62 protein-coding genes and 1 tRNA gene (2 of these 63 cut by a window edge) are annotated in these 54,084 nt (G+C 45.3%); 35 read left to right on the forward strand and 28 right to left on the reverse strand.

Going from position 1 to position 54,084, the window contains the following annotated elements:
• The 5 genes from ACLWBD_RS03885 to ACLWBD_RS03905 all read right to left on the reverse strand — a co-directional run.
• On the reverse strand, positions 1–418 hold the 5' portion of the coding sequence (locus tag ACLWBD_RS03885) for a hypothetical protein (protein ID WP_413569587.1). It extends 3,059 nt beyond the left edge of the window; the window shows 418 of its 3,477 coding nt (coding positions 1–418); it begins with the start codon at positions 416–418; its stop codon lies beyond the left edge, outside the window.
• Positions 419–664: 246 nt separating this feature from the next.
• A complete protein-coding gene (locus ACLWBD_RS03890; protein ID WP_413569588.1) occupies positions 665–1,078 on the reverse strand; it encodes a VOC family protein in 414 nt (137 codons plus the stop codon).
• Positions 1,079–1,158: 80 nt separating this feature from the next.
• A complete protein-coding gene (locus tag ACLWBD_RS03895; RefSeq protein ID WP_155722584.1) occupies positions 1,159–1,494 on the reverse strand; it encodes a hypothetical protein in 336 nt (111 codons plus the stop codon).
• A 92-nt stretch (positions 1,495–1,586) separates the two neighbouring features.
• Complete coding sequence (locus ACLWBD_RS03900; RefSeq protein WP_413569591.1) at positions 1,587–1,895, reverse strand: hypothetical protein; 309 nt, start codon at positions 1,893–1,895, stop codon at positions 1,587–1,589.
• A gap of 5 nt (positions 1,896–1,900) precedes the next feature.
• Positions 1,901–2,680 carry a TIGR02147 family protein gene (locus tag ACLWBD_RS03905; RefSeq protein WP_172795531.1) on the reverse strand — a complete coding sequence of 260 codons (780 nt, stop codon included), beginning with the start codon at positions 2,678–2,680 and terminating at the stop codon, positions 1,901–1,903.
• A 228-nt stretch (positions 2,681–2,908) separates the two neighbouring features.
• Between ACLWBD_RS03905 and ACLWBD_RS03910 the strand changes: the two genes are divergently transcribed.
• Complete coding sequence (locus tag ACLWBD_RS03910; RefSeq protein ID WP_413569593.1) at positions 2,909–3,451, forward strand: hypothetical protein; 543 nt, start codon at positions 2,909–2,911, stop codon at positions 3,449–3,451.
• Positions 3,452–3,470: 19 nt separating this feature from the next.
• Here the strand turns inward: ACLWBD_RS03910 and ACLWBD_RS03915 are convergent, their stop codons facing one another.
• Positions 3,471–3,740, reverse strand: coding sequence for a hypothetical protein (locus tag ACLWBD_RS03915; protein ID WP_413569595.1), 270 nt, complete (start codon positions 3,738–3,740; stop codon positions 3,471–3,473).
• 211 nt (positions 3,741–3,951) lie between these two features.
• Between ACLWBD_RS03915 and ACLWBD_RS03920 the strand changes: the two genes are divergently transcribed.
• A complete protein-coding gene (locus ACLWBD_RS03920) occupies positions 3,952–4,692 on the forward strand; it encodes a hypothetical protein (protein ID WP_413569597.1) in 741 nt (246 codons plus the stop codon).
• 12 nt (positions 4,693–4,704) lie between these two features.
• Here ACLWBD_RS03920 and ACLWBD_RS03925 read toward each other — a convergent pair whose 3' ends face one another.
• Both ACLWBD_RS03925 and ACLWBD_RS03930 read right to left on the reverse strand, forming a co-directional pair.
• Positions 4,705–6,324, reverse strand: a complete 1,620-nt coding sequence (locus tag ACLWBD_RS03925) for a S8 family serine peptidase (RefSeq protein WP_413569600.1) — start codon at positions 6,322–6,324, stop codon at positions 4,705–4,707.
• Positions 6,325–6,405: 81 nt separating this feature from the next.
• Positions 6,406–7,062, reverse strand: coding sequence for a hypothetical protein (locus tag ACLWBD_RS03930; protein ID WP_413569602.1), 657 nt, complete (start codon positions 7,060–7,062; stop codon positions 6,406–6,408).
• A gap of 132 nt (positions 7,063–7,194) precedes the next feature.
• Between ACLWBD_RS03930 and ACLWBD_RS03935 the strand changes: the two genes are divergently transcribed.
• Positions 7,195–8,094 (forward strand): YihY/virulence factor BrkB family protein, encoded by a 900-nt coding sequence (locus ACLWBD_RS03935; protein WP_413569605.1) that lies wholly within the window; start codon positions 7,195–7,197, stop codon positions 8,092–8,094.
• 82 nt (positions 8,095–8,176) lie between these two features.
• Positions 8,177–9,052 (forward strand): S8 family peptidase, encoded by an 876-nt coding sequence (locus ACLWBD_RS03940; RefSeq protein ID WP_413569606.1) that lies wholly within the window; start codon positions 8,177–8,179, stop codon positions 9,050–9,052.
• 22 nt (positions 9,053–9,074) lie between these two features.
• Here the strand turns inward: ACLWBD_RS03940 and ACLWBD_RS03945 are convergent, their stop codons facing one another.
• Both ACLWBD_RS03945 and ACLWBD_RS03950 read right to left on the reverse strand, forming a co-directional pair.
• Entirely contained in the window at positions 9,075–9,863 is a 789-nt protein-coding gene (locus ACLWBD_RS03945; RefSeq protein ID WP_413569608.1) for a hypothetical protein, read from the reverse strand.
• A 265-nt stretch (positions 9,864–10,128) separates the two neighbouring features.
• A complete protein-coding gene (locus tag ACLWBD_RS03950) occupies positions 10,129–10,596 on the reverse strand; it encodes a hypothetical protein (protein ID WP_413569610.1) in 468 nt (155 codons plus the stop codon).
• 247 nt (positions 10,597–10,843) lie between these two features.
• Between ACLWBD_RS03950 and ACLWBD_RS03955 the strand changes: the two genes are divergently transcribed.
• On the forward strand, positions 10,844–11,224 hold the full coding sequence (locus ACLWBD_RS03955; RefSeq protein WP_413569612.1) for a hypothetical protein: 381 nt from the start codon (positions 10,844–10,846) through the stop codon (positions 11,222–11,224).
• 147 nt (positions 11,225–11,371) lie between these two features.
• Positions 11,372–12,106, forward strand: coding sequence for a hypothetical protein (locus tag ACLWBD_RS03960; RefSeq protein ID WP_413569613.1), 735 nt, complete (start codon positions 11,372–11,374; stop codon positions 12,104–12,106).
• Positions 12,107–12,155: 49 nt separating this feature from the next.
• Here the strand turns inward: ACLWBD_RS03960 and ACLWBD_RS03965 are convergent, their stop codons facing one another.
• The gene (locus tag ACLWBD_RS03965) at positions 12,156–12,407 is read right to left on the reverse strand and encodes a zf-TFIIB domain-containing protein (RefSeq protein ID WP_413569614.1); all 252 of its coding nucleotides are present in this window, start codon (positions 12,405–12,407) and stop codon (positions 12,156–12,158) included.
• A gap of 257 nt (positions 12,408–12,664) precedes the next feature.
• Between ACLWBD_RS03965 and ACLWBD_RS03970 the strand changes: the two genes are divergently transcribed.
• Positions 12,665–13,861 (forward strand): DEAD/DEAH box helicase, encoded by a 1,197-nt coding sequence (locus tag ACLWBD_RS03970; RefSeq protein WP_413569616.1) that lies wholly within the window; start codon positions 12,665–12,667, stop codon positions 13,859–13,861.
• Between the two features lie 133 nt (positions 13,862–13,994).
• On the opposite strand, the gene ACLWBD_RS03975 is transcribed toward ACLWBD_RS03970, so the two are convergent.
• A complete protein-coding gene (locus tag ACLWBD_RS03975) occupies positions 13,995–15,485 on the reverse strand; it encodes a MerR family transcriptional regulator (RefSeq protein WP_413569618.1) in 1,491 nt (496 codons plus the stop codon).
• A gap of 509 nt (positions 15,486–15,994) precedes the next feature.
• Positions 15,995–16,071: transfer RNA gene (locus ACLWBD_RS03980), tRNA-Pro, on the reverse strand.
• An 82-nt stretch (positions 16,072–16,153) separates the two neighbouring features.
• Here ACLWBD_RS03980 and ACLWBD_RS03985 point away from each other — a divergent pair.
• The gene (locus ACLWBD_RS03985; protein WP_063208702.1) at positions 16,154–16,816 is read left to right on the forward strand and encodes a hypothetical protein; all 663 of its coding nucleotides are present in this window, start codon (positions 16,154–16,156) and stop codon (positions 16,814–16,816) included.
• Here the strand turns inward: ACLWBD_RS03985 and ACLWBD_RS03990 are convergent.
• A complete protein-coding gene (locus tag ACLWBD_RS03990; protein ID WP_063208704.1) occupies positions 16,813–17,016 on the reverse strand; it encodes a hypothetical protein in 204 nt (67 codons plus the stop codon). The two genes, ACLWBD_RS03985 and ACLWBD_RS03990, sit on opposite strands and share 4 nt — an antisense overlap.
• A 146-nt stretch (positions 17,017–17,162) precedes the next feature.
• On the opposite strand from ACLWBD_RS03990, the gene ACLWBD_RS03995 reads away from it, so the two are divergent.
• A complete protein-coding gene (locus ACLWBD_RS03995) occupies positions 17,163–17,552 on the forward strand; it encodes a hypothetical protein (protein ID WP_413569619.1) in 390 nt (129 codons plus the stop codon).
• A 178-nt stretch (positions 17,553–17,730) separates the two neighbouring features.
• On the opposite strand, the gene rpsR is transcribed toward ACLWBD_RS03995, so the two are convergent.
• Positions 17,731–18,000, reverse strand: coding sequence for a 30S ribosomal protein S18 (rpsR, locus tag ACLWBD_RS04000; RefSeq protein WP_063208708.1), 270 nt, complete (start codon positions 17,998–18,000; stop codon positions 17,731–17,733).
• A gap of 179 nt (positions 18,001–18,179) precedes the next feature.
• Between rpsR and rpmB the strand changes: the two genes are divergently transcribed.
• The 9 genes from rpmB (at position 18,180) to ACLWBD_RS04045 (ending at position 24,437) form a co-directional block, all read left to right on the forward strand.
• Entirely contained in the window at positions 18,180–18,467 is a 288-nt protein-coding gene (gene rpmB / locus ACLWBD_RS04005; RefSeq protein WP_041875865.1) for a 50S ribosomal protein L28, read from the forward strand.
• A gap of 14 nt (positions 18,468–18,481) precedes the next feature.
• The gene (locus tag ACLWBD_RS04010) at positions 18,482–18,742 is read left to right on the forward strand and encodes a KOW motif domain-containing protein (protein WP_063208710.1); all 261 of its coding nucleotides are present in this window, start codon (positions 18,482–18,484) and stop codon (positions 18,740–18,742) included.
• A 189-nt stretch (positions 18,743–18,931) separates the two neighbouring features.
• A complete protein-coding gene (locus tag ACLWBD_RS04015; RefSeq protein WP_413569622.1) occupies positions 18,932–19,279 on the forward strand; it encodes a hypothetical protein in 348 nt (115 codons plus the stop codon).
• Between the two features lie 5 nt (positions 19,280–19,284).
• Positions 19,285–20,121, forward strand: coding sequence for a carbon-nitrogen hydrolase family protein (locus ACLWBD_RS04020; protein ID WP_413569624.1), 837 nt, complete (start codon positions 19,285–19,287; stop codon positions 20,119–20,121).
• Between the two features lie 96 nt (positions 20,122–20,217).
• On the forward strand, positions 20,218–20,466 hold the full coding sequence (locus tag ACLWBD_RS04025; protein ID WP_063208716.1) for a hypothetical protein: 249 nt from the start codon (positions 20,218–20,220) through the stop codon (positions 20,464–20,466).
• Between the two features lie 139 nt (positions 20,467–20,605).
• Positions 20,606–22,342, forward strand: a complete 1,737-nt coding sequence (locus ACLWBD_RS04030; RefSeq protein WP_413569626.1) for a 4Fe-4S dicluster domain-containing protein — start codon at positions 20,606–20,608, stop codon at positions 22,340–22,342.
• 81 nt (positions 22,343–22,423) lie between these two features.
• On the forward strand, positions 22,424–23,548 hold the full coding sequence (locus ACLWBD_RS04035) for a THUMP domain-containing class I SAM-dependent RNA methyltransferase (RefSeq protein ID WP_063209562.1): 1,125 nt from the start codon (positions 22,424–22,426) through the stop codon (positions 23,546–23,548).
• Between the two features lie 32 nt (positions 23,549–23,580).
• On the forward strand, positions 23,581–23,958 hold the full coding sequence (locus ACLWBD_RS04040) for a hypothetical protein (protein WP_063208719.1): 378 nt from the start codon (positions 23,581–23,583) through the stop codon (positions 23,956–23,958).
• Positions 23,955–24,437: a Mut7-C RNAse domain-containing protein gene (locus ACLWBD_RS04045; protein ID WP_063208721.1), complete on the forward strand. Its 483-nt coding sequence runs from the start codon at positions 23,955–23,957 to the stop codon at positions 24,435–24,437. Before ACLWBD_RS04040 ends, ACLWBD_RS04045 begins: the two co-directional genes overlap by 4 nt.
• A 151-nt stretch (positions 24,438–24,588) precedes the next feature.
• On the opposite strand, the gene ACLWBD_RS04050 is transcribed toward ACLWBD_RS04045, so the two are convergent.
• A complete protein-coding gene (locus ACLWBD_RS04050; protein WP_063208723.1) occupies positions 24,589–24,954 on the reverse strand; it encodes a hypothetical protein in 366 nt (121 codons plus the stop codon).
• Between the two features lie 14 nt (positions 24,955–24,968).
• Entirely contained in the window at positions 24,969–26,018 is a 1,050-nt protein-coding gene (gene lpxD, locus ACLWBD_RS04055) for a UDP-3-O-(3-hydroxymyristoyl)glucosamine N-acyltransferase (RefSeq protein WP_413569628.1), read from the reverse strand.
• Positions 26,019–26,142: 124 nt separating this feature from the next.
• Here lpxD and ACLWBD_RS04060 point away from each other — a divergent pair, with 124 nt between their 5' ends.
• The 5 genes from ACLWBD_RS04060 (at position 26,143) to ACLWBD_RS04080 (ending at position 32,495) form a co-directional block, all read left to right on the forward strand.
• Positions 26,143–26,682: a hypothetical protein gene (locus tag ACLWBD_RS04060; protein WP_413569629.1), complete on the forward strand. Its 540-nt coding sequence runs from the start codon at positions 26,143–26,145 to the stop codon at positions 26,680–26,682.
• Between the two features lie 62 nt (positions 26,683–26,744).
• Positions 26,745–26,963 carry a translation initiation factor IF-1 gene (infA, locus tag ACLWBD_RS04065; protein WP_061836535.1) on the forward strand — a complete coding sequence of 73 codons (219 nt, stop codon included), beginning with the start codon at positions 26,745–26,747 and terminating at the stop codon, positions 26,961–26,963.
• Between the two features lie 50 nt (positions 26,964–27,013).
• Positions 27,014–29,368: a helix-hairpin-helix domain-containing protein gene (locus ACLWBD_RS04070; RefSeq protein ID WP_063208729.1), complete on the forward strand. Its 2,355-nt coding sequence runs from the start codon at positions 27,014–27,016 to the stop codon at positions 29,366–29,368.
• A gap of 398 nt (positions 29,369–29,766) precedes the next feature.
• Positions 29,767–31,155: a TldD/PmbA family protein gene (locus ACLWBD_RS04075; RefSeq protein WP_063208731.1), complete on the forward strand. Its 1,389-nt coding sequence runs from the start codon at positions 29,767–29,769 to the stop codon at positions 31,153–31,155.
• On the forward strand, positions 31,155–32,495 hold the full coding sequence (locus ACLWBD_RS04080; RefSeq protein WP_413569630.1) for a TldD/PmbA family protein: 1,341 nt from the start codon (positions 31,155–31,157) through the stop codon (positions 32,493–32,495). The genes ACLWBD_RS04075 and ACLWBD_RS04080 overlap by 1 nt, the downstream gene beginning before the upstream one ends.
• A gap of 3 nt (positions 32,496–32,498) precedes the next feature.
• Here ACLWBD_RS04080 and ACLWBD_RS04085 read toward each other — a convergent pair whose 3' ends face one another.
• The gene (locus ACLWBD_RS04085; RefSeq protein ID WP_413569633.1) at positions 32,499–32,942 is read right to left on the reverse strand and encodes an LEA type 2 family protein; all 444 of its coding nucleotides are present in this window, start codon (positions 32,940–32,942) and stop codon (positions 32,499–32,501) included.
• A 134-nt stretch (positions 32,943–33,076) separates the two neighbouring features.
• Here ACLWBD_RS04085 and ACLWBD_RS04090 point away from each other — a divergent pair, with 134 nt between their 5' ends.
• On the forward strand, positions 33,077–33,310 hold the full coding sequence (locus tag ACLWBD_RS04090) for a hypothetical protein (protein ID WP_063208737.1): 234 nt from the start codon (positions 33,077–33,079) through the stop codon (positions 33,308–33,310).
• 31 nt (positions 33,311–33,341) lie between these two features.
• On the opposite strand, the gene ACLWBD_RS04095 is transcribed toward ACLWBD_RS04090, so the two are convergent.
• From ACLWBD_RS04095 to ACLWBD_RS04105, 3 genes are all read right to left on the reverse strand, one after another.
• A complete protein-coding gene (locus ACLWBD_RS04095) occupies positions 33,342–34,373 on the reverse strand; it encodes an SDR family NAD(P)-dependent oxidoreductase (protein WP_413569635.1) in 1,032 nt (343 codons plus the stop codon).
• An 11-nt stretch (positions 34,374–34,384) separates the two neighbouring features.
• On the reverse strand, positions 34,385–34,882 hold the full coding sequence (locus ACLWBD_RS04100) for a hypothetical protein (RefSeq protein ID WP_413569637.1): 498 nt from the start codon (positions 34,880–34,882) through the stop codon (positions 34,385–34,387).
• A 141-nt stretch (positions 34,883–35,023) separates the two neighbouring features.
• The gene (locus ACLWBD_RS04105) at positions 35,024–35,800 is read right to left on the reverse strand and encodes an HAD family hydrolase (protein ID WP_413569638.1); all 777 of its coding nucleotides are present in this window, start codon (positions 35,798–35,800) and stop codon (positions 35,024–35,026) included.
• 179 nt (positions 35,801–35,979) lie between these two features.
• Between ACLWBD_RS04105 and topA the strand changes: the two genes are divergently transcribed.
• The 8 genes from topA to ACLWBD_RS04145 all read left to right on the forward strand — a co-directional run bounded on the left by topA (position 35,980) and on the right by ACLWBD_RS04145 (position 47,450).
• Positions 35,980–38,700, forward strand: coding sequence for a type I DNA topoisomerase (gene topA, locus ACLWBD_RS04110; protein WP_413569639.1), 2,721 nt, complete (start codon positions 35,980–35,982; stop codon positions 38,698–38,700).
• A 79-nt stretch (positions 38,701–38,779) separates the two neighbouring features.
• Positions 38,780–39,679, forward strand: coding sequence for a hypothetical protein (locus ACLWBD_RS04115; RefSeq protein WP_413569640.1), 900 nt, complete (start codon positions 38,780–38,782; stop codon positions 39,677–39,679).
• Positions 39,680–39,801: 122 nt separating this feature from the next.
• Entirely contained in the window at positions 39,802–41,820 is a 2,019-nt protein-coding gene (locus tag ACLWBD_RS04120) for a S41 family peptidase (RefSeq protein WP_063208748.1), read from the forward strand.
• A gap of 479 nt (positions 41,821–42,299) precedes the next feature.
• Positions 42,300–43,409, forward strand: a complete 1,110-nt coding sequence (locus ACLWBD_RS04125; protein ID WP_413569641.1) for a thiamine pyrophosphate-dependent dehydrogenase E1 component subunit alpha — start codon at positions 42,300–42,302, stop codon at positions 43,407–43,409.
• A complete protein-coding gene (locus tag ACLWBD_RS04130; RefSeq protein WP_063208752.1) occupies positions 43,409–44,464 on the forward strand; it encodes an alpha-ketoacid dehydrogenase subunit beta in 1,056 nt (351 codons plus the stop codon). Before ACLWBD_RS04125 ends, ACLWBD_RS04130 begins: the two co-directional genes overlap by 1 nt.
• Positions 44,464–45,306, forward strand: a complete 843-nt coding sequence (locus ACLWBD_RS04135; protein WP_063208754.1) for a class I SAM-dependent methyltransferase — start codon at positions 44,464–44,466, stop codon at positions 45,304–45,306. The genes ACLWBD_RS04130 and ACLWBD_RS04135 overlap by 1 nt, the downstream gene beginning before the upstream one ends.
• A gap of 199 nt (positions 45,307–45,505) precedes the next feature.
• Positions 45,506–46,303: a phosphatase domain-containing protein gene (locus ACLWBD_RS04140; RefSeq protein WP_413569642.1), complete on the forward strand. Its 798-nt coding sequence runs from the start codon at positions 45,506–45,508 to the stop codon at positions 46,301–46,303.
• 19 nt (positions 46,304–46,322) lie between these two features.
• Positions 46,323–47,450: a hypothetical protein gene (locus tag ACLWBD_RS04145; protein WP_413569644.1), complete on the forward strand. Its 1,128-nt coding sequence runs from the start codon at positions 46,323–46,325 to the stop codon at positions 47,448–47,450.
• Positions 47,451–47,472: 22 nt separating this feature from the next.
• Here the strand turns inward: ACLWBD_RS04145 and ACLWBD_RS04150 are convergent, their stop codons facing one another.
• The 4 genes from ACLWBD_RS04150 to ACLWBD_RS04165 are packed head-to-tail and all read right to left on the reverse strand — an operon-like array spanning position 47,473 to position 50,372.
• Positions 47,473–48,426 (reverse strand): hypothetical protein, encoded by a 954-nt coding sequence (locus ACLWBD_RS04150; protein WP_413569645.1) that lies wholly within the window; start codon positions 48,424–48,426, stop codon positions 47,473–47,475.
• Between the two features lie 39 nt (positions 48,427–48,465).
• Entirely contained in the window at positions 48,466–48,981 is a 516-nt protein-coding gene (locus ACLWBD_RS04155) for an orotate phosphoribosyltransferase (protein ID WP_063208763.1), read from the reverse strand.
• Between the two features lie 33 nt (positions 48,982–49,014).
• On the reverse strand, positions 49,015–49,329 hold the full coding sequence (cutA, locus tag ACLWBD_RS04160) for a divalent-cation tolerance protein CutA (protein WP_413569647.1): 315 nt from the start codon (positions 49,327–49,329) through the stop codon (positions 49,015–49,017).
• 2 nt (positions 49,330–49,331) lie between these two features.
• A complete protein-coding gene (locus tag ACLWBD_RS04165) occupies positions 49,332–50,372 on the reverse strand; it encodes a CNNM domain-containing protein (protein WP_063243429.1) in 1,041 nt (346 codons plus the stop codon).
• 225 nt (positions 50,373–50,597) lie between these two features.
• Here ACLWBD_RS04165 and ACLWBD_RS04170 point away from each other — a divergent pair, with 225 nt between their 5' ends.
• A complete protein-coding gene (locus ACLWBD_RS04170) occupies positions 50,598–51,392 on the forward strand; it encodes a dienelactone hydrolase family protein (RefSeq protein ID WP_413569649.1) in 795 nt (264 codons plus the stop codon).
• 97 nt (positions 51,393–51,489) lie between these two features.
• A complete protein-coding gene (locus ACLWBD_RS04175) occupies positions 51,490–51,969 on the forward strand; it encodes a hypothetical protein (protein ID WP_063208771.1) in 480 nt (159 codons plus the stop codon).
• A gap of 73 nt (positions 51,970–52,042) precedes the next feature.
• On the opposite strand, the gene ACLWBD_RS04180 is transcribed toward ACLWBD_RS04175, so the two are convergent.
• From ACLWBD_RS04180 to ACLWBD_RS04190, 3 genes are all read right to left on the reverse strand, one after another.
• On the reverse strand, positions 52,043–52,492 hold the full coding sequence (locus tag ACLWBD_RS04180) for a hypothetical protein (RefSeq protein ID WP_253696877.1): 450 nt from the start codon (positions 52,490–52,492) through the stop codon (positions 52,043–52,045).
• Between the two features lies 1 nt (position 52,493).
• The gene (locus ACLWBD_RS04185) at positions 52,494–52,724 is read right to left on the reverse strand and encodes a DUF883 family protein (RefSeq protein ID WP_063208773.1); all 231 of its coding nucleotides are present in this window, start codon (positions 52,722–52,724) and stop codon (positions 52,494–52,496) included.
• 100 nt (positions 52,725–52,824) lie between these two features.
• A complete protein-coding gene (locus ACLWBD_RS04190) occupies positions 52,825–53,664 on the reverse strand; it encodes a LysR family transcriptional regulator (protein ID WP_081112245.1) in 840 nt (279 codons plus the stop codon).
• Positions 53,665–53,766: 102 nt separating this feature from the next.
• On the opposite strand from ACLWBD_RS04190, the gene ACLWBD_RS04195 reads away from it, so the two are divergent.
• Positions 53,767–54,084, forward strand: the 5' portion of a protein-coding gene (locus ACLWBD_RS04195; RefSeq protein ID WP_413569653.1) for a hypothetical protein. 156 nt of this gene lie beyond the right edge of the window; the window shows 318 of its 474 coding nt (coding positions 1–318); its start codon is at positions 53,767–53,769; the stop codon falls past the right edge of the window.

Below are 54,084 nucleotides of genomic sequence, written 5' to 3' on the forward strand. Positions count from 1 at the left end.
CCTTCTCATGAATTTGAAGGGACGTCATCTGACGATAGCGGTTTTTAAGATCTTGAGTGTGCTCGATGGCAAAAATCAGCGGAGCAATGGTTTCTGCTTCTTCTGTTTGGGCTTCAAGACCTTCTTTCTCTGCCCTGTCATTTTCATAGCCATGCACCAAGATAAGGTTGGCTTTACGATTCATTTTCGCCGAATCCATTAAAAGAGATTTTTGAAATTCTAGGAACTGCAATAAGCTATTCAGTTTTACGGAACTGATTTTTCCGTCTTCGTAAAAATATTTACGGCGGTACTTGTTGAGAACGGGATCGTGTCCTTGTTCAATAATTCCTTCAGATGGGGAATAGGGGCTCCCGGCATAGGCGGGGAATGCGGAAATCGCGACTAAGACACAGAGGATCGATTTTACGAACGTCATATCAATTACCTTATGGAAAGTGAAAGACGACGTCTTAGTGGTTGTTTATGTAGAATGCCAGTTGCGAAAAGATCAGGTTTGTTACTAGAACGAAATACTGTTCTTAAAGAGACTCAGGCTTGAATAATTTGCGACGAGTGACGTTGCGTCCAGATAATATAAAAACACCATCTCCAGTATAGTGAAAAGTTTTTGGGTATTTTGGAGGCTTCGCCGCAGGGGCTTTTACCTCTTCATACCTCTCCTTTAAAGCTTCTTGATTTCGTCATAGCCTCTTCCCGTAAATTCGATCAGGCAAAAGCCGTGGCCGAAAGGATCTGAAAACGTGGCGAGCTTGCCATAGGGTTCGATACGAATGTCGGTTTCTAATTTTGCTCCGGCACTCAACACTTGTTTTTTGCTTTCAGCTATTGATGAAACGACAAAATCCAAGTGAACCGGACTCCAGTGTCGAGAATAATTCCGCCCCGCCAGGGCTCCGGGGTAAGGAAGGGTTCCTTTCTCGTTTTCTAAAAGAAAAAGGGAGAAGGAACTGCCGATAAGTTCAATAAATTTAGAGTCGAAGCGACGGCCTATTTTAAATCCCAAAGCTTCCGTATAAAACTTCACGGCCCGTTCTGAGTTGTCGACGTCGATATTTATTAATATATCTTGTAACATTCTTCACTCCCGTAGCTATGTATTCTAGGGAGTGAAGATGCGTAACCCAAGTTACTACTTCGAAACGATGAACAGCGCGTTTATTCGCAGATCAGAGCTTCTGTTTGACGAACACTTAAAACTGGGTTTTCAAGTTTTGCCGTGATTTCAGTGTCGACAAAATTCATATCGAAACTTTGACCAACATAGCGAGTGTACGAATCAACCAGAACACCTTGGTCTGTAGCTTTTACTTCGCCATTTACGAAAATCACTAGATCAATAATGTCTGTGTTTTCTTGAGGAATTCCGTAAATGAGTAAAGCAGAGTCGGCCGTAGGAAGGCTTCTGCATGTGAAAAGCGTCGAGCTATCCGCCAAAGCAGACTGTGCAAATAGCGCCATCAAAATTGCGGGGATCATTGTTTTTAGTTTCATGTGATTTCCTTTCATGAAGGGTTGTTGTTTTGTTGTGAACCCTTCATACGACAGCTTCTGCAAAGGCTCCAGAAATCCTGACACAAACTGTGTCAGTCACTGCCACGTGTACAATTTAGAATAGCTAGGTCCAAAATGAAACTTTGACCAACAAATGTAGTTCCATCTTCGCTGATATGACCTGAATCTTGGTGAAGAAGTTGCCCTTGCCAAAAAACCAGAACTTGGACTTCTGAGGGTGCGTTGTCTAATCCAATAATGGTCAATGCCTTATTTTTATCTATACATTTGAAAAGCATAGATTGGTCACCGCCACCTTCTTTAAAGCGATGAATGCGGGCAAGGGCCGAAGAGGAGGTAGCAAAAATAAGAGCCGCTAAAGTGATTTGACGTAGAACCATAAAATTCAACCTTTCAATTTAGTGAGTGGAAAAAAACTGATTTGAATCTGAAAAACTTCTTTGCTTTTTTTAGGTTTAAATTCGCGGGCGAAGGCCCGTCTAAATTCCGTAATTCTCTGTGCCGCCTGAGGCAGATCTTCGGGATCGAAACAAAATGTGGCCGAGGTGTGATTGCGTCGATCCAGCGGCACTTCTTGCACGGTCTTTTTTGAAAGCTCTAAAAGTTGGCACTGGTAAGTTCTAGCTGCATCGGAAGTTTGCCTAGGAGTCAGATGGGTCAATTCACCGTTGTCCGAGGTGTCGAGCCACTGTCCTTGCGAAGTTTTCTTTAGAAGCTGAAGATTAAAAAGTCGCTCAACGGCAATATTGGCCTCTGTGCGCGTGATACCCAAGCGTTGGGCGATCCAGGCAATGTTAGGTTGAAAACCGTCGACATGAGTTAACTCCAAAATGGCATAGTGGTACCAATCCGCAATAGCCGCAAAGGTATCCAGGGTGAGATTTTTCGGCTCGCGTTCCTCGGGAAAATCTTCGCTGGGAAGGCGACGAATTTGTTCGGTGTTGAGCCCTAAGGCGGCACCCAGACGAAGTTTCATTTTGGCAGTGATAGGGCGTTTACCGTTGATCATCTGAGAGAGCGAAGAAGGCTCTACGTTCAGGGATCTGGCAAACGATCTTAATGAGTAGCTGGGATTCAGTCGACATCTCTCTGTCAGTTCGGCCTGTAAAAGCTGACGGAAATTTGCGGCGACGATTTTTTTACGCTTTACTTTGAGAGTTTCCATAGCCGCACGGTTTATCATTCCAATAGAAAAACCTCCATTTTTTTGAAACAGAGTGTGTCAGCTTTTGCCACGGTAAAGATGGTAATTCCCTAAATTTAATCTAGGGAGCGTGGATACTTCGTTTTGTCCCCAGTTGTTTGGTAAAGTCTAGATCTTAGCTTGAAACATAAGCTGGCTCTCGCAGAAGAAGATTTCAGTCTTTAAACTAAACGAATCAAGGAGAGGTCCGTGAAAAAGTTCGTCCTCGCTTTAGCATGTTTTGGTGTCGTGTCTTGTGCTTCATCTGATAAAAAGGAGGATCCTCAGTATCCTCGTCCTCCAGAGCAAGTTCTTCGCGGGGGTTCTTATCGAGCTCCGGCTTCAACTAAAGAAGCGGCCACGGCGTTGGTTGTCACAAATCCGCTGCCAGCAAAAGAAGCGCGCTTTAAGAAAAACTTAGTGAATAAAGAAAAGGCCAAGACGCTGCCGATCTATTACCGAAAGAATGGATGCGTTGTTACCGGCCAAAGTGAAGTCGATGATGAGTCTACGCTCCAGGCAGGTGAGGGAGAAATTCACTTCGTTAACTTTCTGAAACTTGATCAGCCTTTTAAAGAAGGAGATCTGACGATGACCCATTCTTGGGCGGCGACTTTCATTCCCTTTTCACTATTGAAAAGACAGCCTGGGAATCAACGGTTTAAGTACATCTATTGCGCCGTGGACCTTGATAAAATGACTTTTGAAGATATTCGCTATCGTTTGCAGGATGTTCTGCAGTTTGCAAAATAGAAAAGCCCCGGATGGGGCTTTAGCGACACACATGTCCTTCATACTCATTGTTGCCAAGAAAGCAGCTGCAAGGCTGACCGAAGCGGTCGTAATATCCCATATCGCAATATGTGCCCCCACGTCGGATGCAGCAGTAACGTGACGTCGACTGAATGTCGGCTTCTGTATTTGAGCCCTCGGAAGACATAACGACGGGCTGAGTGGTGACAGGAAGACTAAAAACAGAGCTTTCCTGTGCGCTGGCGATCGCGGATACGAACAAAAGACTGCTTACTAAAAGCATTTTCATGAAAGTTCCTCCTTGAATATTTCGTATTATTCTTCAAAGCGCCATTACCAACAGCAATATGTAAAATGTGAAATAGCTCCGCGAAATTCCGAAGTGTGACCTAACAGAGCCGACCCTTTACGGCACTGAAAACGCCCTAGTCAGATCAGCTTCAATAGGCTTCTTTATAAGTGGCACAGGAATTGGAATCTGGGACCCTTCGGAGTTACTCATGAAAAAATTGATTTTGTCTGTTTTGGTAGCGGTTCTTTCCTTTCAAAATATCGCCTGGGCCCAGAATGCGGATTCTGCCTGTGACACTCGCACGCTAGCGATAAAGGCGAAAATATATCGTCAGCAGGCTAAAGACCTTCGCACTCTTTCAGAAGACTTTAAAGACATGCACTTAAGTGCTACTCGCGATAACGAGCGTTCGATGGCCATTCTGGGAGTCAGTGCGGGACTTCTTTTTATCGCCGAGTTTATGCTCGTTTCTGAAGGAGCCGCTATCGTGACATCCACGCGCGGCGTGATTGGAAAGCTCGCTTACAAACGGGCCGCCGCTTCAGAAATCATCGCGGAAAGAGCCGGCTCGATGGTGACCAGTGAGTTCTTATCCGTGTTTCCTGTGATGGCAAGCTCTGTAGTGACTTCGCCTCATCTGGCGAGTTTAGGGGCTAGCATGGTGATCTCATCTCAAGTTCCTGAGTTGTCTGAAGATCAAAGTATTCGTCAAAAGCAGATTTTAGATTATACAGAGAAGCTTTTGCTTTCAGCGATGAACGACCGAAGAGAACAGCAGGCGCAAATTCTAAGTGATGCCCCTCATTCTTTTTTGGATGGACTAAGCCTGGGCGCCTTAGATCGTAAGTGGACTTATCGCATGTATGAGAACTCTGTCGCTATGGCTGAGATCACAGAAAAACTAGCGCGACTTAAATCCGACGAACTTGTTCAGTGTTCATCAAAATAAAACGAGCGTGGGTTATTCCCACGCCGCTCTTGTGATATCAAACCCGTAGTCGTTGACACTGCCATCAGATGAAAAAACGATTTTTACGTAATCTCCTTCGACGGGGAGAGAGTATTCTCCGTCATTTCTGCCAAAGATTTCAGTGACTTTAGTGCCCGCCCGATCAAAGAGTTCCACCTTATCGAGATCCACTTCGGTTTTAAATTTTGAAAAGAAGAGGGCGATGCGCTTCGCGCCCGGGATTGTAACTTCAAATTCTTGCCGGGTGTTGTTGGCGTAAGGGTGTGCGGTAGAAATACTTAATGTCTGTCTATTCCACGATCTAGGATCATCGGGATCTGGATTCATCACTGAATTTTGCAAAGCTGCGGGCGCATACACCAAACCTCGGCGAATGCGGGCTCCGCCTAAAAGATTTTTGGTGGTGCTCATAATACGACTTCGGATTGATGTGTTTTTAAGTTCGGGATTTTTACTCCATAAAAGAACCGCGATCCCCGAGACGTGGGGTACGGCCATCGACGTACCTGAGAGGATCGTGTAGCCTCCGTACAGATCGGTTGAAAGAATGTTTTCTCCTGGAGCAGCCACGTCCACTGTGTAACGGCCAAAATTTGAAAAATCTGAAAGTCGGCCTCGATTGTTCATCGAACCTACGGCAATCACATTTGGTACAGCATAATTTGCGGGATATTCCGGTGTCTCATCGTTGTCAGAAGAATCATTTCCAGCTGAAGCGACGAAGACCCCGCCGGCTTCGTGGGTCATTTTGATAGCTTGTTTCAAATTCTCAGAATAACCTCCGCCACCCCAAGAATTTGAATAAATGTGCGCCCCCATTTTTCGGGCATAGTGGATGGCTTTAATGGCGCTATCTAGATAACCATTGCCATTTTCATTTAAAAATTTAACGGGGAGAATACGAACATGCCACGCCGTTCCTGCGACACCTTGTCCATTGAACGATTGGGCTCCTAGCGTTCCAGAAACATGTGTTCCATGTCCGTAGTCATCGGCGGGATCTCCCGTCGGCTTTGCGCCATCGACAAAGTTAGCTCCGAAAATATCATCGATGATTCCGTTACCGTCATCGTCGACGCCAGACGTTCCTTTTTGTTCTGCTTCATTGATCCAAAGGTTGCCTTGTAAATCAGGATGGTAGTAGTCCACTCCTGAATCCACGACAGCGACAACGATATCTTTTGATCCCGTTGTCAAATCCCAAGCTTTTAAGGCGCCGATATCCATGCCGCGAATTCCTGGCGTTAGATCCGTATCGCTCTGACCATAGTTATAAAATCCCCACTGTTGTGGGAACATCGGGTCATTGGGAGTTCGATGTGCTGTGTATTTATAATTAGGTTCCGCAATCTCCACGAGATCATTCTGGGAAAGAATTTTTAAAGCAGCGTCGCGTTTCTCAAAACTCGCTCTTTTTAGAACGACAATGTTTTGCTCAGGGATCGTAGCCTTGATCGCGGACCCCAAGCTTTGCGCCAAACTAGGCAAGGACGAGACTTGAACGGTCACATTGTCTTTGATTTTGACAACGAATTCGCCGGGGGCTGATTCAATTTCGTGTGCGAATGAAAACGTGGGCCAGCAAAGCACCAGCCAAAGAATGTATTTCATAAGAGCTTCCTTTTTTAAAAATGGTAGCTCTTATAAAAATGAGAGGTAAAAGAATTTACCAATGACGTTAAAGATCAGTAGTTATTTTTGAAAGCGCAAAAGAGCCGTTTTAGTATCTTCATTGATTTGGCGCAATTTAAATTCCATTTTGGGGAACACCAAGCCGCCACCAACGCCGACTTTGATTGCGACGTGAAAAACATCGTGCTTTCTATTTTTTGCCGGAAGCCACGAGCCTTCAAGGCCCAGAAGGGCATCTGCCACAAGACCAACACCTCGGCCGTATACTCCGCCATGCAGTTCATCGACATTCACCCCACTGGGAATAAAGGTGAACATCCACTTATAGGCGATTTCAAATTTAAAGCCTCCGTTGTGAAAGTCACAAATAAACAGCTCTTTCATGTCAATCAACTCATTTGTTTTCGGATCCCGAATCGTGGCATCAAAATACCAAGTGTCGTGATCTAACAAAAAGGCCCAGTTCATTCCGGCAGAATAAAGATATCCTTGAATCGGGATTTTCTGTTCTGGTTTGACACCCCATTGTTGCTGCAATGTTTGGATGAGTGCACTGATTTGCTCGGGGTTCAGGTCCGTGTTCTTTGCCAATGACTCGGTCAGTTTTTCTTTTGAAATTCCGGTATCGTTGTCAAAACTTGCGCCATAGACGGGTTTCATTTGTACAAAGAAGCAGAATAAAACCGATATGCAGGTCCACAGAATTCTTTGAGTCATAATCACCTCTGCCTAAATCCTAACTGCACTCTTCGATAAAAGCCAAAGATTCTTATTCGGCACGGATGTGAAAACACAACTCATCTTCCTGAAGTTTCAAGGTTAATTTTAGGTTAAGAGGAGAATTTCAACGTGAACTTAAAACAACGGTTTTCAAATTTTGTTGATCAATTGGGAAAGCATGAGGTCTTTATTTTGTCGGCTTCGATTGCTTATACGACGGGCTTGGCACTGGCTCCGTTCGTGCTGATCCTCTTATCGCTGGCAGCTCTTTTTGGTGATCAAACTCGTGAAAAAATCTTCACGGGATTTTCTGATGTTGTCGGCAAACAAGCGAGCGGTTCGATTCAAATGATTGTTGAAAATGCAGAACGCAATCCTACCGGGACGGGGATTTCTGGTGTTATCGGATTTATTGTGCTTTTAATTTCAGCTTCCGCCATTTTTTCGCAACTTCGTTATGCTCTGGATAAAATCAACGAACACAAAGCCGGCGAAAAAGAGCAAGGCATTATGGGTTTTGTGAAAGATCGTTTTTTCTCTATGGGATTGTTGTTGGGTTTCGTGTTTTTAGCGATTGCTTCAATGCTTCTGACAACTGTATTGACTGTGGCTTTTCCTGAACAGCAGGGGTGGATCTGGCAGACAGTGGCTTTCGTCGTAAGCTTCGTGGTTTTCAGCTTTCTTTTTACCGCGATCTACCGTTTTGTACCTTCCGACAGAATGGTATGGAAAAGGTGTGCGATTGCCGGGGTCACCAGCGCGATTTTTTTCGTAATCGGAAAGACCCTTATAGGTCTTTATCTGGGAACGGCAGGCCTTGAAAAGTCCTATGGCGCTGCGGGTTCCATCGTCGTGTTTTTAGCTTGGGTTTATTATACCGCTTTAACATTGCTGGTTAGCTATGAGTTCGCCAACTGGATGATTTTAGGCGCGACCCCGGTTTTAGCTAAAGACCAAGAAGCGCCTAAGAAAGAAAAGACGCCACCGCCACCGCGTACTCGTCCTCGCAGTCCTGATCTCAGCATGTAAGCTTCTTAGACAGTTCTGCATTTTCTACATCGGGTTCCGGCCGCCGTGGGAATAGGGTCTTAAGTTTGCTAAAACCACAGCAATGACTTGGCGGCCATGGAGCTTTTTTCTATTTCTGTTTTTCCTATCCTTAGGCGCTGGCGCTTCAAGCTCTTTCATTGACCCAGAAAATCTTCGACTTAAAAAAATAATTTCTTACGGTGGGACAAACGATCTCACCGGCAAAAACATCAAAGTCGCCGTCATTGATTCGGGAGTTTCGCTGCCTGAATCCTATGATGCCCAAATACTTCCGGGCTGGGACGCTTTTGACAATGATACGACCTTTGAAGATTCCGATGGGCATGGGACTGCGGTAGCGGGAATAATTCTGTCTTTAGCTCCGCAGGCTCAAATCATGTCTGTGCGAGCGTTCAATCAAGGAATGGGTTCTATCGCTGCCGCTATTGAGGGATTTAAGTTTGCTGTGGATCAAGGCGTTTTTATTGTGAATTGCTCCTTTTCCCTGAGCGAAGATATTTTGCGACAGATGCGGGCTTCGGTAGGCCCTGAGCGCTTTAATAAAACTCTGTTGATTTGGTCTTCAGGCAATCAGTCATGGCGGCTTCCTGATTTTGAAGAGTCTTGGCCCAATGTTATTGTTGTAGGAGCAACGAATCTGAATCCACCGATCTCTCGCGTTTTTTACTCTAACACGGGCTCTATCGTTGATGTCTTAGCGCCTGCCGGGGACCCCGGGGATGGCCTGACGACATGGACTCCTCAAGGCGACTACCGAACATTCAATGGAACTTCCGGGGCAGCTCCCGTCGTGGCGGGGCTTGCGGTTTTGTATAAAGAGCAAAACGCTGCGGCTTCACCCGCGGCTATCAAGCGCGCCATTGTCGAATCTTCTTGTAGAGAAGTTGTGAATTCCGCACGTTTGCTTAGCCTTTCTGAAGCTTGCCCTGCGCTGTGAGCAGGCCAGGCCCGCGTCGCGATCATTGCACATGTAAGGGAAATTGGAAATTCAGGCCCACGAAAGTTTGAAAGTTGGGAACTCCGTCACCTTCATGCGCCACCGTCCATTGAGGTTCCGCGAAAAGATTCATATTAATTCCACTTTCAAGTTTCCAGATTTTACCACCCCCAACGCCGACCGGAATATAATAGTCACCTGTTTCAAAATTGAAGAACCAAATTCCTGTCGAGCGGGCATAAAAACCTGCGGGGAGGTTGTACATGATCAAAGGTTGAAAGGTTGTGATGTTTTGAGTGGGCCGATCTTTATCACCTGCTATGTCGTGTTGATATGTTAACAGGGCCCCCACAAGTCCCCAAGGTTTTGGACTGATCGCCGTTCCCGAAAATCCAATTTGCCATTTTCCTGCTCCCGTTTCATCTTCACTCGCCGTCGGAAAAACGAAGTAGGGGCCGATTCCAAGTTGCACGTTCCCTATAGGTCGAAGCAAAAATATATCGAATATATTTAGATCACCAACGCCAGTGATTTGGTCGCCGTCAATTCCCGGGACACTAAGATAAGGAATAGAAACTCTGGTCAATTGGGGCAATCCGCCTATTTTTTGCGGAGTCGAGCCCCGCAGGAAAAACGTGTTTGAAGTTTCGTCTGTTCCGAATATTGATGAAGCTATGTAATCGTGAAAGTTCAATCCGACAGAAGGTGTTAAGGGATTGTTGGACTTGTTCATTTCATCGTCTGAAACTTCGCAAAAAGCGCGGTGAGCAAATAGAATCATCATCACGAAGAAAATCGACTGCAGTTTCATCAAAAACTCCTTTTAAAAATGATACGGATTTTGTTTACGACAAACGAACCGTATTAATGAGCATTGAAGAAAAACAGTCGTATGTTGAAATCGCAGTATTTTAATCAAACAAGTTGGACTCAAAGGTGATCATTTGCACTAGCATTTGTGCAAATTTGTGTGGGAGTTTAAGAATCGAGATAGAGATAGAGATCAGATCGATGAGAGACAATAACATATAAAGAAAAGAAGGGCGCGTAGAGCTCCCTTCTTATTGTTAAAATGACTATTTCAAAATTAAAGTCGGTTGGGCGCCGTCTGGTGTTGTTAAAATAAAGAAGTCATACTGACCTGTGCTTACAGGAATTGACAAAAGGAATTTCTGTTCTGCCTCTAATAAAGCCTGTGTAGCAAATTGCAGTTGAGCTCTGTAAGTATAGGCGTTCAACTTCCAAAGTCTTGGTTCAGACGCAATAGCAGAGCCTTCACTAATCTGAGTTAGGCTTGGAGCATAGAATGTGTTGTAGTCTTTAGGAACGCCTTGTCCGTTCAGGCAGTCAGCCTCAACGATGGATATAATGACTTTTGTAATTTGAGGCCCGCGAATAACCGCTTCAATTGTTGGCAAAATCACTTCTTTACGGTCACCTTGAGAACAGTAGTGTTTTACCTCAGGTGGTGCATCTAAAGAAACAGAGCGAGCTTCGCTGACACAAGTACCTAGTAAAAGAACAAGAGATAAGATGGAACGCATTTTAATCCTCCTAAATTTGGATAGGCTCTCATAAAACGGTTTTTGGTATGTCATAAAGATAAAAACACTTATCTACAAAAATCTTGCGGATCTTTCGTACCCGAATTGTTTAAACATGATGAATTTGAAACGGAAAGAAGCTTGATTAATGGATGTTCCGGAGCATCCCGCGAATTAAACTGCGATTGGCGTTGACGGAAGGAAGTACGAATCGCAAGCTTAAAGAGATTCGTTTTAAGGAGGCTTCATGAAAAACATTTTGCTCGCCAGCGCCGTTCTGTTCTCAGCTCACTTCGCAAATGCAAAAACTTTGGATCTTCTTTGTAAAAACAGGGAACATCTTGCTCAAATTAGTTTTGATGCAGAGATCATTCACATGGCCTGCCGTAACGAGGCTCATCCTCATCCGGCGATCTCTTACTCCTTGAACCTTGGAGATGCTGTGACCTGGTCTCCAGTTCGCACTGTCTTGTTGTGTTCTGAACCTTTGCAAAAGACGATGATGAATTTCTACCGCAGCCCGGAAGAGTCTATTTACCTAGAAGTTGAGCATGGACTTAAGAGAGCGACAGCTTCATTAAAAGTTCAAGGTCAGCACTACAACATGGAATGCATCTCGACCCTTTAAAATTTTTCCACGCTACAGGGACTTCCGAAAGTCCCTGTATTTCTTTATAGCTGTTTTTCGCGAAGACGTTTAATCTTTCTAAACAACACTGACTAGACTTCATGAGTTTGTGATGCATTCTTTATCACTTCGCTGTATCTCTTCTTTATGCGGTATGTACGTTCTATCTTTTTGTGTCTCGTAGGGCTGGTCTGTTCTGTGGTTTCAAAGGCCGAATCCATCTCCTTAGTCGCGACGACAGGTTATAAAGATGTTGAGGCTTATAAAGAGGCCGTGGAGTTTGTTGCTGATTCCATCCAAAGCGTTGGAATCACCGTCAAGCTCATAGAGCTTCCCAGAAAGCGCAATGCTGCTGAAGTGAATAATGGAACTTTTGACGCTTTACCTATTCGCGGACTAGAAGATGCCCAAGAATTTCCCAACGTCATCACCTCCAGTATACCTGTTGCCTTCACCAATTTTCGAATGATGTGGCTTAAAGACAAAACCGTGAACGGTTCGGAGATTCATAAATACTCTGGGGCGATCGTGTTAAACAACGCCACTCTTCAGGCAAGATTTAAAAAAGTCGGACTTAAGGTCACAGAGGTGAACGTTGGGTACGCTGAACTTTTAAAGCTCTTGAATTCTAAAAGGGTTGATTACGTCATCATGCCTGAAGAGATTATTGAAAGCCTCAAGGCGGCAAGTCCAAAGCTCGCTGAAGGTGTGCAAGTCAGTGAGAGCATTTTTGTGCGCACCCCTCTTTATTTTACGATGCACAAAAAACACAAGGATCTGATGGTGAAGATTGAAGAAGGTCTTCGCAAATCTTTAAAAGGGGATTTATCAAAGTACCCCTTCATACGGCATTCTTTGAATGTAAAGTTAGAGAAAGAATAATCTGCGTCGTCTAGCGAAACAAGGACGTCGTTGGACGCCCTTGTTTTTATTAATCAAAGAGTTCTTCAAAGAAAGATTTTCTTCGTTTATAAGGTTTGTGACCGTAACCAGGGTTTGCATTTGGCATGAAAGCCTCTTGTGAAGGCTGTGCACGTTTTTCTTCTTCTTGGGATCTATCTAGAATTTTATCAAGCTCGCCTTTATCTAACCAGATACCACGGCATTCAGGACAGTAATCGATTTCCACACCTTTTCTTTCACTCATGACCAGATCTTTATCTTTACAGTGAGGGCATTTCATAACGGACCTCCTTTTTTTTCGATCAGGTTACCAAAACGCAGTTCATTCAGATAATAGATAATTAATAAGAAAATCTTCGTTTAAATGAATAAGATCGTCGTTATTGTCCTAAGGTGACTTCATTCAGATGACATTAGAGGGTGCAAGGAATATAGGAATGCCCATAGTTTAGACACTGCATTTAATATTCGCGTACCATTTTTATCTGCTCGACGAAAAGACGCGCCTTTCTTGCGATTCCTGTATACATTGCGGGGATGAACAATTTCTCAGAATTCGGTCTATTACCTTCTCTTTTAAAAACTCTTAAAACGCAGCGTATATTTACGCCGACAGAAATTCAGCGCATGGCGATTCCCTTGCTCATGTCGGGTCAATCCGTTGTCGGTGTTTCAGAAACTGGCAGTGGTAAGACATTGACCTATGCTCTGCCACTTTTAAACATGCTTAAAAAATTGGAAGAGGACGGGGAGCCAGTGAAGGCTGAGGCAGCTCCGCGCGCGCTGGTGATGGTGCCGTCTCGCGACCTCGGCGAACAGGTGGCCAAGGTCTTTAAGACTTTTACTCATGAAACCCGTCTGCGTGTGCGTCCGGCTTTAGGCGGGATGAGCATGGAACAAACGATTCGCAACATTAGCGGCTCTTTTGAGATTTTGTTAGCCACCCCGGGACGCTTGATTCAACTGCTGAATAAAGAGCTGATTGATTTATCGGACGTGCGTGTTTTGGTTTTTGATGAAGCGGACCAGATGTTGGATAAAGGATTTTTGACGGATTCGAACTATATCGTGGATACCTGCCCTCAGGATATTCCATTAGCACTTTTTTCCGCGACAGTTTCCAAGAATGTTGAAGAGATGATGAACTCGCTTTTTGCTAAGGCGGAGGTCATTCGTAGTGGTGGTAGCGGTAAAACCGCAAAAACTCTGACGACAAAGAACGAAACCGTGATTGATGGCCTTCGTTGGCCGATCTTTGAAAAGCTTTTAAAGAAGAAAATCGAAGGTGGAACCATTGTCTTTGCGAACACACGTGAGCAATGTGACAAGATCGCCAAAGAAATGACGGATAAAGGCTACAAGTGCCTTCTTTATCGCGGTGAAATGGATAAAAACGAACGTCGAACAAATCTTAAAAAATTTCGCAGCGGAGAAGTCGACCTGTTGATTTCGACAGACTTAGCGGCTCGCGGTTTAGATGTACAACACGTCGGCCGAGTTATTAACTATCATCTTCCGCAACAACTGGATAACTATCTTCACAGAGCGGGACGCACAGCACGCGCCGGGCGTGAAGGCTTGGTCGTCAATCTTGTCACTGAGCGCGACCTCCCATTGATCGCGAAAATCGAAGGCAAAGGTCAAACGGCGAAAGAATTGAAATCTCGCTTTAAGGACAAAGACGGCAAACGCCTACACGTGAACCGCGATGAGAAAGTCGTGAAGAAGAAATAGAGGATAGAAACTCTCCACACTTTTGATCGAAGAGTCGAATTCAATCTCTCCGAAATGAAAAAAGCCTTTTGAAGCGAACCACGGTTGTGACCACTATCAAAAGGCTTTCGAAGCTCTGTGTAAAGCCGGTTCCCTAGGCTTTTAAATAAAATTCGTGGGGAGTGGGTTTGTATCCAAACTCAAACCAAACCAGGCCATGTTCTTTTTCCCAAGCTTCAAGTGTCGCAAGGTACTCTTTTGGCCAAAGTCCTTTCAAAATCGCAGTTTGCTTGTACTGAAGCCACCCATTCACCGAATGAGCCTTTGAGTAGACGCTCTTGCAACTTGAAAGTAATAATTTTCTAAGCTCAGTGTTCTCCACTTTTTCAAGAGCTGAAAACTCAGGTGCATTTTCATTTTTAGCGATCGCTCTTTGAATCGTGTTTGCTTCAAGAATTGAAACTCCCGTCGTTCTTGCGAGAATTTTAAGCCAGTCCTCACGGAATATTAACAAGCCCTTAGTGTCCTTCAGTTCCGGTAAAGAGCTGAGGTAGTCGGTCGTGACTCGACGCGGGTAAGCAAAGAACTCCTCACGCATTCCCAGGGACATTAAACAATCCTGAACCATATAATCCATAGGACTTTGGAAGCTATTTACTTTGAAGAACTCTTCAAGCTCCTCATTCTTCCATCGAGATTTTTCGCGCCATTCAATAGAACTATGCTGATGCGCGTGGAAATTAGGATTCCAATCGAGCCAGAAGAGACCTCGCGTACCATTTTTAGGGGCTTGTAAAATGATCGGATCATAGTCGGAAAAAGAATTAAACTCTACTTTGCCGATTTGTTTTTCGAGGGATTTAAAAATGTCTAAAAGGGGACTTCGAAAGGCGATGACTTCGACGCCAGTTTTTTGCGTGAGTTCATCACACATCCGACCGATTTCTTGATGACGAGAATATTCGACATCAAGCCAAACAAATTTAGTGGCACTGAAAAGCTCGGGCAATAATCCATAGTCCATGGGATTTCTTTTTGAATAACCTTCGGCAAATAAAACTAAACTGCCTGCCGAATTTCCGCGCCCAGGGCCTAAAAGAATATTTTCTTTTTTTGCGTATTCGATAATCTCGCGAATGCCAGCAATAACTTGCTTTTTCTCATGGGAATAAAGTGAGATCTCTTCACGCACTTGTAAAAGAGCACGTTCATCAACAACGCCTTTTCTTTTTAGATTGTTCTCGCTGATTTCTAGGATGTTCTCCATAACTTGAGTCCTCTCTGTCTCTGACAATTCCTTGTCTTGGTTTAAAGAGGTCAAAATGGATTCCAGGCTTTTTATCTGTTGCTGCATTTGAGCGGCACTTTTGCGACTCTCATAAAGACGCGCTTCTAAGAGCTCTTGCAGTGATTGCTCGTTAGTTTCGCGCAACAATGTCTTGATTTGCTCAAGCGTAAAACCAAGATGTTTGTAGTGCACAATGCGTTTTGCGGCTGAGACTTGGTCGGTCGTATAAACGCGGTAACGGCTTTCACTCCGAGTATGCGGAGATAAAATCCCCTTCTCTTCATAGAGGCGCAGAGCTTTAACCGAAAGCCCCGTGAGTTCGCCAAATTCGCTGATAGTAAGCCAGTTCTTCATCATGAACCTCTGATACTAAGGCTCAAGTCCGCCCCAAGGGCAGAGTAAAGTAGAAAAAAAGGGCGGATCCTACTGCGGGATACACCGCGCGTTTAAAGCGGGATGGGGCTCGCGCCGTCGTGGCGCTCGGTCCTTCGGACTGCCTTCGGCACCCTCGCGCTAGCATCCTGCTAGGGCGATCGAAGCAACTAAGACCTTCAAAAGAACAAAACCAATGGGCCCCAGCGCCATAGCGATGGGGTTCAGCAACATTTTTTTAAATTATGGTGAGATGAGAGAATCGAACGAACAGCCGCGCTGTTTAAAAAAATGGTCGGGGAGATAGGATGGGGCTCGCGCCGTCGTGGCGCTCGGTCCTGCGGACTGCCTCCGGCACCCTCAAAATAGCATCCTGCTATTTTGATCGAACCTACGACAGCTTGACCGATAAATTCGAAGCCTATCGCTTCCAGATCACAAAAACAAAAAAGCCGACTGGCATCTTTGATGCCACTCGGCTTTTTTGAAAAAGTTGGTCGGGGAGATAGGATTCGAACCTACGACCCTCTGGTCCCAAACCAGATGCGCTACCAGACTGCGCTACTCCCCGACGAGGAGTGGACAATAAATAATTATTGGCCCTGTTGTCAAATCACTAGATAGTAACGCACGACATTGCTATTCTTTTTTTCATGGAAAACTTCATAAACTCGCTTCCCAAACCTGTTCTCGCATTTTTAGCCATATTAATAGGCATCGGCGTCTTCATGCTAGTCAGCCCGCCGCACACGGTTTGTGATTCCCAGCAGACGACGTTCCAAGAGTTGCAGAAGGGGAATATCTTCCCGACAGAGATTAAGAAGAACAAAATTCCTCCTACAATTGTTCGCGCGAAAGAGGCTTGTCAGCTCGGAAACAGCGCGGGCTCTTGCTATGAGTACTTCATGGTGCTGAAAAATGTGGCAGATGGTATCGGGAAGGCTTCTAGTGAATGCACGACCCAGTTATTTAACGTGACCGAAGTGCGCTCGGCGATGAATGACGGGATTGAGTTGATGGCGCGTTTGGCCTGGGGGATTAAGCCGCCCGAGCCAGGGATTGAAAGATTTGGTTGGATGCAAGAAGCCGACATCGCTATCTTCTGCCGTCTGAAGAACATCTACATTCGCGCCAACGGCGAAGAAGCGTGGGTGAATTTGCGTAAAAAAATATATGAAAAACTGCCGGGGGAGGAAGTGCCTCCACCGACAGATCCTACTCAGGTAGCTGTCGAACCTCGTAAGGCGACGCTGATGTTGAATGAGCAGGATATTTTCAATCGAAGTTTGTTCTCGGTTCGTTGCGAAGCTTTCTAGAGAGAATACACCTCCAAAGATTTCCACTGCGGCTTGCGATTGCGATACTCAAGCCGTCCGTACAAAGCGAATGTTTCGTCATTGCGATTTTGAACCAGGAAGTTCAGAGCCTGCAGGCGAGAGATGTTCCATTCCGCAGGGTTCAAGCCGAAGTTTTTAAGCTGGTTGCGAAGAAGTTCTAAAGTCATTTCGTTTTTCATAAAGGGTTCCTTTTAAAGTGTGTTGTTGTTCGATGAACCCTTGTGCAAGGCGAAAGCCGGATGGATGCAACCTATAGCTGCGGTATATTTGAATTGAGCTGCTCCTTGTCTTGAGTTGTCTAGCCTCGTGGACTACCTTCTTGGACATGAGACGAAATGTTTTTTCCAAATACTTATTAGCGCAAGCGATCGTGATCGCCTTGGTGATGATTATCTTTAGAGTGATAGCGGACCGTCAGACCGCGGCTACCGTCGCGGGATTTTTATTTGTTCTATTGCCACTGGTCCTGATGATTCTTGAATATCGTCGGGCCAAGTTCGCGCATCCCATCTGGTTTGCGGCAGTTTTGCAGTTCTGGATCCTTTTTGCCTTACCGATTTTAGGAATTCGCCTTCTAAATTGGGGAGTCCCATTTGATCAGCTGTCGGCTTTTGGGGTGCCGGGACCGGTGTTGCATCAGTTCTCAAGTAAAAGTTACATGGTGATGATGATAGTGACGCTCTTCGTTTCATGGAAACGTCCCCAAAAGGGTTGATCCGCCGCCGCGCCTTCCTCGGTCGCGCCTTGGCTGAACCCCTCTGGGAACGTTTCGGGTGGCGCGTAGGATTGATGGGGAAGAAGAGGGGAGTTTTGGGCATAAAAAAAGCCGGTCTTGGACCGGCTTTTTTTGTTTTCCCAACAGGAAATCTATAATTTCAGCAGTTTATTCGGGATTAGATCTCGAAAGGAACTGGAGAGATTGCTTCAGCTCTGTGGAAAGTATCGTAAGCGTCTGAACCAGAAGGCAATAGAGCTAGGTTACGAGCTTTTTTAACTGCAGCAGCAACTTTCTTTTGTTGAGCTACTGATAGTTTAGAGATGCGAGATGGAGTGATTTTACCACCGTCACCGATGAAACGAGTCAAAGATGCTGGATCTTTATAATCGAATACGTGGTCGCCGGAGAATTCTTGACGGTATTTGCTACGAGTTGTCTTTTTCATTACTATCCTCTTTTTAGATTTCCTATTGGTTAGCGAGTTAATGTGTGTACAAGAAAAAAGAGTTGCCATCAAGTGTCTTTTTACTTTATATGGTTACTTCTTGTTTGCGGCGCCCCTATTTAATTTGAAGGATGGCGTTGACCCAGACTTGTAGCCAGACTGTATTAGAGGAGCTTCGTATGAGCAAATGTGAAATTACTGGAAAAGGCCCTGTTGTAAAAAACTTGGTGTCTCACTCCAACATTAAAACTAAATCAACAGCTCAACCAAATGTTCAAAAAAAACGCATCTTTAGCCGTGTTTTGAACCAAATGGTGAGATTGCAAATCGCAACTAGCGCGATCCGTGACATGGAGCACATGGGCGGTTTCGACAACTTTATTCTTAATTCTGACGACGCTAAGCTTTCTAAAAGAGCTATGGCTGTTAAATTGAGAATCAAAAAGAAAATCTCTACTAAGAAGTAATTAAGAGGCCGCAGATGAAATTGAAAATCAAAAAAGGCGCAACTGTACAAGTTATCACTGGATCTGACAAAGGTAAGAAGGGTTCAGTAATGGCTGTTGACGTTAAAAACATGAAAATCCAAGTTCAAGGTGTGAAAGTACAAACACACTACGACAAAAAAGATGGTCTTTTGAAAAAAGAAGGCTTCATCGACTACTCAAATGTGAAGTTGGTAGAAGCTGCTACTAAAGAGAAAAAGACTTCTAAAAAAGCTACTAAGTCTAAATCAGCTTAGTCATCTCTGAAGGTGCTGTCGTCCTGACAGCACCCTGGCTTTGCCTGGCGGCAAAGTTTTCCTAAGACAAAGTCTAAATTTGGTCCTTACGGCGATCTCTTCGTTTTAGTCTCCTATATAGCTGCGTAAAATCAAAGTTGGGTTTAGAAGTTTGTATTTCAACTGAACTTTGAAATAGAGGAGAGCAGCTTGAACAGGGACCAAATCTCAGCACTAAAAAGCAAAGTAGCACTGTTCTCGGCGACGACGGTGTTTTTTTTCGCGTCGTTAGCAGCCGCGGATCTTGGCGACTCTTTGGTGTTGTGCAAGAACAATAAGACCGTTCGTACCTTGCGTGTTGAAATGGGCGCAGACTCAAAATGCCGCGCGATTTACACGAAACAAGGTGTGGATGAAACCATTGGCTCTGGCCTCAATCCAAACTCTTGCGTTGAATTCGTATCGAATGTTCGCAAAAATCTAGAAGAAGCAAAGTGGAATTGCCGTGAAGTTAAAGAAGCACGCACTTCCAATGTTCTTATAGATTCTGCGGAGTAAAAAAAATGAGTTCTTCCTCTGAGTTGGTGGTCGCAGCAGTGCAAATGACATCGATTGACGATGTCGACGCCAACCTTATGCAGATGGAAGCTCTTCTTGAAGAAACCTTCCGACAATCTCAACCTCGTCTGGTCTGCTTTCCTGAAAATTGCCTGTATTTGCGACTGAAAGAGGGCGAAAAAATCGAAGGTTTCGCCTTGGATCACTCGGCCTTCAAGTCACTTTCTGAGGCCGCAAAAAAATATAATACGTTTTTGCACCTGGGTTCGGTGCCTCTTTTTGTAGAGGGGCATTTGTATAATTCTTCCATGCTGATCACTCCACTTGGAGAAGTTCGACCCACTTATCAAAAGCTGCATCTTTTCGACATCCAACTCGAAGGACAAAAACCTATTCGGGAATCCGATGTTTTTCGTCATGGTCAACGGCCGAATATCTTGGACATTGATGGTTGGAAAATTGGCGAAGCGATTTGTTATGATGTGCGATTTGCCGAGCTGTTTTCGCAGTATGCGCGCAAGGAAGTGGATGTGATTTTATTGCCCGCGGCTTTTCTTGTTAAAACGGGAGAGGCCCATTGGGAAATCCTTCTGCGAGCAAGAGCGATTGAGAATCAGTCTTATGTCGTCGCCGCGGCACAGGGTGGTACGCACACAAGTTCTCATGGTGGCACTCGCGAAACTTACGGGCATTCTTTGTTGATTGATCCTTGGGGAACCGTTGTGGGACAAATTGAAAAGCGGGCGCCAGGCATCACATTTGCGAAGTTCACAAAAGATCGGATCGACAAAGTGCGCGCGCAAATCCCGATGAAGTTCCATCGTCGCTTGCCGGTGGGCTAAGGGTTGCCTAAAGTCTAGAAATCCTGCACTATTTCAATGACAATTTTCTCAATTAGCTTTTAATATGCGCTCAAAGCGCTAACAGGGAGCTGGATTATGATCCGAGTTTTCTTAGTTTTATTTCTGCTATCGTCTTTAGTGGGTTTTAAAGCCCTTGCTCAAGAAGCATCGGCAGAGCCTCAGTACGACGAAGCCCGTGAAGCTGAACTCGCTCAGAAGGCAAAAAAACGCATTTATCCTGGCGGCCGTGACGAAGAAGACCTCAAAGTCCAAAGCCAGCTAACAACCCCTGTGCGTAAGCTAGCTCCTCAAGCCGAAGTTAAAGAAGAAGCTACTGAGGAGTAGGGCCGGACGGCCGCAGAGATGAAGAGCCAGCAGGCGCGTAAGCTGAAGCAGCACCGGCGGCAGCCGGCAGAGCGCAGGGCCTCGGCCCGAAGCTGAAGCAGCATTAGATTTTTTGTTTTGAGAATATTTTGGAGTACCTATGTCAATCTATACTGAACTACCAGAAGGCGTAACTCGCGAGACTATGGACGTTGACGTTTTGATCGTCGGCGGCGGAGCTGCGGGACTTTCTTGCGCGCTTCACTTGCAAAATCAAATTCAAAAACACAACGAAGACGTTTCCGCGGGTCGCAAACAAGGCGAACAAATTCCTGATCAAATGATCGTGGTTTTGGAAAAGGCTTCTGAGATTGGTGCGCACAGTTTTTCGGGCGCCGTTCTTAATCCAAGAGCTTTGAGTGAACTTATTCCTAACTTCAAAGACGAAGGTTGCCCTATCGATTCTGAAGTTAAGAAGGATGCTGTTTATTATCTAGGTTCTGATTTCTCTTTCAAACTTCCGATCACTCCTCCTCCATTTCACAATGAAGGCAACTACATCATCTCTTTAAGCAAGTTCAACCGCTGGTTGGCGACGAAGTGTGAAGAGAAGGGCATCAACATCTTCCCAGGTTTCGCTGCGGTGGAAGCTCTTTATGAAGGAAATAAAATTGTCGGGGTTCGTACGGGCGATAAAGGCCGTGATAAAAATGGCAAACCTAAAGCGAACTTCGAACCGGGTTTGATCTTGAAGTCCAAAGTCACGATCTTCGCAGAAGGAACTCGTGGATCTTTGTTCAAGCAAGTTGAAAAGAAATTGAACCTTCGCGCCGGTAAAAATCCAGATGTGTACGAAGAGGGCGTTAAGGAAGTCATCCAGATGCCTGCGGGCACAGTGGAAGCGGGCCAAGTGATTCACACTTTGGGTTTCCCTCTTTCTAAATCTATCGGTGGTACTTTCATTTACACTCTTCCAGGGGATAAGATCATCGTAGGTCTTGTGGCTTACCTGGATTCTGAAGATCCTCTATTGGATCCACATCGTGAACTGCAAAAACTTAAAACTCATCCGTTCCTACAAAGCATGCTCAAGGGCGGTAAAGTGGTGGCTTACGGTGGTAAGACTTTGCCAGCCGGTGGTTGGTATTCTATGCCGAAGCTTTACGGCGATGGATTCATGGTTTGCGGAGACTCTGCAAGCATGGTCGATGTACAAAAGCTCAAAGGCATCCACTTGGCGATGAAGTCGGGTATGCAAGCCGCTGACACCATCATCGAAGGTTTAGCTAAGGGTGCGGATTTCTCTGAAGCCGTTACTCAAGGTTATGAAAAGCGTATTGAGTCTTCTTATGTGAAAGACGATCTTTACCGCGTTCGTAACTTCCACCAAACTTTAAGCAAAGGGATGTTTGCATCTATGCCGCTTTTGGCATTGCAAGAGATCTCGGGTGGTCGCGGTCTTCATGATTTCATGAAAATCGATCATATCGACGCCGATACGACTGAAAAGGTCGTCGACGTTTGGGGTCCTTATGGTCTAGATCATGAGGATAATAAGCTGCCTAAGCCTGACGGAGAGCTTTTCTTTGATAAGCTTTCTAGTGTGTATTTGACGGGCACTATGCACGACGAGGATTCTCCTAATCACTTGATCCTTAAGGATGGGGATATCTGTCGTTCGGTATGTGAGCCTCAGTACAAATCACCGTGTAATCATTTCTGCCCAGCCTCTGTATACGAAATGGTACCGTCTACAGTTGAAGCAGGTAAGAAGGACTTACAAATCAACTATACCAACTGTATTCACTGTAAGACTTGTGATATTAAGTGCCCATTCGAAAACATCGAGTGGACCGTTCCTGAAGGGGGCGGTGGACCACAATATCGCGAAACATAGTGCATCCAAATATAGCGGTATTTTTAGATGGGAAGCTTGGCGAGGGATCAGGCTTCTTTAACCAACGGAAAGGAACCGTTTATGCCTCAGTTTTTTGCCTCCACAGCTCGTGGCCTTGTAGAACCTCTTGAACAAGAATTAAAAGACCTCGGTCTTCAAGTTACCGGAAAATACATCGGTGGCGTTTTCTTCGAAAGCAATTGGGAAGGCTGCTATAAAGCGAATCTTCAATCTCGTCTTGCAAGCCGTATCTTAAAACCGGTTTTGGATTTCACGGCTTATCAGCCGGAAGAGCTTTACAATCAAATTCTTCGCCATGATTTCACGAAGTATATCAAGCCAACGCAAACGATCTCTATCGACGCGAGTGTGTCTGATTCAAAAATGCGTGATCAACGTTTTGTTGCGATGAAAGTGAAAGACGCTATCGTCGACCAATTCCGTGAAAAGTTTGGTGTACGTCCTGACGTTGATAATGAAAATCCATCTTTAAGAATTCACGTTCGCGCTATTAAAAATCAATTCAACGTTGCGATCGACACTTCGGGTGATAGCTTGTTTAAGCGTGGCTACCGTAAAGAAGTGGGCGATGCTCCTTTGAAAGAAAACTTGGCAGCTGGCCTGATCAAAGTTTCTGAATGGGATCAAAAATCTCCGATCGTGGACTTCATGTGTGGATCTGGAACTTTCTTGATTGAAGCCGCAATGATGGCTTTGAATATCGCTCCGGGTTTGAATCGCACGCGCTTCGGTTTCCAAAACTGGTTGAACTACGACAAAGGCCTTTGGGAGCAAGTTGTTCAAGAGGCGATGGATGCGGAAAAAGAAGAACTTGATTTCAAATTCTATGGTTTCGACATCGACAATCGCGTGATTAAAAATGCCAAAGATAATGCAAAACGTGCGGGCGTTGATCAAGTGATCGAGTTCAAAAAAGAATCGGTAGCGACGGTAGAGCCTCCAGTAGAAAAAGGTTTGATCATCGTGAATCCTCCTTACGGCGCGCGTATCGGTGATGAAGACAATCTTCGTGACGTCTATCGTGATTTAAGTTTTACGCTTAAACATCGTTTCAAAGGTTGGGACGCGTGGATTCTTTCTGGAAACAAAGAGTTGATCGCTGATTTGAAATTGAAATCGACGAAGAAGCACTTTGTATTTAACGGCAATATCGAATGTCGTTTCCTAAAATATAGCATGTTCTAAGGCGCGTGAGCGCCACTCGCGAAAGAGTCCTTATGAAATCGCTTGTCCTTTTTCTTTTAGCATTTCCAGGCATCGCGCAAGCCGCAATGCCTGTTCTTTCCTATAAAAACGTTCAATGCCGTTACACGGAAAACGACAAGCTTGTTAAGGAGCAGACAGTCGCACTTATGACCCTTGTCATTGAAGACAGTTTGGGTCGTTTTGCGCAAATTCAGTTCGGCGACGACGCTAAAAAGATTCAATATCAAATTCTAATTGAAGACGATCTAAAGACAAAAGACAGCGTCGTGATTCTGCAAAATCTCATGGTCGATAAACTGGAAAGTTCTTCTGAGCTTTCGGGAAAAGAAGTAAGCTGGGTTCGTATCGCACAGGGCACACACAGTGTCCGCTGCGATTTGAAACCATGAATGAAAAACACACATTTTTAGTCGACGAAAATTTATTGGGTTTGGTGCGCTGGTTGCGCATGATGGGCTTTGATGCCGCGAGTTTCAAAGCTCTTTCCGACGATGAACTCTTAAAAATTGCCTATCATCAAAAGCGGATTCTTTTAACAAAGGACCGCCTTTTTTTTGCCCGCATGCCTGAAAACTTGGGATACCTTGTTCAAAGCGAAGAGCCCGAAGATCAGCTTGTTGAAGTTCTTAAGCACTACCGAATCATGCCCGATGAAAATGCTTTGTCTCGTTGTTTTAAGTGCAATACGCCGATCGAAGAAATTGATCGCGACAAAGTAAAAGATAAAGTCGATGCAAAAACCTTTTCTATTTATCAAAGCTTCTTCTGGTGCCCTCACTGCCAGAAAGTTTATTGGGAAGGTTCCCATTTCAGTAAAATGCAAAACAAAGTGGAAGAAGTTCGCAAGGCTTGTAAGTTTGACGAGTGATGGTTGTCTTTGAATCAAACGGCCACAAGTTCATGTCCGACAACTTAAGTAGTTCAAAAGGTTAAGTACCACAGACGGGGCTGATCTGATTAGAAATAAAAAAGGCCCCGGAATCCCAGGGCCTTTTTTATTATTTTTCTAAATTTTAAAATTAGAACGGTTTGTTGATCGCGATGTAAGCGGCAGAGCCACCCAAGATCCAAAGAAGGATCGCGATAGGCCAACCGAAGTAACCTTTTCTTTTCACCAAAGAAATAGCCACGCCCAAAACTAACCAGATACCGATCTTAGCTTGCACCCACGTTGGCAAACCTTGAACCATTCCCAAGCGAGCTGCCATACCAAAACCGCTGACAAGAACCAAAAGAAGACCCACACCATGAGTAGCATAAGCCATGATGCGCGCGCCTTTCGTCAAAGTGAGTTTTGCGAAAGCCGGAATGAGAAGTCCTCCGAAACCAAAAAACATGATCATGAAGCCCAGCATGTGAAGGACTTTATAAAACTGATAGGACATTGATGCGTCTCCTTTTATTCTTCTTCGTTGAGGCCCAGGTGTTTCATCACGCGGGACAGGTCTTTTCTGATTCGAGTTAGGTGCGCCTTGTTTGCCAAGGTCTTAAGAGAATCACGCAACGGCTCTAGAGGGTAACCTCCGTAAGCACCCGGCTTTGTGACATCGTTCGTGACGCCAGAGCGTCCAGCAAGAATCACTTTGTCGCCAACATTGACGTGATCTGAGATCGCGGCGTCTCCGCCGATCATGCAGTTATTTCCGACGGTGCTAGAGCCTGCCACCTTAAAACCTGCGGCCATCACACAGTTATCACCGATGATAACGTTGTGGGCGACGTGACAGAAGTTATCCATTTTCGTCCCATTGCCGATACGCGTTTCAGTCAAAGCCGCGCGGTCAATTGCGCAGTTGGCTCCGATTTCGACGTGATTTCCAATAACCACGCGGCCGATTTGCGGGATTTTTTTGTGAGTACCTTCTTTGGTCATCGCAAAAGAAAATCCGTCAGCGCCGATTGTCGTGTGAGGATGAATTTCGCAATAAGAACCTAGGGTGCAGGAAGCTCCGACGAAAACTTGTGGATGCAAGATCGTGTGGTCGCCAATTTCGGCGTAGTATTCAACAACAGTGTGGGCGCCAATAGTGCAGCCGTCGCCGATTTTAACATGTTCACCGATCACCGCAAAGGGGCCGACTCCCACGTTTTTTCCCAAGTGAGCCGTCGGGTGAACGAAGGCGGTCGGGTGGATTTTTGTTTCTTGGTTGAAGCGATTCATCTTTCCGTCAAAAAGGGGAAGGATGGCTGCCATCGCCAATTGCACGTTCGCGGCTTGGAAGAAGGTGGTCTTAGAGTCCGCAGGAAGTTGCAAAGCTTTGTGCGCCACGATGATGGGAGCTTGTGCTTGCAAAGCGGATTCAAGTTGCTCTTTCTTCGAAACGAAAATCAAACTTTGTGCGTCTGCTTTTTCGGGTGGAAGAACCTTCTGAGCCACTGCTTGCAGCGAACCAGATACGAAAGAGAGATCGGAAGAATTTAGATCTTTGATAACTTCAGCTGTAATCATAGTGATGCCTCGCGCTAACACTTAACAATTATTTTTTTGATGTCAAGTCACTGGGTGATAGTATAAACCAGCTAATTAAACACTTTTGATTCTTTCTCACCTTTAATTTTAGAGAGGAACTGAGATGGCGAAAAAGGCTGCGAAAAAGGAAGCACCTGCGGCAAAAGCAAAAAAGGCAGCAGCAAAACCAGTAGCAAAACCGCAACAAAAAGCGGCGGCAAAACCTGCGGCGAAGGCGGCAGCTAAACCGGCTGCGAAACCAGTGGCGGCAAAACCCGCTAAGCCAGCAAAGGAAGCGAAGGCTGAAAAGCCGGAAAAAAAATCAGCTCCCGTTGAAGCTCCAGTGAAAGCGGAAAAGGCAGAGAAAAAGGCGAAAGCAGAACCCGTTGTTGAAGTCGCTGAAAAAGCTCCTAAAAAAGAGAAAAAAGCTAAGATTGATAAAAGCGGACTGTCTGAAGATCAAGTGAAGTGGCATGAACTTCATGAGAAATACAAAGCCGTCAAAGCCCCTACCTACAGCATTTCTGGGCAGTTTGAAGCTAAAACTCCGCTGCAACATAAGATCTTTGGCTGGGGATATGTTCTATCGAATGAATATGACCGTTTAGAGGTGCTTTTCGAGGACGGAAAGCGAATGCTGATCAGCAACAGAAAGCTCTCTTAAGGGAGAGCTCTTCTAAAAAAGGTATTGCAAGCAGCCCCTTTCTGACCTACTAATTTATCTGCATGGCAAAAGACGATTTAGTACAAATTGACGGAAAAGTAATCGACGCCCTTGCGGGTGGCCTTTACAAAATTGAACTTGATAACAAAGCGATCATTAACGCAAAACTTTGCGGAAAAATGAGACGTTTTAACATTCGTGTCGTGGTCGGTGACCGTGTTAGCGTGGGAGTTTCTCCTTACGATCCAACACATGGTCTGATCATGTTCCGTCACAAATAATTGATTTAATTTAACTCAACCTTAAATTCCCAATTAAATCTAGAGGTTCTATGGATCAGGCTCTTCAGAGTTATTTGGCTCGTATTGTCCCAACTGTTCCCGCAAAATCAGCACAGGCTGTTATTGAGCTTGCGGCAGAGGGCGCTACTGTCCCTTTCATCGCTCGTTACCGTAAAGAGAAAACTGGCAACTTGGACGAAGTTCAAATTCGCGCAGTCATCGAAGGTCACGAAACTTACAACGAAATCGTCAAGCGTAAGGCGTTCTTGATTAAAGAAATCGGAGAACAAAACAACCTTACCGCTGAAATCCAAAAGCGCATCGAGCTTTCTTGGGATTTGGGCGAACTTGAAGAGATTTACAAACCATTCAAGAAAAAGAAAAAAACCAAAGCGACTATTGCCCGCGAAGCTGGCTTGGAACCTTTGGCAAACTGGATCTGGGAAATGGGCCACGGTTTGATCAAAGACGATCAAACAATGGAAATGAAGGCGAAGAACTTCCTCAATCCAGCCGCAAAAATCCAAACATACGAAGAAGCGCTTAAAGGGGCTCAAGACATCATCGTCGAAAAAATCGCCAATGATGCAGATCTTCGTGCGATGGTTGCGAAAAACTACAACGAAAAAGGCCGTATCGTTTCTAAAGCGGCTAAGGGCTTTAAACCAAACTCTAAGTACGACATGTACAAAGAATTTGAAGAGCCCGTTAAAAACTTGATGGATGCTAAAAACAATCACCGCTACTTGGCGATGAGACGTGGCTGGCAAGAAGAAGAGCTTTCGGTTGATGTGAAAGGCGATGACGAAGACATCTTGAAGTCTTACGAAAAATTCGCAACGTCGACTCCGGACAATGCTATCGGCGACTACTTAAAACAGTGCGCTCGTTTGGCATTGAACGTATACGTTCTTCCATCAGTTGTGAATGAAGTTCACCGTGTTCTTAAAGAAAAAGCAGACACAGACGCTATCAACGTTTTTGCTGAAAACGTACGTAAGCTTTTGTTAGCTTCTCCTTACGGACCAAAATGTGTATTGGGTGTCGACCCTGGTTTAAGAACGGGTTGTAAAGTAGCGTTGATTGATAAATCTGGCGCTTTCATTTCTCACACAGTTCTTTACACTTTGGGTGACGATGCTGACAGAAAAGCGAAAGCTCTTTTCGGTGACGTATTAAAACAAATCCAAATCGAAGCGATTGCTGTCGGTAACGGTACTGCGGGTCGCGAGACAGAATCTTTCCTAAGAAAAGTTCTAAAAGATCTTGGTAAGAACATTCCAGTCGTGATGGTTTCTGAATCGGGTGCCTCTGTGTACTCGGCGTCGGAAGCAGCTCGTGAAGAGTTCCCAGATCTTGATGTTACGGTGAAAGGTGCGATCTCTATCGCGCGTCGTTTGCAAGATCCTTTGGCGGAGCTTGTGAAGGTAGATCCTAAGTCTATCGGTGTTGGTCAATACCAGCACGACGTCAGCCAATCCCAATTGAAAAAATCGTTGGAAGCCGTGGTTGAGTCTTGCGTGAATGCTGTGGGCGTTGACGTGAATACAGCATCGGCGGCTTTATTGTCTCACGTTGCGGGCATCGGTCCGGCGTTGGCAAAAGGTATCGTTGAAGCTCGTAAGAAAACTCTTTTCACAGACCGTTCTGAGCTTTTGAAAGTACCAAAATTCTCTGCAAAAGTTTTCGAACAAGCTGCGGGTTTCCTAAGAATTCCTTCTGGAAAACAAGTTTTGGATTCAACAGGTATCCATCCAGAGCGTTACCAAGCGGTGACGGACATGGCGAAGGATCTTGGTGTTTCTTTGAGCGAAATCATCGGTGAAGGTGCTAAGAAGTTGCTTGCGCAAAGAACAAAATGGGCTCAGCTAGTCGGTGAGTTTACTTTTGATGACATCGTGAAAGAGCTTGAAAAACCAGGTCGTGATCCTCGTGATCCGTTCAAGGTTTTCCAATTCCGTGACGACATCATGGAAGTGAAAGACCTTCAGGAAGGCATGATCTGCCCAGGTATCGTGACGAACGTAACGAATTTCGGTGCGTTTGTGGATATCGGTGTTCACCAAGATGGTTTGGTGCATATTTCTGCGCTTTCTCACAAGTTCGTGGATGATCCTCGTAAAGTCGTGAATCCAGGCGATCATGTGACTGTTAAAGTTCTTAAAGTAGACCAGGTGAAAAACCAGATCTCTTTGACAATGAAGATGGATGACGCTCCAGAGGCTTCAGCGCCTCGTGGTGAAAGACGTCCTGATCAACGCGCCGGCGGTCCAAGACCGGCTGGTGGCGGCCGTCCTCAGGGCGGTGGCCGTGATCAACGTCCTTCCGGTCCTCCACCAAAACCTGCAAATCCGTTCAACAACCCATTTGCAGCATTGATGAACGTTCCAACGAATAAAAAATGACCGGCAGGTCGCAGTGCCGAAGCGTCTTCGGGCGCGTAGGCTGAAGCAGCTTTCCCGGAAAAATTTAAAGGAGAATTAACATGGCAGTAAAAGGCAAATCTAGAAAAGGCATCCGTCATAAGAAAAAAAGAATTGCGACTAAAAAACGCATGATCAAAGCAAAAATCCGTAAGTAAGATTTTTGAGATTTGAAAGATTTAAGCCCGCTTCCCTTAAGGTGCGGGCTTTTTCTTTTCCAAAAGGTGCCAGGGGGGCTTTTGGCTCGACCTTTGACACGCTGACACCTTCATTCAAAGTATCAATTAGTGATACCGGCCTTCGTTTCCGTTGCAGCTTATTCGAATTCTCTTTAGTGAGGGCTTTCTTTCGGGCTATCCTTGTCAGATCAAGGAGGTCCTATGATCGTTCAACCTCATATCCTTACTAAGGCTCTGGATGCGGCTTTAAGCACCGGTGCTGACTTCGCGGATATTTTTCTCGAGGACACTTATTCTTCTCAACTTTCCATTTTAAATTCAAAACCAGAACAAGCTATCGTGGGCCAGCTTTACGGAGCGGGCATTCGTTTGTTTTTCGGGCATGAAATTGTTTACGTAACCACCAACGATCTATCTGAAGACGGCTTGGTGAAGGCCGCTCTGAATGCGGCGAAAAGCCGTGGGCAAGGGGATGCAAAAAAATCCATGCCTTTGATGCAAGTGCCTTTTGATTCTATCCACACTTATGGGGAAAAGCCTTGGGAGATGGATCGCGCTAAAAAACTTCACTGGTTGAATTCAGTGGATCAATACTCGCGTGCGCGTAATTCGGCGGTCACTCAAGTCGAAGCGGGTTTGAATGAAAAATTTCAGAAAGTGCAAATCGCCAACTCTCGCGGTTTGATGGCTTATGATGAGCGTGCTTACAGCCGTATTCGTATGGAAAGTTTTGTTGAGCATAACGGTGTGAAAGAAAGTGCCTCTGAAGACGAAGGTCACATGGGAACTTCTGAAATCTACGATCAAATCGATCTTAAGTCTTTGGCCGAAATGGCTGTGGACCGAGCGATGATGCTAACAAAAGCCGATTATGCTCCCGCAGGTGAAATGCCCGTGGTAATTGATAATGCCTTTGGTGGCGTGATCTTCCACGAAGCTTGTGGACATGGATTAGAAACTACAAGCGTTGCTAAAGATGCTTCCGTCTTCTGCGGTAAGCTTGGACAAAAAATCGCTCACGAAAGTGTGACGGCGATCGATGACGGAACGATTGAAAACGGTTGGGGTTCTTTGAACCTTGATGACGAAGGAAATAAAACTAAAAAGACGACTCTTATCGAAAACGGTGTTTTGAAATCCTATATCGTCGATGAAATGGGTTCTCGTCAAACAGGTTACGAAGCGACCGGCAGTGGTCGTCGTCAATCCTACAAGTATGCTCCAGCATCTCGTATGAGAAACACCTACATCGCCGCCGGAAAAGACAAATTCGAAGATATGATTCGTGACGTGGATTACGGTTTGTATGCAAAGAAAATGGGTGGTGGCTCAGTCAACCCAGGTACAGGTGACTATAACTTCCAAGTCGGCGAAGCGTACATCATTCGCAACGGTCGTATTGAAGAAGCCGTGAAAGGCGCTTGCTTGATCGGTCGCGGAATCGACACACTTGGAAAAATCACCAAGGTTTCTGATGATTTGAAATTGGCGCGTGGTATGTGCGGTTCTGTCAGTGGTTCTATCCCGGCAGCCGTAGGTCAGCCGCAAATTCTTGTTTCCAGCCTGATGGTTGGGGGGAGAGCGAAATAATGGATGCTATTAAATCTAATTTCGAAAAAATCGCTCATCAGGCTCGTCAAGACGGCGCCAAAGTTGAAATGCTTTTGTCGGGTGGTGAGAGTCTTAGCATTGGTTACCAAAAAAAGAAGTTGGATGCCTTTGAGTCGACACAGTCTCAAATGGCGGGCTTCCGCGTGATCCTTGGTGGGAACCAAGGTTACGCCTACACAGAAAATCTTTCGGAAGAATCTTTATTAAGAACTTACCGTGAGGCTTTGAATAACGCGAAGACAGTGCAAAAAGGCGAAGGCTTTGAAGTGCCGTTAGCAAAACCAGTCACTCATCAGACGATGAATCTTTTTAATCCAGAAAATATTGAGATGGATAAGAAGATGGAAATGGCTCGCTTGCTTGAAGAAAAGTGTTTAAGCAAAGACGCACGCGTTCAGTCTGTTCCTTATTCTAATTTTGATTCGTCCGTTAGTTTTAAACGCATTTTGAATTCAGAAGGATTGGACCAAGAGTTTAAGCAAACTTATTACTCTGGTTACGCTTATCCTTTGGCCAAAGAAGGCGACTCATCGAAAATGGGTGGCGAAGGTTTCTTTGCCCGTAAATTTTCCGATATCAATATCGATCAAGTTGTCGAGGAAGGTGTTAACAACGCGGTATCAAGACTTGGGGCGCGGAAGCTGACGACCGGGAAGTATGCCGTCGTGATTGATCGCACACAATTCCCTATGATCCTGGCGATGATCAATGATTATTTTTCTGCCAAAGAAGTGCATGAAGGAAAGTCTTTGTTCGATGGTAAGTTAGGTCAGAAAATTGCTAGCGAAAAATTCCAACTGCTGGATGATCCGTTTGAACTACGCGGTTCGGCGGTGAGACCCTTCGATGATGAAGGATCTTCATCACAAAAGACGGTTCTTTTCGAAAATGGTGTTTTGAAAAACTTCCTGACGAATTTGGAATACTCTAAGAAGATGTCTTTACCTCACACGGCTCACGCCAGTCGCAGTCCGGCTTCCCAGTCGTCGATTGCGCCTACGAACTTAATCGTGGGTAAAGGGACGAAATCTTTGCAGGAGCTTTTAAGTTCTTACGACAAAGTCGTTCACTTGAAAGAGTTTTCAGGCGGCTTGCATGCGGGCTTTAAAGAATCTACGGGTGATTTTTCAATGCCGGCGGAAGGTTTCTTGTACGAAAACGGGAAGCTTGTAGGAGCGATCGATCAGTTCGTGATGTCGGGCAATGTGCTTGAGCTTTTGCGTGATATTGAAGAACTGGGAAATGAATACAATAAACCCGGCAGCTCTCGTATTTGTCCAGACGTTCTAATTAAAAGTCTTAGTTTCGCTGGTGCCTAGAGCCTAGCGAAGCTCTACTTTTCCTTCTTTAGTGAAGGGGATGGTTGCAAAAGAAAATTTCGCATCCCCTTCAATCTTATACGGCAATTCGCCGGATGTTAAAATAGAAGCCACATGTCCCATAAGATCTCCGTACTTTACTGGCAGCGGTAGTTCTATATTGGCGTCTTTAGATGCGGGAACCTTGATGGCTTTATCCGTTTTGGAAGTCGTGAGCTGTTTATCACCGACGAAAACTTTGTAGGCCACTTCTTCTACTTCGATGTCAAAGCGATTGGGATTTTGTACATTCACGACAAAGACCAACGTGGTCCCAGAAAGATTTGTATCTTTCGCATAGACGTTTTCTAGCTTTGCCTCTGGTTTTTCAGCAAATCCCAAAAGACCTTTGCCCGAGCACGCTGTCAAAACCGAGAGAAAAATAAAAGCTAAAGTCCAAGTTTTCATTCTGATTTCCTTTAAAGATTTAAACTTAATCGCTCGAACCCTTCGTCGCAAGCGGAAAGTCTAATGGTCAAATACAGCTCCATACCGCTTTGGACCCATGATAAATTTTGAGAATGGCAGGAAGGAGGTTCACGATGGGAACTTGTGAAAATTGTGGCAACGTCTATGACAAAGCTTTTCGAGTGACAATCGGTGATCAAGAGCACGTGTTTGATAGTTTTGAATGCGCTATCAATCAACTGGCACCTCGTTGCGAGCATTGTCGTACACGCATTATCGGACATGGGCTAGAGGCGCAGGGGAAAATCTATTGTTGCGCTCACTGCTCTCATGCCGACAATGTTAAAGAATTAAAAGATCGAATTTAAGTCTGAAAAAAAAGAGGTTCTAGGGGAACCCCTAGAACCTTTGTTCATTATTTCTGCGAGCAGCATCTTCAGATGTTCTTGTCGCGACGGATGGCGAAATAGCCGAGTGAGAATCCATGCCCAACTTTTTGGTGTGGTTAGTCGTCGGTGTTGGCAACAACGTATTTGCCAAAGACAAAATGTCGGCGTGAAGTTCTGGGAACAGATTTTGAAATCCAATCGCAAGTTTTGCTGGAACTGAAATGGTCAGCTCTGCTTTACCGTATTTCAGTGCGCGAATGATTTGGCGAGCCGCGGATTCAGCGCTGACCGTAAGAAGGGGCATTGAACCCGAGATAGAGAACCAGGCGAATTCATTTTCGTGCTGTCCTCCGAACTCGGCATGTCCTTGCGAACCGGTGCGCATCAGTCCAGGGAAAACCGTCGTGACATAAATATTGTCCTTCATAAGTTCCGCTCGCAAAGTTTTTGAATAACCTGCCAAAGCGAATTTGCCCGCACAGTAAGGTGCAAGGTGGGGGACAGCCATACGTCCGCCAATGGAGCTGATATTGACAATGCGACCGCCGTCTTTCATCAAGTACGGTCTTGCCGCTTCGATGATGTTGAACGGTGCCCAAAAGTGAACATCCAGTGAGTCACGGAATTCCTGTGCTGTCGCATTCACATAGGGCATGACCGAAATAATACCAGCATTGTTGATGACAACATCAAGGCGCTTGAAGTGATCCACGCATTTGCGCACGGCGTGTTTGGCGTGTTCGGGTTTCGTAGAGTCACAGATCTCGTAAATCACTTGCGCATTTGGATGATTGAATTGAATTAGGTTTTGCGCCTTCTTCAGTTCAGCTTCATCGCGAGCGAGTAAGCAGACCGAAGCTCCTTCTTCGACTAACTGATTCGCTAAGACGAATCCCAGACCGCGGGAGCCGCCGGAAATTAGCACCACCTTGCCTTGAAGGCTGAAACGACGAAGAGCTCCTTTGACGATGTCATAAGCGAGATACCCCAAAAGTCCCAAACCCACGTATTTGGCAAATTTGTTAGATGATTTCTTTTTCATTTTTTATCCCTTTAATATTCTTTGTAGTGACGGCCGCGGCGAAGATCTTCCTGAAAGCGTTCTTCCGTATTGTTTTCATTATGGTGATATTCGAAATTTTTTTGGTGATTGCCACCCATGTGTGGATAATGATGATCTGAGTGACATTCGCGGAAGCGATCCTGACAGATCTCGTTGTAACGATCCTGCGGAGCCCAATCGGAAATGTTTTGCGGCTCGTTCAGGTATTCACTTCTTTGAGCATGACGACGACGACCGCGGTTGTAATCGCGGTTCATGCTTTCATCAGCATTGTCGTAATTGCGTTCGCGTTCACGACGAGAATCGCGTTCATCCTCTTCGTCGCGATAGCCAGCGCCGTGGTTGCCCTCACTGTAGTTTGAAACTGGACGAGATCGATGGCGGGGGCTTTCTTCTCTCTGCAAGCGGTGAGTCCCGTGATATCTTTCACTGCCGTGAGATCCTTGTTGTCGAGAGTAATTGTCCTGCGGTGATCTGCGATGTGGCATGTGCTCCTCCTTGTGCATACACGTCATTCCTGGGGAAGAGTTGCAAAAGAAGAACCACTTCTAAAAAGTCGGAGTTAAAATTGAAAGAGTTTTAGGGGCACATCTCCGTGAACGGATTTGACGAAATGCCCCAAAAGAAATTTATTTCTGTTTAAGAATGGCGTTGGCAATTTCTGTGAAGCCCAAGCCGCCTCTTTGTTGAGTTACATAGGTCGGTTTGTTTTTAATTTGATCGATGAAGTTTTGAATGTTTGCTACCGCAAAACTGTGTGGGAAATAGGCAAACATCGGTTCATCGTTTGGAGAATCTCCACTGAATCCGCAAACTTTCTTCGCCTCGTCAGCAGTCACAGAAAATTCTTTTTGCAAAAATTTGAGCGACATTGTGAGCTTATCGTAAGCGCCAAACCAGCCGTTAACGTGAATGGAGCTGACCTTGGCCTGAGCCCCGTGGGAATGAAAGATATCCACAATTTTTTGAACTTCGGTGCGTGGTAAGGCGGGGACGTCTTCGCAGAAGTCGATCGCTAAATCCATCAAACGACAGAACTGATCACTTGCTAAATCACAACCTGGAACTTTTTGAAGAATTTCTTTTTCCAGCGCGTTCAGTTTTTTGCGATTCTCGCTCTGAGTTTTCTCATCAAAGAAAAAGTGACGATGCATTTTTTTTCCGTGGTAGCGGAAATAAAATCCGCCGTTTTCTCCGACGATCCCGCTGACGGGCCAGACTCGGGCGATCATTTCACACCATCCTGCGGGGCGACCCGTTACCGGAATCACGTGGATTCCTGCCTCGTGAAGTTGCCACAAAGCTGTGTAAGCTTCAGGACCTAAAAGACCTTCGTCAGTCAAAGTGTCATCGATATCAGTCAGAAGAAACTGCAGGCGTTCAGAGAAGTGAGAAACATTTTGCATGCTTAAATTATCAACCTGGTTCCTTTTTTAAACAAAGGGAAGCAGGTACCTTTGGTATGGCTTGTCAAAAATTAGACTTGCACCTGAAAGCAATCGCCTTCATTTTTTGTCTATATATATAGGTCGGGCTGCAAGAGTCGTTATCCCTCGACTTTGGATGAGCCCTTAGGAATTAGAGCATGGCCAAAAAAAGTGAAGCATCTGATGGTATCAAGCTGGTCGTTGTGGAGTCCCCAACGAAGGCTAAGACCATTCGTAAATTCCTCGGGAAAGATTATGTGGTTGAGTCCTGCATGGGACATATTCGTGATTTGCCACAATCTGCGAAAGACATTCCTGAAAAAGTAAAAAAAGAAAAATGGGCCCAACTTGGGGTCAACGTTGATAAGAACTTCGAACCTCTTTACTGCGTGCCCAAGGACAAGACTAAAGTCGTAAAGAACTTGAAAGACAAATTAGAAGAAGCCACAGAGCTGTATCTCGCGACCGATGAAGACCGGGAAGGGGAATCTATCAGCTGGCACTTGCTTGAAGTTTTAAAGCCTAAAGTTCCAACAAAACGAATGGTGTTTCACGAGATCACGAAAGACGCGATTCAAAAAGCTTTGAAAGACACGCGTGAAATCGATTTGAACCTAGTGCGTGCGCAAGAAGCACGTCGTATTTTGGACCGTTTGGTGGGCTACACGATTTCTCCACTTCTGTGGAAGAAAGTGGCTTACGGTCTTTCCGCAGGTCGCGTGCAGTCCGTGGCTGTGCGTTTGATTGTTGAAAGAGAACTTGAGCGCATTCGCTTTAAAAAATCGGCTTATTGGGGAGTTCTTGCTGAACTTTCTAAAGACGGTGTGAACTTTGAATCTCGCCTGCAACAGTACAAAAATCAAAGAATCGCCACCGGTAAAGACTTCGATGGTCTTACGGGTCAGTTGACGGCCGGAAAAGATGTTCTAGTCCTTGATGAAAAGTTAGCTGCAAAACTTGCTGCCGATTTGAAAGCGGGGAACTGGACAGTTACTGACGTTGAAGAAAAACCGACGTTCAGAAAACCGGCTCCGCCATTTATCACCTCGACTTTGCAACAAGAGGCGAACAGAAAATTAGGTTTGAGTTCACGAGAAACCATGCAAGTGGCTCAAAAACTTTACGAGCAAGGTTTCATCACTTATATGCGTACGGATTCTACGTTCTTGTCGAACGAAGCAATCACGGCGTCTCGTGATTCTATCGGCAGCAAGTACGGTAAAGAGTACTTACCACCGCAACCGCGCACTTACGCGGCGAAAAAAGTCAAAGGCGCGCAAGAGGCCCATGAAGCGATTCGTCCTGCTGGAAATCAGTTCATGGATCCGGATGAAACAGGTCTGACGGGCACTCAATTCCGTCTTTATGATTTGATTTGGAAACGTACGATTGCATCGCAAATGGTGGACGCTCGTCAGAAACAAGTCAGCGCTAAAATCCAAGTCGGTGAAGCTCTTTTTGGTGCTTCCGGAATGACGATTGAGTTTGCCGGTTTCCTTCGCGCTTACGTCGAGGGCAGTGATGATCCAGAAGCAGATTTGGCAGAGCGCGAAGTGCGTTTGCCAGCGTTGAAAACAAAAGACGTTGTGAAATGTGCGAAGCTAGATCCAACATCGCATGAAACAAAACCACCCGCGCGTTATACCGAGGCCAGCCTTGTACAGACGATGGAAAAAGAAGGCATTGGCCGTCCATCAACGTACGCTTCTGTTATCGGAACTATTATTGATCGCGGTTACGTTCGTAAAAATGGAACGGCTCTTGTTCCAACATTCACGGCGATGATTGTTTCAAAACTTTTGAGCAGCTATCTTTCTGAATACGTCGATTTGGGTTTCACTTCTGAGATGGAGCAAAGCCTGGATAATATCGCCGATGGCGATCTAGACTGGGAAAAATATTTAGCCTCTGTTTATAAAGGACCGAAGGGTCTGCGTGCTTTAGTGGATACTCAGGAGGAAAAAATTAATCCTGATGAGGCTCGTACGATGACCTTAGAAGGCATGGATAGATATAAATTCCATGTCGGTCGTTACGGTGCTTACGTCACAACGACACGTGATGGAGAAGATGTTAGCGCTTCATTGCCTGATAATGAATCTCCCGCCGATATCACTCCTGAAATCGCCGAAAAGTTGATTGATCAAAAAATCAATGGTGCGGATGCCTTGGGTAAAGATCCTAAGACAGGTCTTCCAATTTATGTCTTGAATGGCCGCTATGGTCCTTACGTGCAATTAGGTGACGTGAGTCCTGAAGACGACAAACCGAAACGTGCGTCGCTTCCGCCGAACACGCAGCCAGAGCAAGTGGATTTGCAAATGGCTTTGGAGCTTTTATCATTGCCAAAACTTTTGGGCACTCACCCAGGTACAGGCAAAGAAATCAAAGCGGGCTTGGGTCGTTTTGGACCGTTCATCGTGCATGACGGGGACTATCGTTCGATTCCTAAAGGCGAAAGCATTTTCACAATCACGCTTGAGCGCGCACTTGAGATGTTAAGCCAACCGAAAAAGGGTCGCGGAAAAGCAGCTCCTTTGAAGGAACTGGGTGTTTATCCTGAGACTACGGACGCAGTCCAAGTGTATAATGGACCTTATGGGCCTTATATCAAATGCGGAAAAGTGAACGTGTCCCTTCCAGAAGGAACGACTCCGGATACAGTGACTTTGGAACAAGCTGTCGCTCTGATCAATGAAAAGGGCGGACCTGCAAAGGGCAAAGGAAAAGCCAAAGCTAAAGGCAAAAGCTCGGGCACAGCCAAATCCGCAGCTCCTAAAGCGGCTCCGAAGAAATCTTTAAAGCAAGCTGAGACGGCGAAAGAAAAAGCGCAGGTCTTAGGTGTCAAAAAAGTAGTCACTCGCAAGTCAAAGAAGTAATTTGTTCATCCCCCTTTTCCGAAGGGGGATTCTTTGCTAAATTTGCTCCACGTTATTCGGTCTAAGCGTTGGAGTTCGTATGGGTAACAGTTCCCGTAAGGGACAACTAGAATTAGGGATCAACCGTTCCCCAGAGAAAGATAGAAACTTTCATCTGGGCGGCCGTAGTTTCTATTTCTTCGACTTCGACGACAACATTGCTTTCTTGACCACACCTTTGATTCTTTTCCACAAAACCGATCGTCATGAAGTGAAAATCTCTAGCGGAGATTTTGCCCAGTATCATCAGAGCATCGGTAAATCCGGTCCTTATGCAGACTATGATTTAGATTTCTGTGACACGACGGGAACGTTCCGTAATTTTCGTGATCATCACATCGAGGACATCGAGAAGCTTCAAGGTAAGAAACAAATCTTCGTGCAAGACGTGGCAGAGGCTTTAGGTTTTCCTGACTTCCAGTGGAAAGGCCCTTCTTGGGAGTGTTTCTATCACGCGACCTTCAATCAACGTCCGTTGTCTGTCATCACAGCCCGTGGACATCATCCCGAAACCTTGAAAGACGGGATCCGCGTTTTCGTTCAAAATAAACTTCTTCCTTTGGAGCCCAACTACCTGAGTGTCTATCCAGTGAGTCACAAAGAGACGCGTGCACTTTTAGGTGATGCAGAGCTAAAAGAAGGCACCGCAGAACTTAAACAACGCGCCATCCGTGCGAGTGTGGAAAAGGCGATTGAAACTTATGGTTACAATCCTCATCACCGCTTCGGTATGTCGGATGACGACCCCAAAAATATCCAACTTATTGCCGAAGAAATGACTCGACTTAAGGCGAGATTCCCCGAGATGTCTTTCTTCCTCATTGAGACTCAGCACGGAAACTTCGTAAAGCATGAGATAAAATTGGGCGGTCTGCGCGGCGAAAAAGTGGAGAACCTCTCACAACTGTCCTTCTTTGAAGAAGATCGACAAAAGTCTTAAAAATAAATAACAAGTCCTAATTTATAACGTCCTTCATAAATTGCATGCCTCCTTCTAAATCTTTGATAATCTAGTGAAATCAGTATGGCTTCCTAGAGGGGAAGCTGCATGGAAGGATCAGCATGAGTTCATTCTCAAATGGCGTTAAAGGTTTCATTATTGCCGGCTCTTTAGCCGTTTCCTCTTTGGCATCTGCACAGCTAAAAGAGGGCTTAGAGTGCCGCTATCTCACTGTGATCGAACAAGGCTTCTTAGCGAATCACGTGAAATATTCTAACCGCGATACAGAATTGCAAGTTCGCGTGATGGATCAATATCTTAAACGTTTAGATCCTTCAAAAATTTATCTGACACAAGCTGATGTTGATTCCATTAAAAAAACGGCGGGCAATGTTTTTGATAAAACGAAAAACCGTGACTGTTCATTCTTGGAAGCCACTCAGAAAATCGTTTTGCAAAGAGTGCAAGATCGTGCGGAGTTCGCAAAAAAATATCTAGGCAAAGATTTTAAATTCGATGCGCAAACGGAATTCACTTTTGATCCTGATAAAAAACCTTGGCCTAAAGACTCTAATGAAGCCAATGAGTATTTGAAAAAATACATTCAGTTCCAGATTGGTAACTACCTAGCGACCGACATGAAACTTGATGAAGCCAAAAAGAACGTAGCTAAGAACTACGAGCGTGCAGTGAAGAGAACCCAAGAAACTTCCTTGGATGATTTGTTCTCTGGCTACCTTGATTCTTTTGCTAGAGCCTTGGATCCACATTCTAGTTTCTTCTCTCGTGATGTGCTTGAAGATTTCGAAATCCAAATGCGTCTTTCCTTGGAAGGTATCGGCGCGACACTTTCTTCGCAGGACGGTTTCACAGTTGTTGAACAACTTGTACCTGGTGGCGCCGCTGCGAAATCAGGTTTGATTGAACCTCAAGATAAAATCATCGCTGTTGGTCAGGAAAAAGGACCGATGGAAAACGTGATCGACATGGATTTAAAAGACGTTGTCAAAAAAATCCGTGGTAACAAAGGCACGAAAGTGCGTTTGACGATCTTGCGTAAATCCGGTGATGCGAAAAATCGTTTCGATGTTACTTTGACTCGTGAAAAAGTAAATCTTGAAGACGAAGCAGCTTCTATCATTTATCAAGATAAAGAAATCAACGGTCAGAAGAAGAAATTGGGTATCATCAACTTCCCTTCATTCTACGCGGACTCTCGCCGTGGGGGGCGCTCTTCAGCTTCTGATATGAAAAAGCTGATCAAAGAAGCGAACGAAAAGAAAGTTGATGGCTTGGTGCTCGATCTTTCTAATAACGGTGGTGGATCACTTGAAGACGCGGTGAAAATCGCCGGTCTGTTCTTCCAAACTGGAAACGTTGTAAAACAATCTTCTAAAAACGAAGGTCGTGCAGAGTCTGCATTGCGTGATACGGATCCGGCTGTGGACTGGGCGGGACCGCTTGTCGTTTTGACCAGCCGTATTTCTGCTTCCGCTTCAGAGATCGTGTCTGGAACTTTGCAAGATTATAAACGGGCCGTGATCGTCGGTGGTGACCACACTTACGGTAAAGGTTCTGTTCAATCCGTTCTTCCGATCCCGAATAACTTGGGCGCGATCAAAGTCACTGTAGGTATGTTCTTCATCCCTGGTGGCAAGTCGACTCAGCACCGTGGTGTTGATGCCGACGTGGTTCTTCCGGGTCCATTCAGCACGGATGATATCGGTGAAAAGTACATGGATTACTCTTTGCCTCCAAAAACTATCGAGGCGTTCTTGTCTCCAGATGCTTACGTGAAAGAAGGCCCTGGAACTTGGAAAGAGCTGAAGTCCGATTGGATCAAGTCATTGAAAGAAAGATCTGCGGATCGCGTTGCTAAAAACGATGAGTTCAAAAAGATCGTTGATGAGTTGAACAAAGCCAAAGCGCGCGGAAAATTAATCCGTGTCAGCGAAGTGCTAAAAGATAAAAACGAAAAAGATAAAAAAGAAAAAGCGAAAAAGACTGCTAGTAAGGCTAAGAAAAATGAAGAGTACTTAAAGCGACCTGATATTCAGGAAGCGGAAAATGTACTTCTTGATTTGATTCAGCTGCAAGAGGGGAAAGCTCTCGTGCCCCCCAAACAAGCCAGCGCCAAGTAGCTTCGTTCCACGTTCGTTGTTGTTAAGCCCAGAAGAAATTCTGGGCTTTTTTTTTGCTTCGAACGGGGGGAGGGGAGGCTTCGAGCGACGGATTTGCGGTGGCAAGGAGGGGCGGCTAAGGGCTCCAATCGCTTCGTGCGGCACGCCATCCGGGCTCAGTCGGTGCCGAGGCTTTGCCTCGGTTCGCGCCATCGTGGCGCCACCGAAGGCCGCACTTCGCGCTTGGTCCCTTGTCCGCCCCTCCTTGCCACCGCAAATCTGTGCTCAAATTCCTTTTCCTTTCTTTGAAAGAAAATCCCGGAATTTGTTTTGAGTTTGGTCGTTTTTTCGTGGAATGAAGTGGCCTTTCCGGTGTTTTTTTGGTGGGAGGGCGGTTTAATTGGTTTTCAGCGGTTTTTTGGGGTTCTTTGGCCGTGACAAAAGCTTCTCTTTTCGCTTAGATAGAGCGGCAATTTGGGTCCTATTTTAAGGGGTATTTCATGTCTAAAAAGACCACTGTGAAAGCTGGCAGTAAGTCTGCGGCTAAGAAGTCTGTGAAGACTTCGGCTAAGACGGCTGTGAAGGCTTCTAAGAAAGCTTCGGCCAAAGCGGATAACTTTGGTGGGTTGTCGGAAGATCTTTTACTTCGTATTCATGATTTGATGGTGAAATCGCGCGTTCTTGAAGAGCGTTTGATTAAGATCTACAAAGCCGGTGAAGCTTATTTCTGGATTGGTGGACCTGGTGAGGAAGCTTTTGGTGTTCCGCTCGGGTTGTTGGCTCGTAAGGGGCAAGGGCCTGCTTATGATTGGTTCCACTTGCACTACCGTTGTACTCCGACGATGGTGGCTTTGGGGATGAACATGGTGGATTCGATTCGTTTGATTATGAATCGTGCGACGGATCCTTCAACAGGCGGTCGTAACTTTGCCAATCACTATTGCTTCCCTCAGTGGAACGTGGCTCCTGTGACTTCTCCTATCGAAGTTCAGTATCCTTTGGCTTGTGGTACGGCTCATGTGCAAAAGCGCTTTGGTAAAAAAGCTCTTTCGATTGTGACTGGTGGTGATGCGGGTACGGCGGAAGGTGATTTTGCTTCGGCCTTGATCTTGGCTTCTCGTAAGGGACAAGAGCTTCCGGTTCTTATCACTGTTCAAAATAATAAATTCGGTATTTCGACTCCGTTTGAAGGTCAGCACGGTGAAACGCACATCGCGGATCGCGCGAAGGCTTTCAATATCCGTGCTCGTGTGATCAACGGGAATGATCCGGTTGAGACATACTTGGCCATGCAAGAAGAGATGGAATACATCCGTAAAACAGGGAAGCCTTCGTTTATCGAAGCTCACGTCAGTCGTTTGTACGGCCACTCTTCGGCCGATGGTGCTAATAAGAAAGCTCACTTGATCGATCCCGTTTTTACTTTTGAAAATCGCCTGATCGACGCTGGAATCTTGACTGAAAAAGCCGCGAAGAAAATCTGGGAAATCTATGAAGCAGAGGGTGTTGCGGCTCAAGAGCAAGCTCGTACCGAGCCTGTGCCGACACCAGAATCTGTTTGGGAACATGTTTACGTTGATAGCGAAAATGCAGACTGGAGAAAATTCTAATGGCAAGCGTAGCACAAGCTATCAGAATGGCCCTTCACTACGGTGAAACAAATTTGGGCGTAAAAGATATTTTCGGACAAGACGTGGGCGCTCCACTAGGTGGTGTATTCACGGCGACTCAAGGTCTTAAGACGGCGTGGAATTCTCCGCTTGATGAGCGTGGTATCATCGGTATGGCGATGGGTATTGCGATGGGTGGCGACAAGTGTGTGGCTGAAATCCAATTCGCAGACTACATCTTTAACACGATCGACCTCTTAAAAATTGCCGGAAACACTTTGTGGTGTACGAACGGTCAAGTTCAGTTGCCAATGGTTGTGATGACTCCGGTAGGTGCGGGGATCTTTGGATCTGTGTATCACTCTCACTCATTTGATGCGTGGGCGTCTCGTCTTCCAGGCTGGAAAATCGTGATGCCTTCAAATCCTTTGGACGCTTACGGCTTGATGCTCGCGGCGATCAAAGATCCAAATCCTGTGTTGTATCTTAAATCAAAAGCTTTGATGCGCCATAAGGGTGACGAATTGATCCCTGGTGAGCCTTCAGACGAAAAAGAATTAAAAGCGATGATTGATAAGCCGGTGCAAAACGCCGAAGGCTGGAAACCTCGCTGGCCGGATTTGGAAGAGTACATCGTTCCAATCGGCAAGGGTAAAATCACTCATGCAGGTGAGCACATCACCGTTGTTACTTACAGCCGCATGGTTCATCTTTGTGATGAAGTGGCTCACAAACTTGCGGGCGAAGGTATCTCTGTTGAAGTGATTGATCTTCGTTCGATCTATCCTTATGACTGGCAGATGATTAAATCTTCTATCGAAAAAACGGGTCGCGTTCTTTTCGTGAACGAAGATACTGAAGTGACAAACTTCGGTGAGCACTTGGCTTACCGTGCAACTCAAGAGCTGTTCTATCAATTGATGGCGCGTCCTCGTGTTCTTGCGGGTAAAAACTTGCCAGGTATTGGTTTGCATCCAAATCTAGAAAAGAATTCCGTTCCTCAGTTGCATGATATTGAAACGGCAATTCGCGAAGTTGTGGCGGAAGTACCTTAATGGCAAAAATGGATCTGGCTCATAAGAAAAAAGTTCGCCGTCGTGTGAACAAAAAAAGTTCGAAGGTTCATTTCGATAAATACGAACTTTATCGTAAGGCTGTTCAATCCGCTGAAAACGATGTGGTTTTTATCCGCGATACTTATAAAGAGTTGAAAGGGAAGAACCCACGCACATTCCGTGAAGATTTCTGCGGAACTTTCGCGCTTTCGACAGAGTGGATTAAACTCAACCCTCGTCACGAATCAGTCGGGATTGATCTTGATCCAGAACCGATGGCTTACGGACGCCAGAACTATCTTGTTAAACTTCGTCCGGAACAACAACGTCGTATGAAGTTGATCGAAGGCAATGTTCTTGATCCGAACTTGCCGAAGGCAGACATTATCGCTGCAATGAACTTTTCTTACTTCTGCTTTAAGCAGCGTGAAGTGATCAAAAAGTATTTTGTGAATGCTTTAAAGTCTTTGAATAAAGACGGCATGTTCTTAGTGGATATTTTCGGTGGCAGTCAGTGTTACGATGCTATTGAAGACACCATCAAGCATGAAGGTTTCACTTATTACTGGGATCAAACGAACTTCGATCCGGTGACGAATGAAGCTCTTTTCCATATTCACTTCCGTGTGGGTGGAAAAAAGATCGAACAAGTTTTCACTTATGACTGGAGAATTTGGACCATCCCTGAAATCCGCGACATTATGATGGAGGCGGGCTTCAGAAAGACGCATGTCTATTGGGAAGGAACCGCGAAAGACGGCTCCGGAGACGGAAACTTCACTCGTGTTGATCACGGGGAAGCTTGTCAAAGTTGGATTGCCTACGTCGTAGGTGAAAAATAGGAAAGGCGGGGAGACCCGCTTTTTTTTGGTCTTTTCTTTGCTCTTTTCAAAATCGTGACATTCAAATGCTCTAAAACTTATCTGAAGTCCTTAAGGGACGCAGGCTGGCGCTTGCTGTCTACTTTTTAGTCGGCTTATCCGGTTAAGGCTTCTCGTAAGTTAAGAGTAAGAATGTTCGCGATTTTAGAAAGGACGTCGTATGAAAATAGTTGCAGGATTGGTGTTATCATTAAGCTTGGTTTCGCAAATCGCTTTAGCGAAAGTGCTGGTAATTTCGGATATCGACGACACCATCAAAGTCAGCAATGTTTTAAATAAGAAACGTGCGGCGACTTCTTTCTTCGATGATGACAGTCGCTTTGCCGGTATGACCGATCTTTATCAGGAATTGAAAAAGACATACGGTCGCAATATTGAATTCCATTACGTCAGTTTAGCTCCAAGAATTCTTATGGCCGATAAGCACGAAGAGTTTTTGGAAGAAAATGACTTTCCACTCACAAAGCTGCACACAAATCCGGGTATCGCTCAAGACCCTGAGTTAAAACAAAAAGTGATTCGCGAATTATTGGCGAAGAAGCGCCCTGAACTTGTAATTTACTTCGGCGACAACGGCCAATTCGACGCTACGGTGTATGACCAAATGGTGAAAGAGCACCCGCATATTCCGGCGGTTCAGTATATTCGTGAAGCCTATTCAAGACTTGCAGATTCTAAGTATCCGACGATGGAAGGCCAAATCGGTTTTGTGACTTCCGTAGAATTAGCAATTGATCTGATTCAAAGAGAAATTCTTCCTGTCAGATCCTACAACCGCATCGAAAAAGTCGTCTACAAACGCCTCAAGCGCGACGACGGTTCTGAAAACTACGGCCACATGGTTTTCCCAAGCTGGCAAGACTGCCGCGACTTCAAATGGCAATGGGATGTAACAGGCACAACCGATAAACTAGAAGTCATTAAAGCCGCCATCGCCGGCCGCTGCTCGCAAGAATAATTATTTCTTCGGAGTTTTTATGAAAAGAACTATAGCGCTCAATCTCATTTTAGCCTCTTCACTCGCAGTGAGTGCATGTTCATTTCAAAAGAACCCGAACAAACTTCCACCGGCCACTCCAGAGCCAGTGAAAGTCGGGATGACGAAGGACGAAGTTCGAGAGCAAGTGACCCTAATGGAAGGCACTTCATTTCCCGACAAGTTACTTGGTGCAATCAAACTCAAAGATGAAGATTTGCTTTTCAAATTAGTTAGAGAAGTTGATCAAAAAGAAGTTAATCAATACGCACTAACAGGTGAGACGGCCTTAGAGATTGCTATTACTCATGGTTGGGAAGAAGTTATCATCGCTCTGTTGTCTAAAGGAGCCTCGCCTTATAAGCCGCATAAGAAGGGTAGTTATACACCTATACAAATGCTTCAGGTGCCAGGGCGGTCACTCAATGAAGCAACCGGAATCATTACTGCTAATGAGGCAAAGTACGTTGAGCAAGCCAAATCATCTATGAACCTTGGTCCCGCGTACTTAATCAATTTTTATTCTGAGACTAGATTCCCTCTTCTCAAAGTGCTTAGTGATGGTTCTAGAACTATTGATTTCATTTACGAAAGCGGAACAGACATTGCCAAAAATGATATAAATCTTCCTTCTAAGTGTGACTTGTATGTGGAGTTTTTCGAGGCACTAGAACGTCTCGAAGGTCCTGTGAATCTTGAACCTGAAAGACTTCTCAAGTTAGCTGCCGATACGAAGAGTGTGAAGTTGTTAACTTATATTTTATCCAAAAAGAATTTATCCAACGTCGAGATTTTAGAGAAGGTGAAAAGAGATAGCGTAGATTGGAAAGTTCAAGTCGCTGAAATTCTTTCTCTTACAAAAGAAGAACAAGACTTGGTCCAAGAAGAAATGATTAAGGTTATGGAGACAATCACACCTCAAACCTTACGGAATGATCTAAGTAAGTGTGAGTCAGTAGTATCCCTCAAAGCGAATTTCCCGCAAGCTTTTATGGCATTGGTTAATAAATTAGGTGCTGACGTTGTAGATGCAAAAGTAGCTGACTGTTTACCTGGAGGCAAGCAGCCTGGTTGGCAGAAGCTTTACGAAGACATTTTAGAGGGAAATTCGGTCGGATACTGCGAATAAAAAAAGCCCTTTCGGGCTTTTTTTAGTTGATACCTTTTCCTGAAGTTGCAGGTCTTGGTGGAGGAGGCATTCGTCCGCCGCCGTTGCCGCCAAATGGAGGCGGCTGGGTTGTTGAAGCGGGGCGAAGTCCCATGCCTCTGTGAGCACAGAAATCCAGTCCGCGATCTAAAGAACCTCTTTGAATGTCGCAAGAATCAGCGATAACTCCACACATTTTATAAGTTTCCTGATCTGACATTTGTTTTCTGAAGTAGCGTTCGCGGATGTCAGACAAACATCTTTTTAGACCTTTGCCTTCGTCACCAGATCGTACGAATTCAACGGATTTGTTTTTCTTATCACCGGCTATTGTATAGTCCGGCTCCAGTGCTTGATTGAGCTTTTCTTTAAACAGGGAGCGTTTTTCATCTAGGGTCAGGTTCTCCATGTGACCTTCGAATAGATAATCAAGGCTTGCCTTCGGTCCTTTGTCACTACCGAAAAGACCGTTGTTAGATTTGAAACCTAACTTCTTGGCCAACTTATCGTAAGTGTCGTCAGAAGGAATTTTGTCTCCGGTGAGGAACATCGAGAACTCTTTCCAGTCCTGCGCCGTCATGTCGTGCATGTTCTTAGAACGGCTTCCCATCTCTGGAACTGTAAACTCATTACACACGCCGTACACTTGGATTCTTTTGATAACTTCTTTCACAAAGACTTCATGGGCATCAGTATCGCGAACGATGCCGCGACCACCTTGCGGAGTCAGTTTGTTTTCGCGAACCATCAGACCAAGAAGGGCGACCCAACGATGAGAAGGATTGAGTTCAATCCCTTGATCAGCATAGTACTTCGTGATGCCACAAGTGACGCACTCTAAAGAGCTCAATTTCAAAGAAGTGTTTGTTACGCAGCTAAATTCATCATACTCCGCAAGCGCGCTTGCGGAAGACAAGCAGAGGGCTGCCGTTGTAAGGACTGATAGAAGCCTTTTCATTCGGATTCTCCTGGTAGGTAAACCAGTCCTTTTTATCGGCTAAAAATCGGATTTCTTGAAGAGCGGACTTAGGGCTAGGCCGATCTCAGTGAGTTTGGGTTCAGGGAAGACCGGGCCGCGGTGGATGACGCATAAAACGTGGCTGATGTTTGCGCCGATGGAGCGTAAATCCGCTGTGGATAGAACCACTTGGCCGCCTGTGGTGACGACATCTTCAATCACGCAGACGTTTTTACCTTTGACGTCTAAGCCTTCAGCAAACTGGCAGGTGCCGTATTCTTTGGCTTCTTTGCGAACGAAAACGCATGGCAAGCCCGTTTCTAAAGATAAAGCTGTTGCGATCGGGATGCCGCCCATTTCAAGTCCCGCTAAAACTTCTGTTCCGGGGGGAATCATTGGAGCCATGTGTTTTGCAATTTCACGAAGCAAAGCGGGTTGTGCCTCAAAACGATACTTATCAAAGTACTCGTTTGAAACTTGCCCTGAACGAAGTTTGAATTCTCCGGTCAAGTGCGCAACGTCGTAGATCTTTTTAGCGAGTTCTTGCTTAGTCATGATGGCTCCTGCGGTTTTAGGCCATCATATTGGCTACTTCATGCTTTCTTCAAGCCACTTCTTATAGGATTCATTGATTCCTAGGACGGGGAGAGTCATCACACAGGGAACTTCATAGGGATGTAGCTCCATGACTCTTTTGGTGACTCTTTCCTGTGCGTCAGATCTTTTCAAGGTTTTTAAGATCAGGATATACTCGGAGCTTGTCTCGATTTTTCCTTCCCACCAATACATCGATTCCATTCCCGGAATGACGTTCGCGCAGCCCACGAGTTTTTCTTCCAATAAAGACTGAGCGATTTTTTGCGCCGTGATTTTGTCAGGGCAAGGGACATAAAGAAGGATCATGATTAACTCCGACGGAGTTTTTGTTTACGAAGTTGCCATTGTTCTAAAGCAAACTTACGCATGTCTTCGACGTTATCCAGTTCGTCGACAATTTCAACTCCCAGAAGAGTTTCCACCGCGTCTTCAAGACTGACAAGACCCGCAACAATCCCGTATTCATCGACAGCTAAAGCGACGTGCTCCTTTTCTTTAATGAAGAAATCCAGCACCTGGGAAACTGTCATGCGTTCAGGGATGCTAGAAATCGGAGTCACCATTTCGCCAATTTTTTTGTCGTGTTGATCGTTCGACAAGGCTTCATGAATTTTATAGCGATAAGTCATTCCGGTGATGTTATCAAGGCTTCCCGCATAGACGGGGATACGAGAAAAGCGAATGGGGCGGTATTTTGTAAATACTTCTTCAACTGTCAGATCTTTTTCAAGAGCGAAAAACACAGATCGCGGAGTCATGATATCGGAAACGTAAATCTTATCGAGCATCAAAAGATTCTTAATGATGTTCGACTCTTTACCTTTCAAGGTTCCTTCTTCAACGCCGATCTCTGCCGTCATCAGAATTTCTTCGCGTGTGACTTCGGGATCTTCGGAAGACTTTTGAAATAGTTTACCCAAGTATTCAGACATAAGAACCAGAGGGTAAAGCAGAATGATCATCAGCTGAATCGTGTAAGCAGAAAAAGGCAGAAGAGCTTTCCAATGAGCCGCACCGATGGATTTAGGAATGATCTCTGAAAGAACCAAGATCAAGAAGGTCAATACAAACGACGCAATCGTCACTGCGTGTTCGCCATACTGAACTTGGATCTGATAGGCGATGGCCGCAGAACCCAATGTATGAGAAACCGTATTCAAAGTCAGAATGGCTGAAATAGGGCGGTCTAGATTTTCTTTAAGATGCTCAAGCAGTTTCGCGCTTCGTCTGTTTTCTTTTACTAAAACGCCGATGTACGCAGAGGTCGAAGTCAAAAGAACGGCCTCGAGCATGGAACATAGAAATGAAATACCAATGGTGGTGAAGAATAAAACGATGATCAATGTCATAGATGAGAGTCGTCTGAGATGATTAAGATAAAGGGCATACGCCTACAATGGTTCATGAGGTTTAAGTGTAACACAGGTGCTGAGGAGCCTGTCTATAACGCAACTTGCAACCCAGTCCTGTTTGCACCCCAAAGGACGCGCTTTTGCGTCAGCGCAATTTTATAAGCTCTCTTTTGACGACACAGCAGAGTCTACATAGACTTTAGTCATAGAAAAGGAGTTCGAATGAAAGGCTTAGCATCAGCATTGGCCCTTGTAGGCATTTTTGCAGCAGCGTCATCCTTTGCTGCGATCAAAACAGAAACAGTGGAATACAAAGACGGAAAAACCGCATTAGAGGGGCACGTTGCTTACAATGATGATGTAAAAACCGCGCGTCCCGCAGTCTTGATTGTTCATCAATGGATGGGCTTAACAGACTACGAAAAAATGCGCGCTCAACAATTGGCTGAAAAAGGCTACGTAGCATTTGCCATCGATATTTACGGAAAAGACATTCGCCCGACAAACCCTGAAGAAGCGGGTAAAACGGCAGGCCAGTACCGCGGCGGTGATATGAAAATGTACCGTCAAAGAATCAAAGCGGCATTGGATCACATCACGAAAGATAAAAAAGTAGATGCCAAAAACATCGTGATCATTGGCTATTGCTTTGGTGGAACTGGTGCTTTAGAGGCGGCTCGCGCAGGCTTCCCAGTCAAGGGCGCCGTCAGTTTTCATGGGGGCTTAAAAACAGCAAAACCTCAGGATACTAAAAGTATCAAACCAAAGCTCTTAGTTCTCCATGGAGCCATTGATCCCAATGTTCCTCGTGCTGAAGTCGAAGCTTTCATGGATGAAATGAATAAGGCTAAAGCAGATTATCAGTTCATCGCGTACTCCGGAGCTGTACACGCTTTCACCCAAAAAGACGCGGGAAATGATATCTCGAAGGGAGTGGCTTATAACGAAGCTGCGGACCGCAGATCGTGGCAGGCCTTCATGGATTTCATGAATGAAGTCAGCCCTGTGACTAAATAGTCGACACACGTGAAATTTTTCAAATGGAAGGCTTCTGCCCCTGGCGGAGGCCTTTTTTTGTGGTAAAGACTCCTTTCGATATCAAAAGGGGTTATTCATGAAATCAGTATTATTCGTAGCACTTATTGCTCTGTCATTCACAGCTCACTCTGCTGTAGCTACTGCATCTCAGGCGGAAGACGTTGTTTCCGCAAAAAAAGGAAAAGGTAAATCTGAACCAGCTCCTAAAGACCGCGATGAACGTGATGGCGGCGGTGAAGAAGTGGATCCTCGTCAAGAAACTTACGAAGGTAACGATCGCAGTGAAGGCGGCGGTTACTTCGATGGTGGTGGTTATAATGACGGCGGCGGAATGATCGGAGAGATCTTCACAGTTCCTTCTGGCAAAACATATCCTGTAACTACAAATGTGAAAAAAGAAGATCGCGGTGACGTGATCGTTTACACGACGACAGTTCAGGAAGACATCAGTGCTTCTGAAACTTGCACGACAATCGTAACGACTGTGGTTGATAAGGTGACAGGTAAAGCGATTTCTTCTGATAGCAACGAGTTCTGCAATCGCTGGCCTTTATAATATCTAATTTCAAGATTATTGAAGTAAAAAGGCTGACGTTATGTCAGCCTTTTTTATTTGGAGCATTCATTTTTTAAGAAGCTTCAGACTCTTTTTCTTTTCTCCGACTCTGGCGTTCTTCTACAAAATCCATCACTAGTAAAGCGACAGCACTTTCGAGAGCACCACTTTTTCCTTGGCTACTCGAAGGTTTTTCACCAAAGCCCATAGCTTTAAGCCATGTTTGCCGACGAAGGCTGTAAATTAAAACGGCCGCTGAGATCAACGTCATTCCCAAGTAGATCCACATGCCTGTTGAAAAATAAAAAGCTTCGTCACTGTCAAACTGACCAGCGATTCGAGAAATCAACAATGAAAGCCCTACGCAGAAAAGCGCCAGTGCTCCAATGCACGAAGTAACGATTAAACCCAGCGATCTTAAATGCAAAACAAGTTGCTGAGTCAAAGCAACCCCAGGCTCCTTAAAAAGATTCTTCGCACTGCCCATGAAAAATGAAAGAAGAGGTAAGAGAAGCTTCATCATACTAATCGTCCTTCCTTCTATAAATCATACGCGCAATAACGAACCCGGCCAAAACAGCCATGCCCACCGAAGCCCACGGATTTTCTTTTACAAAAGCCGTCGCAACGTCCTTGGCTTCTTTGGCTTGCTTCTTTTGTTCGTCAGGAATTTTGTCTTCCAAAGACTTTTTGTAGTGCTGCAATTCTTCTTGCAGTTGCTTTTTAATTTCCGCAATCAATTCACTGCGATCCATGCTGCCGTCCTAGGTTGATAAATATTTCTCTGTTTCGGCAGAATGAGCTCTCAGTTTTAGCTCGAAGGCGGACTCCAGGTCTATGGTCTGGAGCTTTCGATTAGAATTTGGATTTAGAGATCGCTTCTAAGATAGCTTTTCCCGTGGCGGTGCGCTTAAGACTAGGACGATAGACTACGCACAAGGAGTCCTTAAAGCTTGCCACGTGATCGTGGGCTTCCTCGATAGAAGAGAAGTTCGACATAATCACGCGTTTAGGAAGAATCGCATGCCCCGCACCTGCTTGCAGAAGAGTCGCGATGACTTCTAAATTTGAAGATGCAATCTTACGGGCGTAGCGAATGCCTTTTTTTTGAAGACGTTCCAGAATGGTTTGAGCCTGAAAAAGATTGGCATCATAAATCAATGTGTCCTGAATCGGAGCACCCTTCTTTTTCCAAACCGTCACTTCATCTGCGCAGATCTCTTTGATAACCAGATCAGGATGCCTTTCAGGATTTACGACAAGACCGATATCGACGAAACTATCACGAACCATTTGTAAAATATTTCGCGAAAGATCATGCATTAATTGTACGTTGAGTTGCGGATGATCTTTCAATAATGTCGGTAAAAAAACGGGCAGTGTATAGCGGCCTACGGAAGGGTGTACACCCAAACGCACAGTGCCTTTGACCGTTTGATCTAAAGATCCGGCTTCACGCACCATCTCGTCCCACAGCTCCAGCATTTGATCTGAGTACTGATAGATTTGAAGGCCCGTCGGAGTCAACGTCACACCTTTTTTTGACCGTTCAAAGAGAGTGACTCCTAACATGTCCTCGAGCTTACGCATAGCTACGGTCAGTGTCGGTTGACTGACATGGAGCTCTTGAGCCGCGCGAGACATATTTCCCGTTCTAGCGATAGTCTTAAAGTATTTAAGAACGTCAATATCCATAGTTAAAATTAATCACAGTTATAGATAATCATCAATTTTAATTATCATAGTTTATAGTAAATATAGCCCCGTGCTTTGCACATAACACCAAACGGGGGATATATGAAACTAGTTAAGATCGTTTTAGGGCTTGGGTTCCTTTTGACCGTGAGCTTCAATGCCAACGCGAACACCACAGAGACAGTTATTTCCGAAAAGACATTCCGCTTGCCAGTGGATATTTCAACGGCCCAAGTGCGTAAGACCAATGCGGGCTACGGCGAACTTTATTTGGTCAAAGTTCTAATTCCGGGACTAGCGGCCGTGACAGTTCTGAATCATCGCAACGTCGGCGAAAATGCCCCTTGCATGGCTACTTACGAAACAACAAGTATCGAAGACGTCATTCAGAATAATCCGGCAACAGAACATTACGACATC

This window comes from Bdellovibrio sp. HCB117 (assembly GCF_047305915.1).
In the GTDB taxonomy this organism is placed as follows: Bacteria; Bdellovibrionota; Bdellovibrionia; order Bdellovibrionales; family Bdellovibrionaceae; genus Bdellovibrio; species Bdellovibrio bacteriovorus_B.

What these genes read in the sequence shown, in the direction of transcription:
- ACLWBD_RS03890 (WP_413569588.1), bottom strand. Translation starts at nt 1,078, where the DNA reads ATGTTACAAGATATATTAATAAATATCGACGTCGACAACTCAGAACGG.
- ACLWBD_RS03895 (WP_155722584.1), bottom strand. Translation starts at nt 1,494, where the DNA reads ATGAAACTAAAAACAATGATCCCCGCAATTTTGATGGCGCTATTTGCA.
- ACLWBD_RS03900 (WP_413569591.1), bottom strand. Translation starts at nt 1,895, where the DNA reads ATGGTTCTACGTCAAATCACTTTAGCGGCTCTTATTTTTGCTACCTCC.
- ACLWBD_RS03905 (WP_172795531.1), bottom strand. Translation starts at nt 2,680, where the DNA reads ATGGAAACTCTCAAAGTAAAGCGTAAAAAAATCGTCGCCGCAAATTTC.
- ACLWBD_RS03915 (WP_413569595.1), bottom strand. Translation starts at nt 3,740, where the DNA reads ATGAAAATGCTTTTAGTAAGCAGTCTTTTGTTCGTATCCGCGATCGCC.
- ACLWBD_RS03920 (WP_413569597.1), top strand. Translation starts at nt 3,952, where the DNA reads ATGAAAAAATTGATTTTGTCTGTTTTGGTAGCGGTTCTTTCCTTTCAA.
- ACLWBD_RS03925 (WP_413569600.1), bottom strand. Translation starts at nt 6,324, where the DNA reads ATGAAATACATTCTTTGGCTGGTGCTTTGCTGGCCCACGTTTTCATTC.
- ACLWBD_RS03930 (WP_413569602.1), bottom strand. Translation starts at nt 7,062, where the DNA reads ATGACTCAAAGAATTCTGTGGACCTGCATATCGGTTTTATTCTGCTTC.
- ACLWBD_RS03940 (WP_413569606.1), top strand. Translation starts at nt 8,177, where the DNA reads ATGACTTGGCGGCCATGGAGCTTTTTTCTATTTCTGTTTTTCCTATCC.
- ACLWBD_RS03945 (WP_413569608.1), bottom strand. Translation starts at nt 9,863, where the DNA reads ATGAAACTGCAGTCGATTTTCTTCGTGATGATGATTCTATTTGCTCAC.
- ACLWBD_RS03950 (WP_413569610.1), bottom strand. Translation starts at nt 10,596, where the DNA reads ATGCGTTCCATCTTATCTCTTGTTCTTTTACTAGGTACTTGTGTCAGC.
- ACLWBD_RS03955 (WP_413569612.1), top strand. Translation starts at nt 10,844, where the DNA reads ATGAAAAACATTTTGCTCGCCAGCGCCGTTCTGTTCTCAGCTCACTTC.
- ACLWBD_RS03960 (WP_413569613.1), top strand. Translation starts at nt 11,372, where the DNA reads ATGCGGTATGTACGTTCTATCTTTTTGTGTCTCGTAGGGCTGGTCTGT.
- ACLWBD_RS03965 (WP_413569614.1), bottom strand. Translation starts at nt 12,407, where the DNA reads ATGAAATGCCCTCACTGTAAAGATAAAGATCTGGTCATGAGTGAAAGA.
- ACLWBD_RS03970 (WP_413569616.1), top strand. Translation starts at nt 12,665, where the DNA reads ATGAACAATTTCTCAGAATTCGGTCTATTACCTTCTCTTTTAAAAACT.
- ACLWBD_RS03975 (WP_413569618.1), bottom strand. Translation starts at nt 15,485, where the DNA reads ATGATGAAGAACTGGCTTACTATCAGCGAATTTGGCGAACTCACGGGG.
- ACLWBD_RS03985 (WP_063208702.1), top strand. Translation starts at nt 16,154, where the DNA reads ATGGAAAACTTCATAAACTCGCTTCCCAAACCTGTTCTCGCATTTTTA.
- ACLWBD_RS03990 (WP_063208704.1), bottom strand. Translation starts at nt 17,016, where the DNA reads ATGAAAAACGAAATGACTTTAGAACTTCTTCGCAACCAGCTTAAAAAC.
- ACLWBD_RS03995 (WP_413569619.1), top strand. Translation starts at nt 17,163, where the DNA reads ATGAGACGAAATGTTTTTTCCAAATACTTATTAGCGCAAGCGATCGTG.
- rpsR (WP_063208708.1), bottom strand. Translation starts at nt 18,000, where the DNA reads ATGAAAAAGACAACTCGTAGCAAATACCGTCAAGAATTCTCCGGCGAC.
- rpmB (WP_041875865.1), top strand. Translation starts at nt 18,180, where the DNA reads ATGAGCAAATGTGAAATTACTGGAAAAGGCCCTGTTGTAAAAAACTTG.
- ACLWBD_RS04010 (WP_063208710.1), top strand. Translation starts at nt 18,482, where the DNA reads ATGAAATTGAAAATCAAAAAAGGCGCAACTGTACAAGTTATCACTGGA.
- ACLWBD_RS04020 (WP_413569624.1), top strand. Translation starts at nt 19,285, where the DNA reads ATGAGTTCTTCCTCTGAGTTGGTGGTCGCAGCAGTGCAAATGACATCG.
- ACLWBD_RS04025 (WP_063208716.1), top strand. Translation starts at nt 20,218, where the DNA reads ATGATCCGAGTTTTCTTAGTTTTATTTCTGCTATCGTCTTTAGTGGGT.
- ACLWBD_RS04030 (WP_413569626.1), top strand. Translation starts at nt 20,606, where the DNA reads ATGTCAATCTATACTGAACTACCAGAAGGCGTAACTCGCGAGACTATG.
- ACLWBD_RS04035 (WP_063209562.1), top strand. Translation starts at nt 22,424, where the DNA reads ATGCCTCAGTTTTTTGCCTCCACAGCTCGTGGCCTTGTAGAACCTCTT.
- ACLWBD_RS04040 (WP_063208719.1), top strand. Translation starts at nt 23,581, where the DNA reads ATGAAATCGCTTGTCCTTTTTCTTTTAGCATTTCCAGGCATCGCGCAA.
- ACLWBD_RS04045 (WP_063208721.1), top strand. Translation starts at nt 23,955, where the DNA reads ATGAATGAAAAACACACATTTTTAGTCGACGAAAATTTATTGGGTTTG.
- ACLWBD_RS04050 (WP_063208723.1), bottom strand. Translation starts at nt 24,954, where the DNA reads ATGTCCTATCAGTTTTATAAAGTCCTTCACATGCTGGGCTTCATGATC.
- lpxD (WP_413569628.1), bottom strand. Translation starts at nt 26,018, where the DNA reads ATGATTACAGCTGAAGTTATCAAAGATCTAAATTCTTCCGATCTCTCT.
- ACLWBD_RS04060 (WP_413569629.1), top strand. Translation starts at nt 26,143, where the DNA reads ATGGCGAAAAAGGCTGCGAAAAAGGAAGCACCTGCGGCAAAAGCAAAA.
- infA (WP_061836535.1), top strand. Translation starts at nt 26,745, where the DNA reads ATGGCAAAAGACGATTTAGTACAAATTGACGGAAAAGTAATCGACGCC.
- ACLWBD_RS04070 (WP_063208729.1), top strand. Translation starts at nt 27,014, where the DNA reads ATGGATCAGGCTCTTCAGAGTTATTTGGCTCGTATTGTCCCAACTGTT.
- ACLWBD_RS04075 (WP_063208731.1), top strand. Translation starts at nt 29,767, where the DNA reads ATGATCGTTCAACCTCATATCCTTACTAAGGCTCTGGATGCGGCTTTA.
- ACLWBD_RS04080 (WP_413569630.1), top strand. Translation starts at nt 31,155, where the DNA reads ATGGATGCTATTAAATCTAATTTCGAAAAAATCGCTCATCAGGCTCGT.
- ACLWBD_RS04085 (WP_413569633.1), bottom strand. Translation starts at nt 32,942, where the DNA reads ATGAAAACTTGGACTTTAGCTTTTATTTTTCTCTCGGTTTTGACAGCG.
- ACLWBD_RS04090 (WP_063208737.1), top strand. Translation starts at nt 33,077, where the DNA reads ATGGGAACTTGTGAAAATTGTGGCAACGTCTATGACAAAGCTTTTCGA.
- ACLWBD_RS04095 (WP_413569635.1), bottom strand. Translation starts at nt 34,373, where the DNA reads ATGAAAAAGAAATCATCTAACAAATTTGCCAAATACGTGGGTTTGGGA.
- ACLWBD_RS04100 (WP_413569637.1), bottom strand. Translation starts at nt 34,882, where the DNA reads ATGCCACATCGCAGATCACCGCAGGACAATTACTCTCGACAACAAGGA.
- ACLWBD_RS04105 (WP_413569638.1), bottom strand. Translation starts at nt 35,800, where the DNA reads ATGCAAAATGTTTCTCACTTCTCTGAACGCCTGCAGTTTCTTCTGACT.
- topA (WP_413569639.1), top strand. Translation starts at nt 35,980, where the DNA reads ATGGCCAAAAAAAGTGAAGCATCTGATGGTATCAAGCTGGTCGTTGTG.
- ACLWBD_RS04115 (WP_413569640.1), top strand. Translation starts at nt 38,780, where the DNA reads ATGGGTAACAGTTCCCGTAAGGGACAACTAGAATTAGGGATCAACCGT.
- ACLWBD_RS04120 (WP_063208748.1), top strand. Translation starts at nt 39,802, where the DNA reads ATGAGTTCATTCTCAAATGGCGTTAAAGGTTTCATTATTGCCGGCTCT.
- ACLWBD_RS04125 (WP_413569641.1), top strand. Translation starts at nt 42,300, where the DNA reads ATGTCTAAAAAGACCACTGTGAAAGCTGGCAGTAAGTCTGCGGCTAAG.
- ACLWBD_RS04130 (WP_063208752.1), top strand. Translation starts at nt 43,409, where the DNA reads ATGGCAAGCGTAGCACAAGCTATCAGAATGGCCCTTCACTACGGTGAA.
- ACLWBD_RS04135 (WP_063208754.1), top strand. Translation starts at nt 44,464, where the DNA reads ATGGCAAAAATGGATCTGGCTCATAAGAAAAAAGTTCGCCGTCGTGTG.
- ACLWBD_RS04140 (WP_413569642.1), top strand. Translation starts at nt 45,506, where the DNA reads ATGAAAATAGTTGCAGGATTGGTGTTATCATTAAGCTTGGTTTCGCAA.
- ACLWBD_RS04145 (WP_413569644.1), top strand. Translation starts at nt 46,323, where the DNA reads ATGAAAAGAACTATAGCGCTCAATCTCATTTTAGCCTCTTCACTCGCA.
- ACLWBD_RS04150 (WP_413569645.1), bottom strand. Translation starts at nt 48,426, where the DNA reads ATGAAAAGGCTTCTATCAGTCCTTACAACGGCAGCCCTCTGCTTGTCT.
- ACLWBD_RS04155 (WP_063208763.1), bottom strand. Translation starts at nt 48,981, where the DNA reads ATGACTAAGCAAGAACTCGCTAAAAAGATCTACGACGTTGCGCACTTG.
- cutA (WP_413569647.1), bottom strand. Translation starts at nt 49,329, where the DNA reads ATGATCCTTCTTTATGTCCCTTGCCCTGACAAAATCACGGCGCAAAAA.
- ACLWBD_RS04165 (WP_063243429.1), bottom strand. Translation starts at nt 50,372, where the DNA reads ATGACATTGATCATCGTTTTATTCTTCACCACCATTGGTATTTCATTT.
- ACLWBD_RS04170 (WP_413569649.1), top strand. Translation starts at nt 50,598, where the DNA reads ATGAAAGGCTTAGCATCAGCATTGGCCCTTGTAGGCATTTTTGCAGCA.
- ACLWBD_RS04175 (WP_063208771.1), top strand. Translation starts at nt 51,490, where the DNA reads ATGAAATCAGTATTATTCGTAGCACTTATTGCTCTGTCATTCACAGCT.
- ACLWBD_RS04180 (WP_253696877.1), bottom strand. Translation starts at nt 52,492, where the DNA reads ATGATGAAGCTTCTCTTACCTCTTCTTTCATTTTTCATGGGCAGTGCG.
- ACLWBD_RS04185 (WP_063208773.1), bottom strand. Translation starts at nt 52,724, where the DNA reads ATGGATCGCAGTGAATTGATTGCGGAAATTAAAAAGCAACTGCAAGAA.
- ACLWBD_RS04190 (WP_081112245.1), bottom strand. Translation starts at nt 53,664, where the DNA reads ATGGATATTGACGTTCTTAAATACTTTAAGACTATCGCTAGAACGGGA.